Genomic DNA, 51,597 nt, shown 5'->3' on the forward strand with positions numbered 1-51,597 from the left:
GCAAGGTCCGTGATTTCCGGCTCTTCTGCGACGTTTTCAAGCGTTGTCGTACCTTCTGCAAGAGCAGCGGCCATCATGATATTTTCTGTAGCACCAACACTTGGAAAATCAAGATAAATGCGTGCTCCCTGCAGGCGTTTTTCTACCTTCGCTTCGATATAGCCATTACCGATTTCCACGTGCGCACCCATTGCTTCAAATCCTTTCAGGTGCTGGTCGATCGGGCGGGAGCCAATCGCACATCCCCCCGGAAGTGCGATGTGGGCAATCCCTTTTCTTGCCAGAAGCGGACCCATAACGAGAAATGAAGCCCGCATTTTGCTGACATATTCAAACGGAGCTTCCGTGGAGAGGTCTCCCGTGGCGTCAGCTGTCCAGCGGTGGTCCTCGTAATTAACTTCTGTTCCGACATGGCGCAGAACATTGGAGATCGTGTCTACATCTGCGAGAGGCGGCACATCATAAAGTGTGCTTTGCCCTTCTTCTGCCAAAAGAGTAGCTGCAATAACAGGCAGAACCGCATTTTTTGCTCCTTCTGCTTTGACGGACCCCTTTAGGCGTCTGCCTCCCTGTACAATAATTTTATCCAATTTAATTCCCTCCGCTATACTTATGCATATTATCTTTTTGTGCTGCGTACTTTACCTGAAAGAGTTGTGCTTTTTTTCGTCCATTTGTCTAACCTTTTCATTAGTCGCTTCCCGTCTCAAAACGTTACAGAGGTAAAGAGACAGTTTTTCCGTGTCCATTTCAACAGCATCGATGAGTTTCATACAGAATCCTTTACCCGCTCCCGCATTTTCATAATCTTTTATGCCAAAAGTGTGAAAAACAGGTAACGAAGATACAAAGAAAAATCAAAATAATCGATAAAGAAGCTGCTTACAGAGTAGCTGATTGCAATAGCGAACAATATAATCAAAAGTCTTCCCTTCAGGCTTTCCGGCCTCCGGATAAAAACGTCAAACCGAAACGCCTGCAGACACCACCAGGTCAGGATAAAAAAAGAGAGATGAAGCAGGATATGTATTAGTGCTTCCTGGCCGTCCGGATTCATGCCATCATGCCTTTCTTTGTTGCTGTACAACGTTCTTTGCAAATTTTAAGCCACGTTTCAGAGTAACCAAATGCATAAGGGAAAACAAGAGACGAAGGTTCTGCTACTATGTGCGGCGGTCATTGGATTCACGAGGTCTTGTACTATTTTTATAAAAGTTTGTATAACTATAAGCATATTTTATTATAAAGGATTCATAATCAAACATCTATAGTTCTATCTTCTTTAGAAACGCAGGTGCTGCTACTATTTAATTTCACTATTCACTGCCGGGGCCATACTCATATAAAACAAAAGAACCGTTTCTCCTTTTGGAAAAACGATTCTTCAGATGTAACTTTATGAGCCTTCGGAAACCTTCAGTCGGGTATTGGCCCGTTTTAACGCAAGGCGTGCCCGCATGATGTCAATTTCCTCTTCATTTATCCGGTCCAGTCGTTCCTCCGCCCGCTCTTTGGCGATGCGGGCTCGTTCCGGATCGATCTCTCCTGGAGTTTCTGCAGATTCCGCTAAGATATTAACGGCGTCAGAGCGGACTTCTACGAATCCTTCACTCACAGCCAGTAATTTTACTTTGTTGTCATACTTAATGCGGACTGCATCAATCTTTAGAGGAGCCACGGTTGGAACGTGGCCGGGGAGAATCCCCATTTCGCCACTTTCCGCACGAACACTGACCATCTCTACTTCTCCATCAAAGACGGACCCGTCCGGAGTCACTACGCTGAGATGCATCGTTGCCATCTGTGTTCTCCCTCCCCCGTGTCGTCCTTAGGACATAGATTTTGCTTTTTCCACTACATCTTCAATCGGGCCGACAAGGCGGAAGGCGTCTTCCGGTACGTCATCGTGCTGCCCGTCAAGAATTTCCTTAAATCCACGCACTGTATCCTGCACGGATACGTACGTACCCTTCTGGCCGGTAAACTGCTCTGCCACGTGGAAATTCTGCGAAAGGAAGAACTGAATGCGGCGGGCACGGTTTACCGTGAGCTTGTCTTCTTCGGAAAGCTCTTCCATCCCGAGAATTGCGATAATATCCTGCAGCTCATTGTATTTCTGGATCGTTTGTTTTACCTGCTGGGCGACATCGTAATGCTCCTCACCGACAACCTCCGGTGCAAGCGCACGTGAGGTGGAAGCGAGTGGATCCACGGCAGGATAAATGCCCATTTCTGTTAACCGGCGCTCCAGGTTAGTTGTCGCATCAAGATGGGCAAACGTTGTTGCCGGTGCCGGGTCCGTATAGTCATCGGCCGGCACATACACTGCCTGAATCGACGTAACCGATCCTTTTTTCGTGGAAGTGATACGTTCCTGCAGCTGACCCATTTCGGTCGCAAGCGTTGGCTGATACCCAACGGCGGACGGCATCCGGCCGAGGAGGGCGGATACTTCCGAGCCTGCCTGCGTGAAACGGTAAATGTTGTCGATAAAGAGAAGCACGTCTGCCCCTTCTTCATCACGGAAATGCTCTGCCATTGTCAGGCCGGTCAGAGCTACGCGCATCCGGGCACCTGGCGGCTCGTTCATCTGGCCGAACACCATGGCTGCTTTGTTAATAACGCCAGAATCGCTCATTTCAAAGTAAAGGTCGTTCCCTTCACGGGTACGCTCCCCTACCCCTGCAAACACGGAGATACCGCCGTGCTCCTGGGCAATGTTGTTAATAAGCTCCTGGATAAGTACCGTTTTCCCTACGCCGGCACCACCGAACAGGCCGATTTTTCCGCCTTTTACGTAAGGGGCAAGCAGGTCTACAACTTTAATGCCTGTCTCAAGCACCTGCGTTTCCACAGCGAGCTCGTCAAATTGTGGCGGCTTACGGTGGATTGGCTTGCGCTCGACGCTGTCCTCCACCTGCTCTTTCATATCAATAGGTTCACCAAGAACGTTAAATACGCGGCTCAGCGTGTCATTTCCAACCGGGACCGAAATAGACCCTCCTGTGTTGGTCACTTCTGTTCCGCGGATTAAACCGTCTGTCGAAGACATCGCGATCGTCCGCACGGAGTTGTCGCCCAAATGCTGCGCAACTTCGAGAGTAACTTCAATTGCATCCTTATTTTCGGTGGCCGGCTGTGATACGCGGAGCGCGTTGTTTAGTTCCGGAAGCTGACCGCTTGGGAACTGAACATCAATAACCGGTCCCAAAATCTGAGTAATTCGACCGTTTTCTTCACTCATTGTAATTGTTCCCCTCCTTACTGTCCGGCTCGGCCGGACGAAATGATTCTTCTATTCAAGCGCAGCTGCACCGCCGACGATTTCGGTAATTTCCTGCGTCACGGCCGCCTGGCGGGCACGGTTATAGGAAAGGGTTAAATCATCGACCATGTTGTTGGCGTTATCGGTTGCTGCACTCATCGCTGTCATCCGGGCCCCGAACTCACTGGCTTTGGCATCAAGCAGGGCTCCGTAGATTAAGCTTTCTGCATACTGCGGAAGAAGCTGCTTTAAAATCGCTTCCGGCGAAGGCTCGTATTCATACTGGGCCGTGCCTTTGCTGTCCTCTTCACTTACTTCCTCCGTCAACGGCAGCAGTTTCTTTTCTGTTACCTTCTGCTGGATCGGGTTAATGAAGTGGTTGTACCAGATATACAATTCGTCCACGTCTTCATTTGCATACAAATCAACGGCAAGACGCGTAACGTTTTTAATATCGTTAAAGGACGGCTGGTCCGGCAGCCCCGTAATTTCATCGAACATTGGAATGCCGTAACGTTTTAACAGGTCCCGTCCCGTCCGGCCGATTACAATCACACTGTATTCGTCCTTTGACTGGTGACGCTCCCGCAGCTTTTGCATTAAGTCCCGAAGAATGTTCGAGTTATATGCCCCTGCAAGCCCCTGATCTGTAAATATGGCAATATAGCCGGTCTTCTTTACAGGACGTTCTTCAAGCATGGGGTGGGAGATACCGCTGCTGCCGGCAGCGATGCCGGAAACAACGTCTTTAATTTTTTTCGTATACGGCTCATATCGCTGAGCATTTTGCTGGGCCTTATTCAGCTTCGACGCCGAGACCATTTCCATGGCACTTGTAATCTGCTTCGTTTTTTTCGTCGACTGGATACGGCCTTTAATTTCTTTTAAGGAAGCCATCTGTTCACCACCTTTTGAACCTTTTTACGTTCGGCACTCTTTATTTTGAAGGGTTAAATGACTTCTCAAACGATTGAATCGCCTGTTTGAACTCTTCTTCGTCCGGAAGTTTTCCAGTGTCACGAATACCTGCCAAAAGCTCTGAATGACTTGATTCAAGATACGCAAGCAGTTCTTTTTCGTAACGGCGGATGTCGTCTGTCGGGATATTGTCCAGGAATCCTCTTGTCAGGGCAAACACAATTGCGACCTGCAGCTCCATCCGAAGCGGCTGGTGCAGTCCCTGTTTGAGTACTTCTACTGTTCTTCCCCCGCGGGCCAGTTTGTCCTGGGTCGATTTGTCCAGGTCGGAACCGAACTGGGAGAAGGCTTCAAGTTCACGGAACGATGCCAGGTCCAGACGGAGCGTACCGGATACCTTTTTCATTGCCTTCGTCTGAGCCGAGCCGCCGACACGGGATACGGAAATACCCGGGTTGATGGCCGGACGGACGCCGGAGTTGAAAAGGTTCGCCTGCAGGAAAATCTGGCCGTCGGTAATGGAAATCACGTTTGTTGGAATGTAGGCACCTACGTCCCCTGCCTGGGTTTCAATGATTGGAAGAGCGGTCATTGAACCAGCGCCTCTCTCATCACTCAGTTTTGCTGCACGTTCGAGCAGGCGGGAGTGAAGGTAAAAGACGTCCCCTGGGAAGGCTTCACGGCCCGGCGGGCGGCGAAGGAGAAGGGAAAGTTCACGATAGGCGTTCGCCTGTTTTGTTAAGTCATCATACACGATAAGCACGTGCTTGCCGTTGTACATAAACTCTTCGCCCATGGAAGCTCCGGCATACGGAGCCAGGTAAAGCATTGGTGCAGGCTCGGAAGCTCCGGCGTTTACGACAATCGTGTAATCAAGCGCGCCTTTCTGGCGGAACGTATCCACGACTTCTGCCACGGTGGAGTCCTTCTGTCCGATAGCCACATAAATGCAGATAACGTCTTCGTCTTTCTGGTTCAAAATCGTATCGATCGCAACTGCCGTTTTACCAGTCTGGCGGTCGCCGATGATGAGCTCACGCTGGCCGCGTCCGATAGGAATCATTGTGTCCACGGCTTTAATACCGGTCTGGAGCGGTTCGGATACCGATTGACGGTCCATGATTCCCGGTGCTCCGCTTTCAATTGGACGGGATTTGGCCGTGTTGGTGGAGCCGAGTCCGTCTACAGGCTGGCCAAGTGCGTTAACTACACGTCCGAGCAGCTCTTCGCCGACCGGCACTTCCATGATGCGGCCGGTCCTTTTGACCTGGTCGCCTTCACGAATTTCTTCATAGGCGCCGAGAATAATAATACCCACGTTGCCTTCTTCAAGGTTCTGCGCCATACCCATGACGCCGTTTTCGAATTCCAGAAGTTCACCGGCCATCGCGTTGTCCAGGCCGTAGGCGCGGGCGATACCGTCCCCTACCTGAATGACGATGCCGACTTCTTTGGACTCTGTCTCCGCTTCAAACTGTTCAATCTGCTGTTTAATTAAAGAACTAATTTCATCGGGTTTGATACTCACCAGGATTCACCCCATTCATGATAAATTCGTTTGCGTTATATTACGCTGCAAGCGGTCTAGCTGACCTTGAATGCTTCCGTCAAAAATTGTATGTCCAATGTGCACCTTCATGCCGCCAATGAGTGAAGGATCCACTCTGTTTTCAATATAAAGCTCGCGCTTTCCGACCCGCTGGGCAAACTTGCGGGAGACTGCCTGCTTCTCTTCATCCGTTAATGGCTTCACGGTATAAACGACCGCGTTGGCAATGCCGAGACGGTCGTTAATCAGCGCAATCACTTCCACTGCCACTTCATCAATCAGGTGAAGCCGTTTCCGGTCAAGCAGCACATTCAGCATTGAACGGCTGCGCTCACTCCAGGAACCAAATGTACTCGCAATGAAAGACTGCTTTCTTTCACGGCTGATCGACGGGTATCTGAAAACCTGAGCAATCTCCGGATGCGTGTGGAACACTTCGAGCATCGCTTCCCATTCCTGCTTGGTCTCTTCAAGAGCCCCGTGTTCTTCCGCACTTTTTAAAAGCGCGCGGGCGTAGCGTTTCGCCAGGGTTGGATTACTCATAAGCGACCGCCGCTTTCCTGTACGTATTCCTGAATCAGTTTTTCCTGCTCGTCTTCATCTAATTCTTTTTCAATAATTTTCGTCGCAATCAACACAGAAAGCTGGCCAACCTGGGCACGAAGCGCTTCCACTGCCTGCTCCCGCTCTCTCGTAATATCAGCGAGGGCATTATCTTTCACACGGTTAGCTTCTTCGTGGGATTCCCGGATAATTTCCTTGGACTGCTCCTGAGCTGTTTTACGGGACGTTTCAATGATGGACTGCGCTTCTTCGCGCGCTTTCTCCATTTCCACCCGCTGCTCTTCTAAATATTTTTCCGCTTCCTGACGGTGATTTTCCGCTGTCTCTATTTCATTGGAAATGTGATTTTCACGTTTTTTCATCTGCTCCACAATTGGACCCCAGGCGAACCGGCGAAGCAAAAGCAGTAAAATGACAAACGTAAAAAGTGAGAAAAGCACATCTCCGAACGCAAATGTAGATGGCAAAAGATTTCACTCCTTTCTTAGATATACAAAAGGAATGGCGAAGCCAGTTCCCCCACTCCGCCATTTTGCTTTCCTTTCCAAAACGTATGTTTATTGGAAAAGCGTGATAAAACCAACAACGACTGCGATGATCGGCACTGCCTCAACAAGACCGATACCAATGAACATAAGTGTCTGCAATCTGCCGCCAAGCTCCGGCTGACGGGAAGTACCGTCGATTGCCCCTTTGATTACGATTGCGTTACCAATACCTGCACCAATTGCTGCTAAACCTGCTGCGATTGCAGCTGCTAAAAGACCCATGTGCAAATCCTCCTTAAATTAGTTTAAAACTATATTGTTGTTTCGTTGTTTCCGCAGATGCTGCTGTGATTAATGATCTGTTTCCACTTTGTGTGAAATATAGACCATCGTCAGTACCAGGAAGATAAACGCCTGGATAAAACCGATAAACAGGCTGTATCCCTGCCAGGCAACCATTGGGATAATACCAAGAGCGGTACCGATTGGAAAGGTTGTACCCACCGTCGCCAGAAGCGTCAGCAGTATCTCTTTAGCATAAAGGTTGCCGAAAAGCCGTGCCCCGAGTGTCAATGTGTTGGTGAACTCTTCAAGAATGTTAATCGGGAAGAGAAATTTCTTTGGACGGAAGTAGTTCTTTCCGTACTCCTTCGCTCCGCGAAGCTTGATGCCGTAGAAGTGTGAAAGCACAATTACCATGACAGCAAGTGTCATCGTCACAACCGGATCAGCCGTCGGTGATTTCCACCAAAGCACGTGAGTTTCATCATTAATCAGCATGAACGGAATCCCGAGCAGATTCGCTACCAGTATGAACAGGAAAATCGTAATTCCAAGTCCGAAGAAACGTTCTCCGGTTTTCCAGTCCATGGTGCTTCCAATCATGTTGCGGACGAATTCAATTACCATTTCAAATGCGTTCTGCATACCGGTTGGTTTCATAGAAAGAGTCCGCGCACTTACCACACCAATGATAAACACAATGACTGCCGCAATAGTCAGCATCATGATGTTGGAAAGGTTGGCATGAAATCCCGGTATTCCAAACACATCATAGACGTACGGCGATTCGTGCTCTATATTCAAGTCTCAGTCACCCCTTTACTATGTTAGTCGATTGTGCGCTGCAGCTAAAAAACTACTTTTCTTTGCTGAAGTGAACGGATAAAGCATAAAGCAGCAGATAAGGACTGAACAATCCAATCACAAGGTAAAGCAGACGGAATTGTTCCGGAAACCGGACATAGAGCATAGCAATAACTACTCCTACTGCGAGCCTTGTGGCCATGCCAAACGGAAAAATCTTTTTTTCCGCGAGTACCGCCTTCTGGATTCGTTTTGTCTCCCGGTGAGCGTGCCAGATGTTAAAAGCTCCTCCGCACGCTCCTGCAAATAAGCTCACTGCTTCCTGCCGGAACGCTGGAATCAGCGCCGGAGCACCAAACAATACAAGCATGCCAGCCAATCCTATAAATAACGAGCGGAGATACAAGCTTGTATCATTCATGCGCGGGCCACCTTTTCCTCCGAAAACAGACTGATTAGTCCGTTAATACACTACGAAATCCATTGAGAGAATTTTTACACAACTTTATGTAACGTATTTGTCCCTGCATGTTTTTGGCAAAAAAAAGAAACAATTGCGTGAATCCTGCCGTTCATGAAGGAAATACAAATTTCTCCCATATGTAAACCTTATCATACGTTCTTCATCATCGTACAATAGCCGACACATGATGTCAATGGACGAAATTAACGAAAACCCTGTATTGTCGCGTGTTTCAGGCATTTTCTATTTTGTGTCTATTAAGTGACATTTTCATATCTTCAAGACAGGAAAAGGCTGGGTAGAAAGCATGAACGTGTTCTCCCACTGCCCCGCCTCATTAACAGAATATCCTTTTATAAATCAAAGAGCTTTCCCGTACGTGCGGAAAAGCTCTCTCATCTATTATTTCGTGCCGAATAAACGGTCTCCTGCGTCCCCGAGGCCCGGAACAATGTAGCCTTTGTCGTTTAACTTCTCATCCATCGAAGCCAGGTAAATGTCCACGTCCGGATGTGCTTCCTGAACGAGTGCCACTCCTTCAGGCGCTGCGATTAAACACATGAGCTTGATATTCTGGGCTCCGCGTTTTTTCAGGCTGTTCAATGCCTCAATAGCAGAACCGCCTGTCGCAAGCATCGGATCAATCACGATAAATTCCCGCTCTTCGACATCACTCGGAAGCTTCACATAATATTCTACCGGCTGCAGCGTTTCCGGATCCCGGTACAGCCCGACGTGCCCTACTTTTGCTGCCGGGATCAATTTGATGATACCGTCGGTCATGCCGAGTCCTGCGCGCAAAATCGGCACCACTCCCAGCTTTTTGCCTGCAAGCGTATAGGATTTGGCCGGTCCCACCGGAGTTTCCACCGTCACTTCCTGAAGCTGAAGGTTTCTTGTAATCTCAAACGCCATCAGGGTAGAGACTTCATCGACAAGCTCCCGGAATTCCTTCGTTCCTGTTGAGACGTCCCGGATGAATGTAAGTTTATGTTGAATGAGCGGATGATCCAGTACATGTACATTTCCCATAAGTATAGTCGGCTCCTTTTTCCCCGGCATCAGCCGGTGCTTATTAACCCATGTCCCTATCGAACATATTCTTTAGAAATTCTACCTAAAAAGCGTGATGGATTCAAGGTTATATAAAATGACAGAAATATGCCGCAACTTCTGCGTACTGCTGGAAATAACAGCAGCGCCCGGATGCACTGCTGCGAACGTTTATTTTAAATTGTCTTCAATGTATTTTACTGTTTTGCGCAGCTCTTTCGGACCCGGCCGGCCGAATGGGTTTGTCTGGCGGTGCTGGTATAAAAATCTGCCTTCTTCATCGATCAGAAAATATGCAGGCTCTCCGTGGGCTCCGTGATCTTCGTACGGCGCTTCCGAGCTGTGATAAAAGACGCCGTAATCGTCGAGTACCTTCAGTGCTTCGTCGACAAGCACCGGGAACGTGAGTCCGTATTCTTCGGTCATCGTACGCAGGTCCTCGGGATTATCGGTGGAGATGGCTGTGATATTTACATTATTATTTTCAAAAAAACCGCGGTGCTCTTCCCAGGCCTGCAGCTCTTCCTTACATACCGGACACCATGAGCCCCGGAAAAACACGAGCAGCTGCCATCCCTTACCTATTTTTTCTTCGAGTTTAAATTCTTCGCCGTGAACATCAGCAAGCGTGAACATCGGCGCTTTTTCATTTAGTGCAAAAACCATTTGAACTCCTCCTTTTCCCAATCTACATATACCCTAACACACTTGCATTCACCCCTAAAAAACAAAGGCGTCCGTCAAAAGGAATAAAAAAACAGCTGCCTCCTTTAAATAGGAGAACAGCTGTATTCATACCCCTTTTTTGACCGGGGTCTGCCATTTTACAGATATTCGTAAATTGGGAAACGGCCCGTTAAAGCTTTCACGCGCTCAGCCGCCTCTTTTAATGCTTCCGCGTCTTCATGGTTTTTCAGCGTATAGGCAATGATGGCGCCTATTTCCTTCATTTCTTCTTCCCCAAAGCCTCGGGACGTAACAGCTGCAGAACCTAGACGGATACCGCTTGTAACGAATGGCTTTTCCAGATCATACGGAATGGCGTTTTTGTTCGCTGTGAGGCCGACTTCGTCCAGCGCTTTTTCCGCTATTTTCCCTGTCAGCTCCAGGCTGCGGGTATCCATCAGCACGAGGTGGTTGTCGGTGCCGCCCGAAACGACGTTAATTCCTTCATTCTGCAACGAGTCGCTTAAGCTTCGCGCGTTTTTCACGACGTTTTCGGAATACGTGACGAAATCCTCCTGCAGTGCTTCGCCGAAGGCAACAGCTTTCGCCGCAATCACATGCATAAGCGGTCCACCCTGCAGACCCGGGAATACTGCTTTATCAATTTTTTTGCCGAACTCTTCCTTACAAAGCACGAGCCCTCCACGCGGTCCGCGCAGCGTTTTGTGTGTTGTTGTCGTAACAAAGTGCGAATGAGGAACCGGGTTTTGGTGCACCCCTGCTGCTACCAGTCCGGCAATGTGTGCCATATCAACCATCAAGTACGCATCCACCTCATCGGCGATTTCACGGAATTTTTTAAAGTCAATTTCACGCGGATACGCACTTGCACCGGCGACGATTAATTTCGGCTGCGTTTCTTTTGCCACGCGAAGCACTTCATCGTAATCAATCACCTGATTTTCTTTAGTCACACCGTATTCCACGAAATTGTACTGAACACCACTGAAGTTGACGGGGCTTCCGTGGGTTAAATGGCCGCCGTGGGAAAGGTTCATGCCAAGCACCGTGTCACCGTGATTTAAAATCGTATAGTAAACCGCCATATTTGCCTGGGCCCCGGAGTGAGGCTGCACGTTCGCATATTCTGCCGAGAATAGTTCCTTCGCCCGGTCAATGGCGAGCTGTTCGACCGTGTCCACATGCTCACAACCGCCGTAGTAGCGGCGATTCGGGTAGCCTTCCGCATATTTGTTGGTAAGCACAGACCCCTGCGCTTCCATTACTGCACGGCTCGTGAAGTTCTCCGAAGCGATCAGCTCGATCTTGTCGCGCTGGCGCCCCAGCTCCTTCTGCATTGCCTCAAATATGGCCGGATCCTGCGTTTGTACACTTTCTGCATTTACCTTTGTTTCCATCTGTAAATCTCCCTTCCCTTTCGGTACAATAACGAACGATTATCTTTTCCGCGAATATTTCATTCGTTATTTTTCTCTCCATGTTACTATGTTTTTCATTGTAACACGTATTTTTTAGGAAATTCCGTACCTTACGAAATTTTTTTCGAATTTCTTTATTTCCTTTCTGCATCTGAAGAAAAAAGAACCGCAGCATGCGATTCTTTTCCGGAGACTATTCGTAGCGGGCACGCTCACCGCCGATCAGCTTCGGCCGTGTTTTTGCCATCGTTACATAGGCAGAACCAATCTGCTTCTGCGGGCCGCGTACCGGAACCGCCACCGGCTTCAAATGCATACCGATCAGGGTGGATCCGATATCAATGCCTGCATCTGCTTTTACTGCTTCGATGACGACCGGCTCGCTCATGTGTTTATACGCATACGAGCTCATCGAACCGCCTGCTCTCGGGTGGGGCACCACGCTTACAGCTTCGAGACCGTAAGCCTCTGCCGTCTCCCTTTCCACCGTAAGCGCACGATTAATATGCTCACATCCCTGAAACGCAAGATGTACGCCGGTTTCTTCCCGGAACTCCTGAAAGACATCAAACAGCGCTTCGGCGACTTCCTCAGATCCTGCCTTACCGATATGCTCGCCGAGCACTTCACTGGTGCTCGTGCCAATCACAAGCACCTGGCCGCTGCGGAGTGATGCCTGTTCCTTTAATGAAGCTAACAATTCCCGTAAAGGCTGCTGCCATTCTGCTTTGTTTACCATGACAACTCATCCTTTCTTCGTTCCTTATTCTTCAATAGCCGATACTTTTTGAATGCGGTCGGCGTGGCGGCCCCCAACGTGCTCCGTGCTGATCCAGGCTTTGACAATTTCGCCGGCAAGGCCGGATCCAATAACTCTAGCGCCCATCGCCAGTACATTACTGTCGTTATGCGCCCGGGTCATTTTTGCACTGAATACATCATGGACCAGCGCGCAGCGGATGCCGTTAACTTTATTCGCAGCAATCGACATGCCGATGCCCGTTCCGCAGACAAGAATCCCACGGTCCACTTCGCCGGCCGTTACTTTTTCAGCCACCGGCACCGCATAGTCCGGGTAGTCCACAGAATCACTGCAGTCACAGCCCAGGTCTTCGTATTCCACCCCTGCTTCGTCCAGTACAGCTTTAATTTCCTCTTTTAATTCATATCCGCCGTGATCGGCACCCAATGCTACTTTCATGTCAACCTCTCCTCCGTTTGATTGTACTGTTTTCAGTCTCTCACGTATCCATCCGCCTGTAAATCTCCAGGCTCAGTCCAGCGACTTTTCTTTCCTGTACCGCTCCCATGCTGCCTGAAGCGCTTCTTCCATTTCCTCTGCCGTTTCGTGATATACCTTCCGGCCTCCGCCAATAGGGTCTCCAATATCCTTATCCCCATCACTTTGGGCATATTCCTTTAAGAGCACCGTTTTCGTTTCCGTACCCGGAAACATCCGCTGCATAATATCTTTATGCCCCTGGGTCATTGCAAAGATAACGTCCGCCCAGTCGATTAATTCCTTTGTGAGTGGCTGGGATTCATGATCCATCTCCACCTGTCTTTCATCCATCGCCCGGACGGCTTCTGCTGCTGCCGGCTCTCCATTTGTAGCCATCACACCAGCTGAAGCCACCTCCACCTCTGGATAATGGTGCTTCATCAGCGCAGCGGCCATCGGACTCCGGCACGTGTTCCCTGTACAAATAAACAATACGTGATAACTCATCGTCATCGACTCCTTGCAGAAGTTTTCATTGTTCTGAAGATGCTGCTTTTTCCAGACGGTTCATGAGTGCGGTCCCAATCCCTTCTTTTGAAAAAACTTCACAGAAAGCAGCGTCCACCTCCATTGTATCTAATTCACGAAGAACAGCGTACAATTTTGCTGCCGTTTCTTCGGGCACCCGGCGCGAGCCTAAACTAAGAAAAGCATCCGCCTGCATCCACGCTGATTTTTTCTCTTCCACAGCAAGCACCGCTACCTTCTTTCCTTCCTCCTGGCAGGCCCGGAGCTTTTCCTGCCATGCTTCCTCCGGCCCTTTCATTAAATAAAGGGATGTCGCCGGCGAATAGTGACGGTATTTCATCCCCGGTGCTGCAGGTGCTTCCTCTGAAGGAGCACCTTGCGAATAGCGGACTGTGTCCGGGCCGAGCACCTGCTCGATCTGCTCTTTAGTAACTCCTCCCGGACGCAGAATCCAGCATACTTCTGACGTACAGTCCACGACGGTGGACTCCACTCCGTATCCACACGGGCCGCCATCAATCACCGCATCAATTTTCCCGTCCAGGTCACTGTAGACGTGCTTCGCCGTGGTCGGGCTCGGGGACCCGGACCGGTTGGCACTCGGCGCTGCCACCGGCACACCTGCGTATGCCAGTACTGCCTTTGCCACCTCGTGCTCCGGAATCCGTACAGCTACTGTGGATAGCCCCGCCGTTACAAGAGGCGACAGAGGGGTTGCTTCCGTCAATGGGAATATGAGCGTCAATGGACCGGGCCAGAATGCGTCCATCAGCTTTTCCATGCTCTTTGTCCATGTAACCCCGAGCTCAGGGAGCTGGGCACGGTCAGCAATATGGGCAATCAGCGGATTGTCGGGCGGACGGTTTTTAGCTTCAAAAATTGCCCGGACAGCATCCGTAGACAATGCGCTTGCCCCTAGACCGTAAACCGTTTCCGTCGGGAGAGCCACTGTTTTCCCCTGCGTTATCCACAGCCCCATCTCCTTTAGCACAGAGTTCTCCGCCGATGCTTCATTTATTTTATCCACATTTTTTATAACCGTCTGTTTATAACTCATTCAGCTTTCGTTCCTTCCAAAAATTTAAAATGCCTTAACAACAGGGTTTATTTTACATTAATTTAGGTTTTTCACATTGTTAACAGGAGCTTATTTTCTGTGGATAACTTTAATTTATGCTGTTAATTCAGTCTTTTATTTTACATTATTTACGAAAATTTAATGTTTTCCACATATATGGAGGTATTTGTCTTTTGTTATCCACAAATAGTGGATAACTTTCTCACTTATTCACAACTGTAACGATTCGGTCGTTCCCATTCAAGTCTTTAATTACCTGGATCCTTTTTCCCGGAAACACTTTTTCAGCTGCCTTCATCACTGCTTTCCCCTGCTGCCAGCCGATTTCAAAGGCAAGCAGCCCGCCCGGAGCCAAAACTTCGGCAGCATATTTGATAATTTCTTCATAGCTGTGGATTCCTTCTTTTCCTTTGCCAATTAAAGCAACCGCAGGCTCCTGGTCCCGGACAAGCGGGTCGAGCTGCTCCCATTCCTCCTTTGGAATGTAGGGAGGATTAGATACAATAACGTCCGCCTGTTCTTTCCGGGCGGCCATGCCTTCAAGAAACGATTCCTGATGAAAGGTGACCGGCGCCTGCAGCCGTTCTGCGTTTCGTTTAGCTGTTTCAAGCGCCCGGGTGTCAATGTCAACAGCCTGCACCTGTGCCGCCGAAAGCTCCAGCGCGAGCGTAACTGCGATGATGCCGCTGCCTGTGCCAACGTCGACAATTCTAGGAGCATTCAGCTCACTGTTTTTTTGCACCCAGTCGATCACGTGCCAGACGAGCTCCTCGGTTTCCATCCGGGGAATCAGCACATCAGGATTGACGTGAAACTCGCGCTCGTAAAAAAAGCTGCTGCCGGTTAAATGCTGCACCGGCGTCCCAGCTGCGTGAAGACGCACATCCTGCTGAAAATGCTCCCATGCCTGTAACGGCACCGGCTCTCTCGCAGCGGTCAGCAGCTGGGCCCGGGAAAGCTTCAGATGATGCTCCAGAAGCCAGTCGGCTGCCGTCTCTTCTCTTCCGTGCTCACTCAAAAAAGAAGAAGCCCATCTCCGGGCTTCAAATACAAGTAGTTCTTCTTTCATTACGCTTCGCCTGCTTTTTCCATCAGCTCGGCCTGTTCTTCCATTACGAGCGGCTCGATAATCTGGTCAAGCTCTCCCTGGAGAATCTGGTCCAGCTTTTGCAGCGTCAGGCCGATACGGTGATCGGTTACGCGCGTCTGTGGAAAATTGTACGTTCGGATCCGCTCGGAACGGTCCCCGGTTCCTACCGCTGATTTCCGGTTTTCATCGTACTCCGCCTGGGCTTCCTGCTGGAATTTGTCATACACCCGGGCACGAAGAATCGTCATTGCTTTTTCTTTGTTTTTAATCTGGGATTTTCCGTCCTGACAGGAAGCGACAATGCCTGTCGGCACATGGGTCAGCCGCACCGCCGACATGGTCGTGTTTACACTCTGGCCGCCGGGACCGCTCGCTGCGAACGTATCAACGCGGATATCCTTATCGTGAATGTCCACTTCCACTTCCTCGGCTTCCGGAAGGACAGCTACGGTCGCTGTGGATGTATGCACGCGTCCGCCTGATTCCGTGCTTGGCACCCGCTGAACCCGGTGGGCCCCGTTTTCATATTTCATTTTCGAATATGCCGAATCGCCGTTAATCATAAAAATGATTTCCCGGTAGCCGCCGAGCTCACTCGCGTTCGATTCCACAACTTCTGCTTTCCATCCCTGCTTCTCTGCATAACGGGAGTACATTTTGTATAAATCAGCGGCAAACAGCGCCGCTTCTTCCCCGCCTGCGGCTCCGCGTATTTCAATAATAACGTTTTTATCATCGTTTGGATCCTTCGGAAGAAGAAGTCTCCGGAGCTCTTCCTCCTGGTTTTCAATACGCTCGCTCAACTCTTCGACTTCCGATTTTACCATGTCTTTCATTTCTGCATCGAGCTCGTCTTCAAGCATCGATTTCGCTTCATCAAGCTGCTGCCGGGCTTCTTTATACTCCCGGTAAACCTCCACTGTCCGCTGCATCTGTGCCTGCTCCTTGGACAGCTCCTTAATTTTATTCGGATCGTTTGCGATTTCCGGATCGCTCAGCTGTTCGTTTAAATATTCATAACGGTCTTCTACCGTCTGCAGTCGCTCTAACACACCGTTCACCTCTATTTTTTAAATTTTATCCGGCTGGAATGTATTTCGTTACGTTTTACACGCTTCTCATTCTCCTTTACAGTATACTAATTATAATACAGGGGCATAGGGGCGTCAAAATACCACCGCATCCAGAAATTTCGTTTGATCAGCGCAGGAGCGGGGAAACCGCCCTGTAAATGCCTATTGTTTCAGCAGAAGGGGGAAAAACGATGAAATACGTTATTATCGGCGGAGATGCTGCCGGCATGAGTGCAGCTATGCAGATCTACCGGCAGGACGAAAATGCAGAAATTATTACGCTCGAAGCAGGAGAGATTTATTCCTACGCCCAGTGCGGTCTCCCTTACATACTCGGAGGTGAAGTCGATGACAGCGCGAATTTAATCGCCCGCGATGTCGATACATTCCGGGAAAAGTACGGCATCGATGCCCGGGTGAACCATGAGGTGACCGGCGTCGATGCGGATAAAAGAGAAGTGACCGGTATACATACCGGCACCGGCAAGCCGTTTCAGGTTACGTACGATAAGCTTCTGATTGCTTCCGGCGGGCGCCCGCTTCTGCCGGACTGGCCGGGACGGGAGCTTGAAGGTGTTCATACGCTAAAAACGATTCCGGATGCCGAAACGATCAAAGCAGATCTTGCGCACGTCAACCACGTCACTGTCGTGGGCGGAGGCTATATCGGCCTTGAAGTGGCAGAGAACTGTATTCACGCCGGAAAGAAAGTGACGCTTTTGCAGCGCGGCGATCAGCTTGCCGGCATATTCGATCCGGATATGGCAGCCTATATCGCTGAGGAAGCGGAAGCGAACGGCATTGAGCTGCTGTTTGAGGAAAACATTCAGCATCTGTCGGGGAGAACCCGGGTGGAAGCCGTTCATACCGATCGCCGGGTGATCGATACCGATGCGGTGATTGCCGGCGTCGGCCTGCGCCCGAATACAGAAATGGTGTCCAAATGCGGCCTGTTCCGGCAAGCGAACGGGGCCCTTCAGGTGAACCGCTACATGGAAACAAACATTCCCGGCATTTATGCTGCCGGCGACTGTGCCACCCAGTTCCATAGGATCAAAGAGATCGACGATTATCTTCCGCTCGGCACGCATGCCAACAAGCAGGGCCGGGTCGCCGGCCTAAACATGGCCGGAAGCGTAAAGTCCTTTAAAGGAGTAACCGGCACCTCCATTCTCCGCTTTTTCAGCCTGACGCTTGGGAAAACCGGCATCTCCGAAGCGGAGGCTGCTGACATGCGCTTTCCTTACCGCAGTGAGATGCTTACTACCTCGAGCCATGCCGGCTATTTCCCGGGAAATAGTAAGCTTCATATTAAAGTCACGTACTGCCCGGACACAGGCATCATCCTCGGCGGCCAGCTGATCGGCGGTGACGGCACAGATAAACGACTCGATGTTCTGGCGACCGCCCTCTTCCATCGTATGACCGTAACTGATTTTGAGGATCTGGACCTGAGCTACGCTCCGCCGTACAACAAAGTGTGGGATCCACTCCAGCAGGTGATCCGGCGGGCGAAGTGACTGTGCCCCTGCAATAGATAAAGCCAGCCGGCACTGCTCCGGCTGGCTTATTTTTTATTTAAAGGGCGATGGGCGGATTGGCATGGCATCTCCGGCATACCGGATAGTAGGAATCATTGCCGCCAATATGGATCTGATCGCCCGTATAAATCGGCCGGCCCTTACCGTCGAGTCTTAAATTCATGACTGCTTTTTTATGACAGAACCAGCAGATGGTCTTCATTTCCTCGATTTTATCCGCGTAGAGCAGCAGATGCTTGCTGCCTTCAAACAGTTCATTTTGAAAATCGTTTTTCAGGCCGAAGCTCATCACCGGAATATTAAGGTTATCAACAATTTCCGCGAGCTGAATGATATGCTCCTGGGACAGAAACTGTGCCTCATCCACGAGGATGCAGAACGGGCGCTCTTCTTCCTGACGAACGATATCGTAAATGTTTGTCTCTTCAAACACAGGCACAGCCTCGCGCTCCACTCCGATTCTGCTTGCTACAAATCCGACTCCGCGCCGGTCATCCAGACCGGAGGTGAAGATAAGCACTGGCTTGTTCTGCTCTTCATAGTTATGGGCCACCTTTAAAATTTCGATGGACTTGCCGCTGTTCATTGTTCCGTATTTAAAAAATAACTGCGCCATATTTTTCTCCCCTGCTTATCGGTTTCGGTTCGTGCTCGTGATATAAAAAAGGCGGAAGCCGCAGCTTCCGCCTTTACCCAACCATTGTGCTTAGCGGTTGTATTTTCTTTTGAACTTATCCACACGGCCGCCGGCAGTGTTCTGCTTCTGCTTGCCGGTGTAGAAAGGGTGGGAGTCGGAGCTTACCTCAATTTTGATTACTGGGTACGTGTTTCCGTCTTCCCATTCGATAGTTTCAGACGAGCTTTCTGTCGAACCGCTCAAAAACTTGAATCCCGTACTTGTATCCATAAATACAACTTTATGATATTCCGGATGCACTTGTTGTTTCATAGCTGGTCACTTCCTTTCGATTCTTCTCTTTTTCACACATAACGAGATTATAACAACTTCCCCGAAATTTATCAATCGTTCATTTCGTTTATTTCTTTCCGGTCGTTACTTTTCCCTGCTTATCTTTTTGAAGCTCCTCAAAAAATTCTTCGTTCGTTTTGGTCTGCTTAATCCGCCGGATAAAGTGATCCACGAAATCCGGGGAATCGTTCATCGTCTTGCGGATCGCCCATAAATTATCCAGATGCTCTTTAGAAACGAGCAGTTCTTCTTTCCGGGTACTCGAGCGGCGGATATCGATCGATGGGAAAATACGGCGCTCGGCCAGACGGCGGTCGAGGTGGAGCTCCATGTTTCCTGTCCCTTTAAATTCCTCATAAATCACATCGTCCATCCGCGACCCGGTTTCTACAAGGGCCGTTGCCAGGATGGTCAGGCTTCCGCCTTCTTCAATATTACGGGCCGCCCCGAAGAAGCGCTTCGGGCGGTGAAGAGCTGCCGGGTCAATACCACCGGAAAGCGTCCGGCCGCTTGGCGGCAGCACCAGGTTGTATGCCCGTGCAAGACGGGTGATGCTGTCGAGCAGAATGACGACATCCTTTTTGTGCTCCACAAGCCGCATCGCCCGTTCAAGAACAAGCTCAGAAACTTTAATGTGGTTTTCAGGCACCTCATCGAATGTAGAGCTGGCTACGTCTCCGTCGACAGAACGCTCGATGTCTGTAACCTCTTCCGGACGTTCGTCCACAAGCAGCACAATCAGCTCGGTTTCCGGATGGTTTTCAGTAATGCTGTTGGCGACTTCCTTCAACAGCGACGTCTTTCCGGCTTTTGGCGGAGCCACAATGAGTCCGCGCTGGCCGAAGCCTACCGGGGTAATCAGGTCGATAATCCGTGAAGAGGCGCGATTGGGATGAGTTTCCATCTGCATGCGCTCGTCTGGATACAGCGGTGTCAGAGCCGGAAAATGCGGGCGCTCCTTCGAAGAGTCCGGGTCCTCCCCGTTGACCGCTTCCACCTGCAGCAGGCCGTGGTACCGCTCCGAATCCTTTGGCGGACGTACCTTTCCGGAAACCTTATCCCCATTTCTCAGGTCAAAACGGCGGATCTGCGAGGCAGAGATATAAATGTCCTCCGTGCTCGGCAGATAGTTAATCGGGCGCAGAAAACCGTAGCCTTCTGTCTGAATAATTTCAAGCACGCCCTCCATAAACATCAGGCCATCTTTTTCCGCCTGTCCTTTTAAGATCGCAAAGACAAGTTCCCGTTTGTTTAATTTGCTGTAATACGATACCTTGTATTCTTTGGCGAGCCGGTACAATTCTTTCAGCGTCATTGTTTCGAGCTCTGCGATGTTGACTGCCAATGCGGTCACCACTTTCTTTTTCTATTATGAATGTAAAAAAATAATCATGTATATTAGTTCCGTCAACGTGAAGAAACACTTACACCTTGTGAATGTAAGCTGCCTTTTTTATTTCCGTTATGGCTTTCCGGCAAAAAGTGTTGGGATAATTGGAAGATAAGAAAAGGAACGGATGCTCTGCATAAAGGAGAGGAGAACTGTTGAATGGCAGTAAACGTTTTACGAATACGGATAGTACTTCATTATTTTAACTTTGAACGCCTTTGTCTGCAAGTGAAATTATCAGCACGGAACGCTTCCGGTATAAAATGAGAAAAGGACAGGTATCCCTGCCCTCTGCCCGTTCTATTCGTCTCTGATAACAAAATCCGGCTTTTTCTGCACGTTGTGCTTCCCGTCAACAAAGCGGACCGTGCCTGATTTCGCCCTCATGACAAGAGACTGGGTCGTGGCTTTGGAGCTTTTAAAATTCACGCCCTTCAGCAGCTCACCCTCTGTCACACCGGTAGCGGCAAAGATGCAGTCCTCCCCGCCGACCAGATCCGACATAAGAAGCGGACGGTTGACGTCATCAATACCCATTTCTGTGCACCGGGCCAGTTCCTCGTCGTTCTGCGGAAGGAGCTTGCCCTGCATTTCCCCGCCCAGACATTTAAGTCCGACAGCGGCGATAACGCCCTCCGGAGCTCCTCCAGAGCCGAGCAGTATATCCACGCCTGTTTCATCAAAGGCGGTATTAATCGCACCGGCCACATCCCCGGCAGGAATCAGCTTGATGCGGGCACCGGTGTCGCGGACGTCCTGAATCAGTTTAGCATGGCGCTCTCTGTCTAAAATAGTGACAACAACGTCTTCGATATCCTTGCCTTTCGCCTTTGCTACGGCGTGCAGGTTGTCTGCGACCGGCGCATCGATATCAATTGTTCCGATCGCTTCAGGTCCTACCGCAATTTTATCCATATACATATCCGGAGCATGGAGAAGCCTTCCATGGTCAGCAATGGCAAGCACCGCGAGAGCGTTCCAGGAGCCGCTGGCGACGATTTCTGTACCTTCAAGCGGATCTACCGCCACATCGACTCTCGGGCCGAAACCAGTCCCGAGCTTTTCCCCAATGTAGAGCATCGGGGCTTCATCCATTTCCCCTTCGCCAATGACCACGGTCCCTTTCATCGGGATCGTGTCAAACACATCGCGCATTGCGCTTGTAGCCGCATCGTCGGCCTCATCCTTTTTTCCACGGCCCATCCAGCGTGCAGACGATAACGCCGCTGCTTCGGTCACTCGTACTAACTCCATCGATAGACTTCTTTCCATTGTTATACTCCCCCAAGCTTAAGAATTTTGAATTTCCTGCATTTCCTGTTCGCTGATAGTCTCTAAACGAATGTCAGCGCCCAAATAACGCAATTTGTGCTCAATTTTTTCATAGCCCCGGGCCACATGCTCAAACCCGGTAATAACGGTACGGCCTTCAGCCATCAGCCCGGCTACAATCAGGGCAGCCCCGGCTCTCAGGTCGCTTGCTGCCACCTGTGCTCCCTGGAGCTGCGCCGGCCCCCGCACAATCGCAGTGCCTTCACCGGTAGTCACGTCCGCTCCCATGCGCGATAGTTCATCCACATGCTTAAACCGGGACGGATAGATGGTGTCGTGAACAATTGTTTTTCCTTCTGCTCTTGTCATAAGCGCTGTGAACGGCTGCTGCAGATCAGTAGGGAATCCGGGATAAACAAGGGTTTTTAACTGCACGGCCTGCAGCCGGTCCGCCCCGGTGATCCGGACCGAATTGTCATACCATTCAACGCCTGTTCCTGTTTCCCGGAGCTTGGCCGTTAACGCTTCGAGGTGATCCGGAATGACGTTGTCTATTACTACTTCACTGCCCATAGCCGCACTGGCAATCATATAGGTGCCCGCCTCGATCCGGTCAGGGATAATCGAATGAGTGCATCCGTTCAGCTCTTCTACACCGTCAATCCGGATAACGTTTGTTCCCGCGCCTTTAATATTTGCTCCCATATTTGTCAAAAGCGTGGCTACGTCGATAATTTCCGGTTCCTTCGCGGCGTTTTCGATAACTGTCCGGCCTTTGGCCATGACTGCCGCCATCATAATGTTAATCGTCGCCCCGACGCTCACCACATCCAGATAAATGCGGGCGCCTGTCAGCTCTTTAGCGTGAATATGGAGCGAGCCGTGTTCATTTTCGACCGTGGCACCGAGAGCTTCGAAGCCTTTGATATGCTGATCAATCGGCCGCGGGCCAAGATAGCAGCCGCCCGGCATGCCGATGACCGCTTTTTTAAACCGGCCGAGCATCGCCCCCATCAGATAGTAGGAAGCACGCAGCTTCTTTACTTTGCCGTTTGGCATCGGTATCGGACGAACATTCTTTGCATTGATTTTCATTCGGTGATTTTCTGTTTTTACATTCGCTCCAGCGTCCTGCAAAATTTCAGCCAGCGTGTCGATGTCGTGAATGTCGGGAAGGTTCTCAAGAGTCACATGGCCATTTGCCATCAACGCTGCCGGAACAAGCGCCACTGCACTGTTTTTCGCTCCGCTGACCGATACCTGTCCTTCAAGCGGCCTGCCGCCTTCAATAATCATTTTCTGCATGCAATCATCCTCTATAGTCATTATCCAGCATCCTCAACCAGTCTGTATGGACGGCATGTAAAAGCTGAAGCCCGGGTCCGGATCCGGGCAGGAACTCTTCTTTTTATACTATTTGTGTCCTACTAATCGTTAAAAGTGTTTTCTTTTTTCAGCATAGATGTTTTTCCACTTATTAGCAAGAGAATTTAGCTGAATTTTCATACAAAAAAAGCTTCTGCAGAAACCCTGCAGAAGCCTGTGCTGTTTTATTTTACTGCTTGCGGTTTTCCCAGTCGCTCAGAAATTTTTCGATTCCCTGATCTGTAAGCGGATGCTTCAGAAGGCCGGGAACGACCTTAAATGGAATGGTCGCAATATGGGCACCGCGGGCCGCTGCTTCTGCCACGTGAGTAGAGTGGCGCACGGATGCAGCAATGATTTTCGTTTCAATGCCGTGAACGTTAAAGATCTCGGAAATTTCACTGATCAGGTCCAGGCCGTTGTGGCCGATATCGTCCAGACGTCCAAGGAATGGGGAGACGTATGTTGCTCCTGCCCTTGCCGCAATTAACGCCTGTACGGAAGAAAAGACGAGCGTAACATTTGTCTGAATGTTTTCTTCTGTAAAGACCTTTACGGCTTTCATGCCTTCGAGTGTCATTGGAACTTTAACCGTAATATTCGGAGCGATTTTTGCGAGCTCCCGGCCTTCCGTGATCATGCCTTCTGCTTCAGTCGAAATGACTTCGGCACTGACAGAACCGTCGACGATAGCCGTAATCTCTTTTAACCGTTCATGAAAGTCGACGCCTTCTTTGGCGACGAGACTTGGGTTCGTGGTGACGCCGGCGAGAATCCCGAGGTCATTCGCCTCTCTGATTTCATCAACATTCGCTGTATCTACAAAAAACTTCATGCATGTTCCCTCCTATTATTTAGTACTCTTTATCCAGTTCAAGCAAACGCTTGCAAATCATTTTACTATGAGAAGAAGAAAGTAAGGCGGAGAAAGAGGCGGCCCGGTAACGGGCCCCCTTTTCTTCGCTTCATACTCATTAATTACGCCTGGTTGGAAGAACCAAATTCCTGCATTTTGAACTTCACTGTTTCTTTGACGGCATCGCGTGCCGGGCCGAGGTATTTACGAGGATCATACTGGTTCGGCTGCTCTGCCAGCACTTCTCGTACTTTCGCCGCAGAAGACATCTGGCTTTCCGTGTTTACGTTCACTTTTGCGTGACCGTAACGGATCGCTTTTTTCACGTCTTCTGTTGGAATGCCTGTACCGCCGTGCAGAACGAACGGAACGTCCACGAGCTGCTGGATTTCTTCCATACGGGTAAAGCTGAGGTTCGGCTCGCCTTTGTATGGACCGTGCACAGAACCAAGCGCTGCTGCAAAGCAGTCAACACCAGTCTGCTCTACAAGCTCTTTACATTCTGCAGGAATAGCGTAAGCTTCTTCCGCTTCAGAAACGACCAGGTCGTCTTCCTGTCCGCCTACACGGCCGAGCTCGGCTTCTACAGATACGCCGATCGCGTGTGCAGCGTCTACAACGCGCTTAGTCATTTCAATGTTGTATTCAAGCGGATGGTGGGATCCGTCGATCATTACAGAAGTAAACCCTGCTTTCATTGCCTTCATGCAGTTTTCAAAGCTCGAACCGTGGTCGAGATGAATGGCTACAGGTACCGTTACGTTGTATTCTTTCATCAACGCTTTTACCAGAGTAACGACTGTTTCGAAGCCACCCATGTAACGGGCTGCGCCTTCAGAAACACCGCAGATTACTGGAGATTTTTCTTCTTCAGCCGCCTGAAGAATGGCCTGGGTGAATTCCATGTTGTTCAAGTTGAATTGTCCTACGGCATACTGATTTTTTTGTGCTGTTTTCAGCATTTCCGTCATTGATACCAATGGCATAAAAAATATCCTCCCTCTTCGTTTCAAGCAAAATGTTTGAGCAGCTTCCATACATAGTAAATATATTTAAGCGCACGAAAGCATCTGCAGCTTTTATTCAGGCTGCATCGGGTAGTGTGTATTAAAGCGTAATAATAATATGATCAGGGCGTCTTCACTGTCAGATACTTCCGCTTGAAAACAGACCGACTATGCTATGTAGATCTTACTCAAATTCTTTTTTCATTATAGCATATCGAGGCCAGTTGTCACCCTTCTTGCGAAAGTTTGCCGATGACGCTCTTTAAGTTTTCAATGTCAAACGGCTTGGCGATATAGTAATCCGCTCCGTTCTGTCTGGCCGCTTCCACCTGTTCCTTTTCACCAAAGGCAGTCATTATAATCACATAGGCGTCTTCGAGGCGGGAGGCGCTTTGAAGCTCTTTAAGCAGGGTAAGCCCGTCGATCCCCGGGAGTTTCATATCGATGATAAAAATTTCCGGCGTCCATTCTTCCACCATATGTAAAGCAAGCTCGCCGTTATGTGCTTCTTTGACGGTGTACCCCTCTTCTTCGAGTACCTCTTTTAAGAGAAGCCGGATTCCCATTTGATCATCTACAATTAACACCCGTTCCATTGCATGAATTCCTCCTTCTCTACTTTCTTCTCCCTGCAGTATATATTACTATGAGATTTATGACCACGTGTGTTTCAGCCATCCAATAATTTCACAGCAGAAAAGAGGATTTTCATGAAAATTTTTTCCACCCAGCTTCAGGGTAAATTTCAAAGCATCATGGACCAGGAGGAAGAGTTTGAAGACGCAGCGCGTCTGGCTGTCCAGGCTGTCAGGGGGCTGGGCAGGCTATGGGTCGCGGGATCTCCGTCCGCTCATTCCATTGCCCTGGCGCTTGCTGCTCAACCGGACGCCCCGGAAGGAACAACGGCCATTATACCTTCTCCCGAGACCGAAGCCCTGTCCGAGGTCGACCGTTTGCTTTTAATCATTCACCCCGACGAACACGAGGAGATGCTTTCGTTTATCCAGACATGCCAAAACAGCGAAACACCTTTAATTATTTACACGCAGGACGACGCCCGGATAAATGAACTGCTTGGGCCGTTAAACTGCCATATTACAGCCCCCTCGGCCGAACCGGTCATTCCGGATGAAAAGGGAGAGCGCTACGGGGACCCATTTGCTTTATCGGCTTTCTTCGCCGGTCAGCTTTTATATTTATATATTAAAGAATTATCGGATGAACTCGAATAAAGCAGAAGTATTCTGCACAAAAGAAGCCTGGATGGCGTAGACACCATCCAGGCTTACTTTTATTTATTCCCCTGCGGAGTAACGGATAAATTCGCGGAATAAAGGCTGCGGGCGGGTCGGACGGGAAACAAATTCCGGGTGAAACTGCGAAGCAACAAAGTAAGGATGGTCTGCTACTTCAATAATTTCTGCCAGACGTCCGTCCGGGCTCGTGCCGCTGAAAATAAATCCGTGGTTTTCGAGCTGCTCTCTGTACGCATTGCTGAATTCATAGCGGTGGCGGTGACGTTCATAGACGATCTCTGCCTCATCGTAAGCTTCCTTTGCCCGGGAGCCTTCTTTTAGCTTACAAGGGTAAAGACCGAGCCGGAGCGTTCCGCCAAGATCTTCTACATCCTTCTGCTCCGGAAGCAGATCGATTACTGCGTTTTTGGCGTCGGGATGAAATTCTGCCGAGCCCGCATCTTCTATGCCCGCCACGTTTCTTGCAAATTCCACGCTTGCAAGCTGCATGCCAAGACAAATTCCGAGAAACGGAATTTTCTGTTCACGTGCATAGGTGATCGCTTCAATCTTACCCTGGATACCCCGGTCGCCGAATCCTCCAGGCACGAGAATGCCATCGGCATTCTTCAGACGCTCCGCTACATTATTTTTATCCAGATCCTCCGACTGCACCCAGTCGATTTCGATGTCTGCATCAAAGTGATAGCCGGCGTGCTTCAGCGACTCTGCTACTGAAAGATACGCATCCGGAAGCGCTACATATTTTCCCACCAGGGCAATACGTACCGTTTTGCTTAAGTTTTTCACCCGGTCGACGAGCGCTGTCCATTCCGTCATTTCTGCCGGTGGCGCTGTCAGCTTCAGGTGATCGCAGACGATCTGATCCATATGCTGGCGCTGCAGTTCAAGCGGGATCTGGTACAACACTTCTGCATCCCCTGCTTCAATAACAGACTCTGAAGGAACGTCGCAGAACGAAGCAATTTTTTCCTTCATGTTTTCTGGTACCGGCTTTTCTGTCCGGAGTACAATGACGTTCGGCTGTATTCCGATGCCGCGCAGCTCTTTGACGCTGTGCTGCGTCGGTTTGGATTTCATTTCTCCTGCTGCAGATAAGTATGGAATTAACGTACAGTGTACGTACATTACGTTGTCGCGTCCGACATCGCTTTTGATCTGACGAATGGCTTCAAGAAACGGCAGGCTTTCAATATCGCCGACCGTACCGCCGATTTCTGTAATTACTACATCGGCTCCTGTTTCTCTTCCTGCACGGTACACCCGTTCCTTGATTTCATTTGTGACGTGCGGAATAACCTGTACGGTGCCGCCGAGATAGTCGCCGCGCCGTTCTTTGCGAATAACGGAGGAGTATACTTTTCCGGTCGTAACATTGCTGTTTTTGCTGAGGTTGATATCGATAAAGCGTTCATAGTGTCCGAGATCCAGGTCTGTTTCCGCTCCGTCGTCTGTAACGAAAACTTCCCCGTGCTGATACGGGCTCATCGTTCCCGGGTCCACGTTGATATATGGGTCAAACTTTTGGATAGTAACACTAAGTCCTCTGTTTTTAAGCAGTCTTCCGAGGGAAGCTGCTGTAATGCCTTTACCTAACGAAGATACAACGCCGCCAGTAACGAAAATATATTTACTCGCCATATACCTATCTGCCTCTCTTTATATAAATGTTCTTTAAAATAGTTCTTCCAGGGCCCATACCGCTGAACAGGCTTCCTTCGCTTTTCTTTGTTCATAAAAAAAACAAAAGTGGCGCCCTGCCACCATATGGAGGGGGCACACTTTTGTTTGTCGTTCATGCTTATATAGGTATCATTTTCACCTTTACGTCACAGCCCAAAAATGATTGTACCTATACGAGTTTCGAAAGTCAAGATTTCACCACGATAAAATTACCGGTTCTCCTCTTCACTTTCCTCTGTATTGTCGCTTCCACTGTCTTCTTCCTCATCTTCTTCATCTTCGTCGAAGCCTGGTCCCGAGTTACCCGGCTCAAAGCCTTCAAGATCGTTATCATCAAAAGTGTCTTCACCGGCATCGTCTTTTTTAGAGATGGCGTCCAGGTCATCAGAGATATCCACAAGGTCGTCGTCATACGTTTCTTCCTCCGGATCAATCTCTTCAGCAAGCTCATCGGAACCCTGTACTGTATGACTCAGCTCTTCATCTGACTGATCGAGAGGATACCATCCGCGAAGACCCCAGTGGTTTTCGCCCAGATGCACAAACCGTCCATCCAGATTCATGGATGTAAACAATTTGATCATCCGGCTTTTTCTTTCCTCTTCTGTGTACCCTTTTAATTCCGTCAGACGGTCCATAACTCTCGTATAGCCTGATGCTCCGCCCTCTTCTTCGAGGATCATATACGCCAGCTCCATCGAAGACATTTCCCTTACTTTTTCTTCGCTCAACTCGTTTATTTTCACAGCTTCATCGCTCCTTTTCACGAACATGCCCTTATGCTGATTCTTTTATATTAATCGCTTCATCGCTACGAAAATTCATACCTAAAATTATAAACATATTTCGAAGGAAAATTCCATAATTATTATTCAATTCTTACTGATAGAATTTACCGGCCGTCTGCCTAATTGTTTTCCAGAGGCGTCCATTCGTTCTGCTGCCGGCTTGTAACAAGAGACACGAGTACAAACGCTGCAAGCGAAAATAGAACAGGCATGGCTACTTCGTGCATACCGAGCCACCCCGGGAGCCAGATCGAAATAATCATGTACGACGCGATACCGGTAATCATCGCTGCAAGCGCTCCCCATCCATTTGCCTTTTTCCAATACAGCCCTAAAACGATTGGCCAGATAAACGCGGCTTCCAGCCCTCCAAAGGCAAACAGATTCAGCCAGATTAAAAACTCCGGCGGGCTCCACGAAATAGCTACCACGATAATGCCGACTGCTGCTGTAACAATCAGACTCAGCAGGCGTATTCTGTTTTCCGAAGCGTCCGGCCTGATATAGTTAATGTATACGTCTTTGACTACTGAGGAGCTGATCATCAGAAGCAGAGAATCCACGGTGCTCATGATAGCCGCCATGGGTGCTGCCAGCACGATACCGGCCAGCCATCCGGGAAGAACGCTCATCGTCAGCTCCGGCATAACGGTATCGGCAACTTCAATGCCCGGGACGACGACGCGGCCCATCACACCGGCCATATGCATTCCAAACATCATAAAAGCAACCACTGCCGTTCCGATAAGAAGCGCACGGTGCATAGCAGCCGAGCTTTTATATGACATCGCCCGTACTGCCACCTGGGGCAGTCCGACCACTCCCACACCGACTAAAATCCAGAATGACGATACATAGAGTGCGGTTAAATCCCCGTCTGCGCCAAACGGTGTAACGAGGTTTGGGTTTTCCTGATACAGGGAGGTCATGATATTGTTCATGCCGCCCCCGGCTATCAGTGTAGCGGTAAAAATGATCAGCGTACCGACGACCATAATAATGCCCTGTACCGCATCTGTCACCACCACTGCCCGGAAGCCTCCGATGATTACATAAAACAGCACCGCTGCTGCAAACAGAAACAGGGACGCCTGATAGCTCATGCCGGTAACCGATTCGATCAGTCTCGCTCCACCTACCCACTGGGCGGCCATAGCGGAAAATAAAAAGATTACAATGCTGAATGCTCCCAAAATGACAACCAGCCCGTTATTGTAGCGGGAGCGGAGAAAATCCACCAGTGTGACAGCCCGGTACCGGCGGGCCATGACGGCAAATCGCTTCCCGAGGATCATCAGCGTGAAATAGCCGGTAACCACCTGCGCCATGGATAAAAGCACCCAGCCAAGCCCGCGGTCGTATGCAATGCCGGGACCTCCAACGAAGCTGCTCGCACTGCCGTACGTCGCAACCATTGTCATGGCCAGCACCAGTCCTCCAAGCTCACGGCTTCCTAAATAGTAGTCATGAAGAAAAGAAGCGGCACCCGACCTTTTTTTAGCCGACCAGATACCGATCGCAAACGTAAAAAGTAAAAAAACGACTAATGGTACAATCACTTCTATATTCATCGGTCTTCCTCCTGATCAAGAGGAATATCGCGGAGGACGAACTTTACGACAAACCAAAGAGTAACGAGTAAAAGCACCGGTCCGAGTACGCAGCTGTAAAAAAGCCAGTCAGGCATACCCATTATGTATTGGTAATTCTGAGGGTCTCTGCCCCCAAGCCCATATGCAAAACCAAACCACCAAATAAAATGGCCTACAGCAATAGCAACACCAAGAAGCGCTTCCCTGGCTGTGAGCTGCTGCAGCTTTCTCTCTTTTTCTTCCAGGCTCATGATCATCCTCCATTTATTTCGTTCCTTCAAAAACTTCAATTAGTTTAGCTGATTTACAAGTCTGCTGCAACTATATTGACAAATCGTTCCTGTTTCACGAGAATATACGTATTATGCCTGTACTTTCAAGTGATGTTTAATCATTATAAAAAAGGGTAATGTAATTTAATAAAGTCAAAAGGTGTTGATGTAAATGGCTGGCGAAAAACAATTTGACCAATTCGAACCTGGAGAAGTCGTTCATTATGAAGGATATGAAATGAAAGTTATTTCTGAATTTGAACGCACGGTTATTGTAGAATTCAGTGATTATCCAATTGTGGGAAAAGAAGAAGAATTTCCTTACCACCGCATCGTTCTATTAAAAAATGAAGTAACCCATTAAAATAATCATCTATCAAGTGCAAAGCTGCTTCCTCACAAAAGAGGAGCAGCTTTTTTATTTTATAAAAGCGCAGACCCGGGGGCAGGCCATGTCTAGCTCCATGCGTTACCAGCCCAATCCATTCGTGATTTCAGTTCGACGTTGCTACAGGACACAGCGGTCTTAGTCGAACTTCCTTTAACCCGGGTGTTACTGTTTCCTCTATTCGCCAATCGCGTTTTTCTCTGTCCAGCTCCGGAAGCCAACGATGTCGCATCCCTTCAGACCTTTGTCGAAGTGAAAAAGCCACTTTTCCAAAGCTCTTCCAGGGTACGCATCGCTGGTCAGGCTTCCACCGCTTTTCTTTTACATCTCTTTCTCCATAATCAGCATCGGAATCTGATAGCCGCCGAATTCCCCCTGAAGCTTTTCCTTTTTCTCGAATCCCTGTTTTTCATAAAATTTCTGCCCGCGTGTATTTTTTTCCTCTATATAGACGCGGATCTTTTTAGCATTCGGCTCTTCCATCAGCGTTTCGTCAAACAGCTGTTTTCCAATCCCCTGGCTTTGATATTCAGGAAGCAGGTACATAGCAGACATTTTACAGCTTCGCTTATCGTCGATCGGTCCTAAATCAGAAAATCCCACGACTTTCCCGTCCACTTCAGCTACTTTGGAGGTATGCTTGGATATTCGGCGCATTAACATCTCATCGTTGTAGGCCTGACTTAAATACATCTCCTGTGCCGGCAGCGGAATAATGCCCTCATAGGCGTCATACCAACAGTCTCTTGCTACTTCACGGATTCGGTCCAAGTCTTTATACTCCATCGAACGGATAACTACGGCCATATCGTTTCCTCCTTCTGCATGGTAGCATGTCTTCCTGTTATTCTTCTCGATCTACCATTATTTACCCTTCCTATCTGCAATAAAAACCGCGCGGACCTGCTTCATTTTCTGCTTGACGTTTATGATTTCCAATTGTATAACTAATCTGTAAGCGTATTCAAATTTTCCAGGAGGACGACATCATGATTACTTTTATCATCGCAGTAGCATTACTGGTTATCGGTTATTTTACATACGGCGCTTTTATTGAAAAATTATTCACTACAAATGAAAAACGGGCGACTCCTGCCTTCACTAAACAGGATAACGTGGACTACCTTCCTATGGGGACGAAGCGGAATTCCATGATTCAGCTGCTGAACATTGCAGGCGTCGGCCCGATCTTCGGTCCGATTATGGGCGCTCTTTACGGCCCAGTTGCTTTTTTATGGATCGTGTTCGGCGCTATATTTGCCGGAGCGGTGCACGATTACTTAACCGGAATGATTTCCATCCGGAACGGTGGCGCCCACCTTCCGCAGCTTGCGGGCAAATTTCTCGGCAAGTCGATGAAACATATTGTAAATGGGTTTTCAGTGCTTCTTTTATTATTAGTTGGAACCGTTTTCGTCACTGCTCCTGCGGAGCTGCTGAGTGGTATTCTTCCAGCAGGAATCGGCCTTGCGGCTATTATTACCGTTATTTTCGCCTATTATACTCTCGCAACGCTTCTTCCGGTCGATAAAATTATCGGCAAGATCTATCCGATTCTCGGGGCGCTCCTTCTGCTCAGCGCTGTCGGTATCGGAGGTGGACTTATCGTTCAGGGACAGCCGATTCCAGAGCTTTCGTTCCAAAACATGCACCCGGATCAGGCGCCTATTTTCCCGCTGTTGTTTTTAACTATTTCCTGCGGGGCTATCTCCGGCTTTCATGCTACCCAGACACCAATTATTTCCCGTACCACCCAGAGCGAAGGCAGCGGAAGAAAAATTTTCTATGGCATGATGATCGCCGAAGGCATCATCGCCATGATCTGGGCCGCTGCTGCCATGAGCATTTTTAACGGCGTGTCCCTGAACGAAATCATCGCTGCCGGCGGTCCCGGAGCTGTGGTTAGTGAAGTTTCCATGACGATGCTTGGTGCTGTCGGCGGTACACTCGCAGTCATTGGGGTTATTGTTCTTCCAATCACGTCCGGGGATACTTCGTTTAGAAGCGCCCGGATGATCATTGCGGACTACTTCCGGATAAATCAAAAGAAAATGCCGAACCGGCTTTGGATTGCCCTTCCATTGTTTGTCGCTTCGTTTGCTTTAACGAACATGGACTTCACCATTTTATGGCGGTACTTTTCCTGGGCCAATCAGTCCACCGCCATGATCGCCCTGTGGGTCGGTGCCATGTATCTCGTGCTTGCCGGGAAAAACCACTGGGTCGCTTCGATTCCAGCCACGTTCATGACCATGGCAACGTTCACCTACATTTTGAACGCGCCGATCGGCTTCGGACTTCCGATGGAATTGAGTTATATTATTGCAGCTGTCGGAACACTGATTGTTATCGCCCTGTTTGTTAAACGGGCCCGAGCTTACGTGGGAACCAGGTTTCCAGTCGACGAACAGATCGAATCCGCATATGAAAAAGCTCCCGCGAAAGCATAACAAAAAGGCACCTCCCATTTCGGGCGGTGCCTTCGTCGTTATTACATCGTTTCCGGCGCGTTCACGCCGATAAGATCGAGACCGTTCTGAACTGTCGTCTGGACTGCCTTCGCCAGTACGAGCCTTGCCTGGGTTTTCGGCTCGTCCTCCGCGTCCATCACGCGGTCTGCGTTGTAAAAGCTGTGAAACGCAGAGGCCAGTTCATGAAGATAGGTGGTCATGCGGTGCGGAGCATATTTGTCCGCTGCAATCGCCACTTCTTCCGGAAATTCCCCGATTTTTTTCAGCACGTCCATTTCTTTTTCACTGTGGATCGGCGTCAAATCGGCTTTCGGATCAAAAGTGATGCCGCGCTCCTCCGCCTGACGGAAAATGCTGCAAAGCCGTGCATGAGCGTACTGCACGTAGTATACCGGATTTTCATTGGACTCTGATTTAGCCAGGCTCAGGTCAAAGTCCATGTGAGTGTCCGGACTCCGCATCGCAAAGAAATACCGGGTGGCGTCAATGCCGACTTCGTCCATTAGATCCCGGAGAGTTACTGCCTTCCCGGTCCGTTTGCTCATTTTTACACGCTCGCCGTTTTCAAACAGGTTCACCATCTGAATGATCTGCGTTTCGAGCTGTTCTTTATCATGGCCGAGCGCCTGTACCGCTGCTTCCATACGCGGAATATAGCCGTGGTGGTCTGCTCCCCAGATATTGATAACTTTTTCAAAGCCGCGGCCGAATTTGTCCCGGTGATACGAAATATCCGGCAGCAGATACGTGTAGGTACCGTCGTTTTTCACAAGTACACGGTCTTTATCGTCCCCGTAACGGCTCGAACGGAACCATACCGCCCCGTCTTCTTCGTATGTTTCTCCCTGGTCGTGCAGGTATTGAAGCGTTTCTTCAACATTGCCGTTTGTATAAAGAGAGGTTTCCGAATACCACACATCAAAACGGACTCTGAACTGCTCAAGATCCTGCTTCAGCTTTTCGATTTCACGCTTCAGGCCGTACTCGCGGAAAAACTCGAGCCTTTCCTCTTCCTCGACGTGGACGAACCGGTCTCCCTGTTCGCTTGCAAGCTCTTCGCCGAACTGGCGCACGTCTGCTCCCTGATAGCCGCCTTCAGGCATTTCCATCTCCATGCCGAGGGCTTCAAAGTACCGGCTTTCGACCGATCTTGCCAGGTTTACGATCTGATTGCCGGCATCGTTAATGTAATATTCACGCGTCACGTCGTAGCCGGCAAAGTCCAGAATGTTGCAGAGCGAGTCCCCAACGGCCGCGCCGCGGGCATGACCGAGATGCAGATTGCCGGTCGGATTCGCCGATACAAACTCCACCTGAACCTTTTTCTGCTTTCCAACATCAGAGCGGCCATACTCTGCCCCCTGATCAAGCACTTCCGGAATCACATCAATCAAATAACGGTTATCCATAAAAAAGTTAATAAAGCCGGGCCCCGCAATTTCAATCTCTTTGACGGAGGCTTTGTTTGTGTTTAAGTGGTTCACGATGTCTTCGGCGATCGCCCGAGGTGCTTTTTTTGCCACGCTTGCGAGCTTCATCGCCGCGTTCGAGGCAAAGTCGCCGTGGCTTTTTTCCTTCGGGGTTTCAAGCACAATCTCCGGGACGTCCTCCCCCCGGGCAAGTCCAGCCGCTTCAATTGCCGCCGCAATTTCTGTTTTTAACTGCTCTTTCACCTGATCCATTATATTCATATGCTTATGCGTCCTCCTCAATAACGATCGAAATTTCGTAACGCCCTACCGGCGTCCCCTGCAGTACCAGCCGGTAATGAAAATCAATATGCATCACCCAGCCGAGGTTGGCCTTTGTCACAGCCAGATGGTCTGTTACCGCTTCTGTATGAAGCCGGCCGTAGCCCATGTCGTAGGTGCCTTCGGTACGCTCGCCGTACGCGTATACCTGACGCATGGCCACGGCCCCGCTTCGGAGTACCATCACCTCTGCATTTCCGATTTTCAGCGTGGTCTGTACCTTTCCTATGCCCTCGAGCTCTTCTTCGAACCGGACATATGTCCATTCCTGCTTTTCGTACATTTCGCCATCTGCGTTCAGTTGGATGGTTTCACGTTCATCTTCCTGCTGCATATTGGTTGTCATAGCGACTTTTACCGAGGTCTTTGCTGTGTCTGCCACGATGAGCCACCTTTCTCTATGCCTGCATATACTCGCTTTTAACGTTCCGGTTAATCACTGTCTTATTTTAACACGACTTCACGCATTGAGAAGGGAAAATTGATCATTTGAAAAGCCTGCAGACAAAAAAGCTCCCCTGCCGGAGCAGAGAAGCTTTGATCACCCTTTAACCGAGCCGGCAAGCAGACCGCGGACAAAGTATCTTCCAAGCACAATATAGACTATAAGCGTCGGCAGGGCGGCAAGCATGGCACCGGCCATCTGCACGTTCCACTGCACGATCTGGCTGCCGGATAAATTCTGCAGCGCCACCATAACCGGCTGGCTGTCTGCGTTTGTGATCGTTACCGCAAACAAAAATTCATTCCAGATGTTCGTAAACTGCCAGATGGCTACGACGACAAATCCCGTAATGGATAGCGGAATAATGACGCGCCGGAATATCTGCAGAAAACCCGCTCCGTCAATTTTCGCTGCTTCAATCATTGTATCGGGGATGTTGGCATAAAAGTTTCTAAACATCAGGGTCGTAATCGGCAGACCGTACACGACGTGGGTGAGAATCAGCCCCGGAATCGAGTTGTACAATTCAATACTCCTGAGAAATTGGATGAGCGGAATGAGGATGCTCTGATACGGAATAAACATCCCGAACAGCAGCACGGTAAAAAGAATTTCCGAGCCCTTGAACTTCCATTTGGACAGCACATATCCGTTCATCGCCCCGAGCAGCGCGGATAAAATCGTTGCCGGAATAACCAGATAAAAGCTGTTCGCCAGGTTCGGAGCCAGGGCAGCGAAGGCTTCCGCGTAGCTTGAAAAGTCGATCGCTGTCGGAAACGCCCACATCGTAGCGAGACTCACTTCATCGAGCGGCTTCAGGCTGGTTACTACGATGACGTAGATCGGTGATAAAAACAAAAGCGACATAAAAATGGCGAGTGCGTATTTGAACACCGGCGTTAATCGAATGGCCATCAGCCTTCCCTCCTTCGATTGGCGAGTAAGTACGGTACGATGAATACAGCGACCAGAATGAGCATTACCATGGCGATGGCTGCCCCGTTTGCATAGTAATTGGCACGGAATGTGGTTTCAAACATATATACGCCCGGAACGTCGGTTACGAAATTCGCCCCCGAGCCGGTCATCGCGTAAACAAGGTCAAATATTTTCAGCGAAATGTGCGCCATGATAATAACAACACTTACTGTAATTGGCAGAAGCAGCGGAATGACTACCTTCATGTATACCTTCCACTCTGACGCCCCGTCGACCCGGGCAGCTTCCCGGAGCTCTTCCGGAATGCCCCGCAGGCCGGCCAGATACATCGCCAGGGAAAAGCCGGTCATCTGCCAGACGGCCGCTATGACAAGCGCGATAATAGCAACAGGAAGACCGAATTCAATACTCCCCCACTGAAAGCCGCCCAGAATATTCGTGTCGGTATACCAGAGCGGTTCGATACCAAAGAATGCCAAAAATGTATTGTAGCCGGTGGACGGGTTCAAAAGCCACTGCCAGACGACCCCCGTCACGACAAAGGAAAGCGCCATTGGAAAAAGAAAAATATTGCGAAAAAGCGTTTCGGCCTTTAACTTCTGGTCGATAAGCACCGCCAGACCGAGGCCGCTCACAATCACAAACCCGATAAATAAAAGTGTAAAAAACAGAGTGTTCCTTAAATCCGCCTGAAAACGGAAGTCCTGGAACAGGTATATATAGTTTGCGAACCCGGCAAACGAAAAGTCCGGTGTCAGGCTGTTCCAGTTGCTGAGCGAGACGTACCCTGTCCACCCGATAAATCCGTATACAAATACAGCGACCAGTAAAAACGAGGGAGCGATAAACGCCACGGCCCACCAGCGGTCCCTGACTGCTTTTTTACGTTTCACCCGGTCTTTTGCTGCTGTTTTGTCCATTACTTCGTCGGCCATCTTCCATCCCTCCTTTGAACAAAAGAAGCCCGGCACCGCTTTCACCGGCACGGGGCTTTTTTCTGTTAATTCATCCTATTGCTGTTCTTCCTCAAGTGCTGTCTGCATCGATTCCATCAATTTCTCTTCATCGCCCTGAGTAACAAAGATATTTACGGCCTGGTTCGCTTTCGTCACGAAGCCTTCAGAGGCAGCTGAACCGTGCGCAAGACTTGGCGTGAGCGATGTCTCCTGGAAGTCTTCCATCGTATCCTGGCCATATTCGTCGTATTTGGACTCATCCGCGTCCACACGTGCCGGGATCGATCCTTTTAACGGGTTGAACGCGTCCTGTCCTTCCTTCGAACCGAGGACGCTCAGGAATTCTTTAACCTGTTCCGGATTTCCCACCCCTTTTGGCAGACCGAAAGTATCAGTGATGACCATGAATTCTTCCGATGTTCCAGGGAACGGCGTGTAGCCGAAGCCTTCATTCACTTCCAGGCCAAGGTCGTTTACAAAATAGCCTTTCGCCCAGTCACCCATGTTAATCATGGCAGCTTCCCCGTCTGCAACCATCTGCGCTGAGTCCTGCCAGTTTCTCGAAGCGTGATCTTCGTTTACATATTCAAGCATTTTCCCAAACTGTTCAGTGGCTGTTGCTACGCGCTCATCATCAAAGCCAACTTCCCCTTCCCAAAGAGCTTCGTAGTCTTCCGGACCGAGGTTGGCAAGCAGCAGGTTTTCGTAAATTTGTGTAGCCGGCCAGGATTCTTTATCACCCATTGCAAGCGGCGTCACTCCTGCAGCTTCAAGCTCTTCTGCGACTTCAAAAAATTCGTCGATATCACTTGGCGGTTCGATGTCGTTTTCTTCAAACACCTCCATGTTGTAAAACATGACGTTTCCACGGTGAATATTGACCGGTACGGAGTAGATATCGCCATCCGAGCTGACCATATCCACTAGCTCTTCCGGAAACTTGTCATTCAGCTCTTCCTCTTCGTAAAAATCATTGAGCGGCTCCATTTTGTCTGCTGCCACCCAGCTGTCATTCAGCTCAGCTCCGCCGTGCACCTGGAACGTGGATGGCGGATCGTCACCCTGCATTCTTGTGGCGAGCACTGCTTTAGCATTTGTACCGGCACCACCGGCTACAGCGGCGTTTTCCACTGAAATATCGGGATTTTCCTCTTCAAACATATCGATTAAAGCCATCAGGCCGTCTTCCTCGCCAGCGCCCGTCCACCAGCTGAAGATTTCTACTTCGGCATCACTTCCACCTTCCCCCGAGCCTCCGGAGCTGCCTTCATTTTCCGAACCGGAGCCGGAATCCGAACCGCCTCCCCCACAGGCTGCCAAACCGAACAGCAGCAATGAACTTCCTACCAGACCAACACTCTTTTTCAACATGAACCCTCCCCCTCGCAGGAATAAATATGATTTTATGATAACGCTTACAATTTTGATTATAAGTTAGGTTCCTGCGATTGTATGGAAGTATTTTCTATACAATCTTTTGATTATCTGCATTATTTTTAGGTTACTTTATCCTATTACTTTTTGCCTTGCTGATATTGTTTCGGAGAGCACCCCACCTGCTTTTTAAAGACACGGCTGAAATAGTTAGGGTCTTTGTACCCGATACTGATACTGATTTCCTTTAACGGCCGTTCGCGGTCCTGAAGCATCCGTTTTGCTTCCTGCATCCTTACACGCGTGACGTAATCAACAAATGACACTCCGGTTACTTCTTTAAACTGGTGGGAAAAATATGCAGGGCTCCACTGCACATATCCTGCCATATCTTCAAGCTGGAGCGGCTTGGCATAGTAATTTTTAACGTAGGCTTTTACTTTTTCAATCTGGTGATGCTCCCGAAAATGGAGCCCCCGGTATGCTCCCACAATATGAAGGAGACGCTTCCATTCCGCAGTATCCGACGGCATGTTCTCCTCGAGTGTACCGCCCATTTCCTTAACCAGCTCTTCAAGCTGAAGCCACAAATGTCTCCTGGATGATTTTTGGGGCTGGGTGCTCCACCATTCGCTCCAATAATAGACGGCGGCTTTTTCTTCCCCGGTCCGCAGCGCATTCACAATGGAGGAGACCCACTCGCTGCTCTGTTCCGGCAGCGCGTACTGATCTTTTTCAAGACTGGACAGTGCTTCCACATAAGCCTGGAAAAGCTGTTTCATGTCGTATTCCTTTTCAGAAACCCCTATCGCTGCTTTTTCCCCGAGTTCAAAATGCATGCGGCGGCGCAGGCGTTCGATCTCTTCAGATCCCCTGTTTTTGCCCGTATGGAAGAAAAAAGTCCGAAACCAGCCGCCCGGCTGACGGTCTGTAAGAAAAGAATCATTGGTCCACTGGGCTATTCTTTCTTCTATATCCTCCGGCATTTCCTCCTCCCGCATGACTGTTGCAAAACCGTATGAGCAGCCCGGCACTGCTTCTGTAAGAAGATCGGCATGGTTTTCGTACGCTTCTCCGTGACAGACGCTTTGGAAAAGGAGCTTTTGCATTCTGCTTCTGTATTGCTTCTGCTCCAGCCTGCTGCGGTTCACTGCCGCCTGCACACGTGCGAGTGTTTGAATAGTCTCTTCTTTTTTGCCCGGCTTTAGCAAATACTCCTTTACGCCCAGCCCGAGCGCCTCCCGGGCATAGTCGAAGGAATCATAGGCAGTAACCATAATAAAATGGATACCGGCTGCCGCCTTCTGAATGCGCTGTATGGCTTCGAGGCCGTTACATCCCGGCATTTTAATATCCATCAGCACAATGTCCGGCTTACTTTCGATAGCCTGCTCCACTGCGTCGAGCCCATTTTCTGCCTCCCCGATTACTGTGATTTCCGGTAAATGCGCCGCTATCAGCTTTTTCATCGCTTTACGTTCAAGCCATTCATCCTCTGCCATCAAAAGTCGTATCATCCTGCCTGCCCCCCTGCTTTCTGCCATTCTTTGACCGGCATACACAGCTTTACCGTGGTGCCTCGTGCCGGCACGGATTCCACATCCACAAGCTGCCCGGCCTGAAAGAATAATTCCAGTCGCCTGCGTACGTTCTGCATCCCCAGGCCGGTGGAATGACCAACGTGCGCTTCCTGCTCTTCCCCCGCACCAAGAAGCTGCTGGCGCTGCCGCTCGTTCATTCCTTTACCGTTATCCATCACCCGGACGACGATCTGACTGTTCTCCAGACGCACCTGCACACGTACTTCAGCATTTTCCTCCATTCCTTCCACTCCGTGAATAAAGGCATTCTCGATTACCGGCTGCAGCGTCAATCTCGGTATCGGGACATCAAGCTCATCTGTTTCAATTTCAATATGTGCAGACAAGCGGTTCCGGAACCTCGTTTCCTGTATATGAAAATAGCTCCGGATCACTTCCAGCTCATCCCGAAGTGTTACTTCTTTTTCGATATTTCCAAGGCTGTAGCGCAGCAGGGAAGAAACAGACTCTATCAATTCCGACGTTTCCTCCGCATCTTCCAAATAAGCCATTTTTGAAATCGTGTTCAGGGTATTGAATAAAAAGTGCGGATTAATTTGGTTCTGCAGATGCTTCAGCTCCAGCTGCTTCATGAGCTGGTCCATTTCTGCCTTTTTTTCCATTTCGCCTACATACGTATGAATGTCTGTCCGCATACGGTTGAACGTACGGCCGAGAAGCTCCAGTTCGTCTCCGGAGCGGATACGGAGAGGTTCCCCTTGAAAGTGGCCGCGCGATACTTCCTCTGCTGCCCGGGATAATTCGCCGACCGGCTTTGTAATGCTTGAAGAGAAACGGAAGGCGATAAAAGCAGCAATCAATAGCGACGTGGCAAACAAGCATATAATAAAATAGCGAAACGAGGTATTGCGCTCCTGCAGCTGAGCATACAGCTGCTGGTACTCTGTCAGGGACTGATCGATAAGGGTCAGGGTGCTTTCCTGTATATATGCGTTCGACTGTTCGGTTTCTGCGAGATTGCTTCCGTATTTTTCGATATCCCCCTGAAGCACAAATCCGGCAGTCGTTTCGCTGTTTTGCTCGAGTGAATCAAGCAGCTGCATGTAGCTCTGCATTTCGACGGATCCAGGCTGATTTTCTTCATTACCCAGCTCTTCTGTCAGTGCTTTCATTTCCCCTGATGCCTGATAATAAGCGGCCCATGTTTCCTGTGAAGGGTTGGTCGCTATCTGCTGCGTCGCTGCTGTCCACTCTTCGGCCTGCCGGGAAATGGAATTCAGTAATACAAAGCGGTCAAAGCTCGAACTGTATTCATTAGTAATCCGCTCTGAGCTCCAGTAAATACCGATTGCTACGGCGTTAAACAGCAGGATAAACGCAAAGGAAAAAAACAGCATTTTCGAACGAATAGACCGTATCACCGCTCCGTTCCCCCTTCCCGGGCAGCTTCAGAAGCTCTCCAAATAACGGTGTCTGTATGCTGTACCGCCGGCACGTACTGCTGTTGATTCAGCCGTGCCACATCATATACCGCCTGCTCCCCCATCTGCACGGGGTGCTGACGGACCGTAGCATCAATTGTGCCCTCTTCAAGCAGCTGTACTGTTTCGGGCAGTGTATCAAAACCGATCACATACAGGTCGCCGACCCCTTCAATCTCTTCGATTCCCTGCGCCATGCCGACAGCATCCAAAGCACTTGTGCCATACAGCGCCGTAATGGCAGGGTTCTCCTTTAATAAACTATAAGCGGCCTGGGCGGCTCCGATCTCGGAAATACCGGAATACCCGATATCCTTGATTTCTACGCGGCCGCTTGCTTCTACAGTATCCCGGAACCCCTCCACCCTCTCCTGCTGATTGACCGTTTCTGCACTTCCGGAAACGATGCCGACATACTGCATTCCTTCTGTATTCCGAAGCAGCTCTTCACCTGCCAAAATTCCGGCTTCATAATTATCCGTCCCGATATAGGCACGCCTCCCGCTTTCCGGTACGTCGCTGTCTACAGTGATGACCGGCACCCCCTTTTCGAGCGCTTTTTGTACCAGCTCCCTGAAAACAGGATCATCAATACCCTGGGTGATAATGGCGTCTACATTGCTTTCAATCATTCGGTTCATCGTTTCAAGCTGCTCATCTTTATCCGCTTTAGACGGCCCGTAAGTTTCGACGTAAATGCCCGCTTCTTCTCCGGCTTCAGTCGCGCCCTCTTTAATCTGTTCCCAGTAGGGATTTCCTGCTTCTTCCATAATGAGCGCTGCTCTCGTCTGGTACACTTCGTTTTCCTCTGAATTTACCGGCTCCACGTAAAAAGCCTTCGTACCAAAATAAACGGTTGCCGCCAGGCTGGCCAGACAGCCGAGAAAGAAAACAGCAAACATCCAACCCTTCCTCCGTTCGCCCACCACCGAGCTCCCCCTTTTATTGAAACCGTTTACAAATTATTATATAACTTTTTCCAAAAATCGCCACCCTTTCTCCAGGAAAGAGCATAAAAAAGACACCGGATCCTTGACCCGGCGCCCACTGTTTATTCGTCTTCTGTTATTTCGAGTCCTACTCCGGAGGCCTTGAGCTGGTCGTACGTGTAGACGGCAATGGCTGTATCCTGCACCCCGGTGCCTGTCAGGTCACAGAAGGTTACCTGCTCCATCGTTTCCCGGCTACGGGCATCTCCGCTGATAATCGCCCCGATTTCCACGGTGCTGCTTTCATCGATAACTCCTGCTTCTTTTGCCGTCCGGTGTTCGCCGATGGAAAATGCCTGCGAAGCCGCATCACAGGCAAGAATATCTACCGCTCCGAGTACGTCCGGCTCGATTTCATTCTTTTCCGAGGCATCTGAGCCCATAGCTGTAATATGAAGCCCCGGATGCAGCCATTCTTTTTTGATGAACGGCTCTGTCGACGGTGTCGTCGTAACGAGCACGTCACAGTTTCGTACTACTGTTTCAAGATCGGCAGCTTCCGTCGTAACACCAAGCTCATGCTCCATTTCACGCTGATACGCTTCAATCCGTTCTTTTTTGCGTCCGTACACATACACTTTTTCAATTGACGGCCGTACCATTTTCAGCGCCCGCAGCTGAAAGCGCGCCTGTGTGCCGGTGCCGACGATACCTGCAATCCTTGCCTCGTCTTTAGCCAAATACTTGGCTGCCGCGGCGCCGGCAATTCCTGTGCGCACATCGGTCAAATATCCATTGTCCTGAAGCACTGCTGCCGGGAAGCCGGTATCCGAATGAAACAAAAGCATCATGCCGCTAAGGCTTGGAAGCCCTTTGTCCGGGTTATCGAAAAAACCGGTCGAAATTTTTAGGGCAAACTGGTCCATGCCCTTGACGTAAGCCGTTTTTGCATCCATTTCACCATTTTTATCGGCAATGGGCATGCTGAGTACAGGAGGCATGGTTACTTCTCCTGCCTGCAGGCGCCGAAAGCCGTCTTCAATAAGGGAAAGCGCCTGCTGATTGACATCAATCGTATTTCTGATCGGTTTTTCTTTGAATAAATACAAGGACTCCGCCTCCTTTAAAATGTGCTGCTTTTATTATAGGAAACATTACACTAAATCAAAACCATTAATCATGAGAACGCTTAAATATCTGCAGAACGGGAATAGCCTACCATACTTTGATTAAAAGGCAGGTGGACGGTGTGAAATATCGTCAGTTGGGAAATACCGATCTAAAAGTAAGTGAATTGAGCTTTGGCACATGGGCCATTGGCGGCGCGTGGGGAGCAACAAACGATACCGAAGCGCTCAAAGGCCTCGAGGCTGCCATGGACGCCGGGGTGAATTTTTTCGACACGGCCGACGTGTACGGGGATGGACACAGCGAGGAATTGATTGGAAAAGCAACCAAAGGCAAAGAAGACAAGATTCACGTGGCCAGCAAATTTGCGCGTGGCGGCGATATTAATGACCCAAATACTTATTCCAGTGAAAGTGTCACGGCCTACCTGGACGCTACACTGAAGCGGCTCGGACGCGAACGCCTGGATCTTTATCAGATTCACTGTCCGCCGATCGACGTCTTAAAAGACGGCTCGGTATTTAAGGTACTTGATGACCTGCAGGCACAGGGAAAAATCCGCCACTACGGAGTCAGCGTGGAAACAGTGGAGGAAGGCATGGAATGCCTGCATTATCCAAATGTTAAGGCACTTCAGGTGATCTACAATATTTTCCGTCAGAAGCCGGCAGAACGGCTTTTTCCACAGGCGAAAAAGCAGGGCGTCGGTATCCTGACCCGCGTACCGCTCGCAAGCGGACTGTTAACCGGAAAATATACAAAAGAAACGACATTCGCTGAAGATGACCACCGCAATTTCAACCGGGACGGAGACGCCTTCAATGTCGGAGAAACATTCGCCGGCCTTCCTTTTCAAAAGGGCGTAGAGCTCAGCACCTCCCTCCAGTGGATTAAAGAGCAGCGGGGCACAATGGCCCAGGCAGCTCTGCGCTGGATTTTGGATAACGAGGACGTCACCTGTGTCATACCTGGATTCCGTAACGAAAAACAGGTAACCGACAGCCTCGAAGCGGTCAGTGTTCCCTCCTTCTCGAAAGAGGAGCAGGAGAAGCTGACGAAGTTTTATTTAGAGGACGTAGAGCCAAGTATCCGGGGCGGCTATTAAATCGTATGATTAAGACACGTTTCACCCGGGTATTGTAACGAGTGGACAAACTATAACGCAAAGGAGCGATTATATATGGGAAGCCAATCCGTTTCCGAACTTACTGCAGGTACAAACTATAAAGCGAGTGAAATCGACAGCTTTGTAGAAAACAACCATGTCACGGTCATCTCTAACAACGAGAATCAGTTGTTTACAGAGCCGGACCGCGAGTACAAAGTCGTTTATAAATTCGGCGGCTACTTCGATCATTCCGAAGAACTAGGCGGCAAAAGATTCGTTGAGAAGCCAACGTACGTTGTAGAAAAAGTCTAAAAGCAGAGTAATTCTGTGTTAAAGACGAAAGAAAAGCCGGCATCCTTTTTTAGGGAGCCGGCTTTTTTTAATGCTTTTGGTCCATTGCCTGGGAAAGCGACGAGGCAATCGGTACATCCTGAAATCTGATGCCAAGATTGACGGAGGTTTGGGCGATTTCGGGACGCATGCCTGCCAGAACAGGCTGTACGCCAATCAGCTTTAACGAACGTATCAGCCCGAAAATCTGATGAGCGACGTGGGTATCGATGCCGGCTACGCCGGAAAGGTCAATAAACAATTCAGAGACCTGCTTTTTCGAGCACGCCTCAAGTGTGTGCTCGAGTATTACTGCAGCCCGTTCTTCGTCAATTTCTCCAATTAACGGAAGAAGGGCGGAGGATTTATTCAGAGAGATAACCGGAGCGCTCAGTTCATTAATAATGCTTTCCCTCGCTTCTAATTTCTGCAGGAGCAGCCGGTTGGATTTTTCCACGTAAGAAAGAATAATCTGATCCATGCCGTTTGTTACGAGCTCCCGAAGCTGTTCTTTCATATTCGCAGAGAGCTCTGATTGCTCTTCCGCATAAAAGCGCTTCAAATAGGCAGTATACTGTTCCCTGTACCTCATTATTTCCCGGACGACCCGCGCATCCTTCGTCCGGAAGTATTTAGGATCACGGATAATGCCGTCTATCCATACTTCAAAGGTATTCTCCCATGTATTCCGGTCCTCGATAAAAATACTCGAGAAATATAAATGAAACTCATACGTCTGAGACTTCAGTTCCTCAACTTCTTTTGGGTCAGTCGTTGCGTAAGCAGATTCTCTGTCTGATTCCTCCAACGTTTCGTACCATGAATTCGCCATTTCCGCTGCGTGATTGACAAAATAGTCACGGATCAACTGGTTGGTGCTCATACGGCACCGTCTCCCTTCTGTATGCAGACTACTCATATCCTTTTCCGTGTTCCTTAAAAAAGGTGAAACTAAACGAGGAAAATTATGACTCCGGCTGGAGCTGACGGGACCTCCTTAACGTCCACTGATCTTTTTCAAGGTGTGCTTTAAAGCGGTTCATGATCCAAAGATGAATAAACGCCTGGGTATATTGATAAAAGTACCATGGCATAGCCGGAACATAATCATGTACCGCTACAATGCACTGGTTCGTGTGAGGAATTTTACGAAATTCCAGCCGGCCCCGTTCTCCTTCATTTACCTGTGCAAGGAGTCCACCGGTAATATAGTACAGCGCCCGGTCTTCTTCGCTGCGCTCCTTGGAATAGGAGAGCTCGAGAAATGTTCTTTTCATAAAGGCAGGCCGCAGGCCGTACTGATAGCGATCAGTCGTTTCCACCTTTACGAATGGGCGCAGAAGCTTCGGCAGCCACTTTATATAATAACGGGCCGTCCAGTCCGCGTCTCTTCCACTTGGGATGGTGACGCGCTGGACAGAGCGTACATTCCGCTCCACAGGTGCCGGCTTCAGGCGTGCCAGAATGGAGGACTGCTCCTTCCTGCTTTCCTTCAGAGAGTTTTCTGCCGCCTCCCGGAATGGAATTTTTCCATCACTGATGCCTTTCACACTTTTAGCAGGGTCAGCCACCATCGGATGGATCAGACTTTCAATCAGTGGATAAACCAGGCTTTTCGGCGTCCCGGTAGTTACACTCACCCACAGTCTTGAAAGGCGCACGGTGAAAAAAGGCACGGTAACTGCGTAGCGCTTCTTCCCCATCACCTTTGAAGTGATGTTCATCATTTTCCGGTAAGTCATTACGTCCGGCCCTCCAACATCGATGGAACGGTTGTAGAGCGATTCTTCCCCGATGCTCTTCTGCAGACTGTTTAATACGTCGGCCAGGGCAATCGGATGGGTCTTGGTCTGCGTCCATTTCGGAAGGATCATGACCGGCAGCCGCTTTACCAGCTTTGCGAGAATAGGAAACGAGGAGCCCTGTGGACCGACAATCAATCCCGCACGTATAGCAGTCACCGGCGTCCGGTATGATTTTAGAATGTCTTCCACCTCGAGCCGGCTACTTAAATGGCGGGACAGCCGGTCGGCTTCAGGAATAATGCCGCTCAAATAAACGACCTGCTTCACCTGCTTCTGCTCGGCGGCACGCGCGAAATTATCGGCAAGGATAACGTCCATATCTTCAAAGCTTCCCTGAGTTAATTTGGACGTCGGCATCATCGAATGAACTAAGTATAAAGCGTAATCTGCACCTTCGAGTGCCTGTTCCGCGTCTTTTAATGAAAATAAGTCACACGAACGCCATGTTACATGCTCCTCGTTTTCTTTTGTGTCTATGTTTCTCGACAGAGCAATAATATCCGCGTGCTTTTTCAGTTCCTTCATCAGGTTTCTTCCGATATATCCACTAGCGCCAGTAATAGCTATGACCGGTCTCCGGCCGTTTATATCCTCCATGCTTGCACGCTCCTTTTCGCTTATAAGCTTTACATACACCATTCCCTAATTTCACCGCCGCTAATTACATATTTATTTTAGAAATAATCCACTGCGCAATTATCACTGTAACAAAGCTGACGAGAAATCCGAAAACTACAAAAGCAAGCACCCACAGCCATCCTCTGTCGAGATTCAGACCGGCGAGCAGACCAATCACTGCCCACGTCAACGCTGTCGGCAGCGCATATTTTAACGCATTTTCCATCGAGTCATTCCTCCTCTTCTGCTCCTTTCCCGTTTCGATTTCCTCCCAACACGTAAGTTCATCATTTGTTCACAATTATATATTTTCTATGCTTGCATCACTTTGTGAAATAGTGCACAATATAAATAGATAAAGATTGCTCATTCATTCACATGATTCATATTCGAAAGGGGATTTTATACATGAAAAGAAATCACGTCCACCGGGTTGTTGTTATCGGAGCCGGAGCTGTCGGCAGCGGCTATGCATTTTCGTTAATTAATCAGGGCGTCGTCGAGGAGCTCGTGATCATCGATCTGGATGAGCGCAAGGCCGAAGGGGACGTGATGGATCTCAATCACGGTAAAGCCTTTGCCCCGCATCCTACTAAAACATGGTTTGGCACCTATGAAGACTGCCGGGATGCCGACATTGTCTGCATTACCGCCGGTGCCAACCAAAAACCGGGTGAAAGCCGTCTCGACCTTGTAGGCAAAAACACGGCTATATTTAAAAATATCGTCGGTCAAGTGATGGATAACGGCTTTGACGGAATATTCCTTATCGCTACTAACCCTGTGGATATTCTTACGTATGCCACCCAGCAGTTCAGCGGGCTTCCAAGAGAACGGGTCATTGGAAGCGGGACAATTCTGGATACCTCCCGCCTGCGGTTTATGCTGAGTGACTATTTTGATACTGCTGCCCAGAATGCCCACGCCTATATCATTGGTGAACACGGCGACACATCGCTTGCCGTCTGGAGCCAGGCAAACGTCGGCGGCCGAAACGCAGTAGAGCTCGCAGATGAAAAAGAAAACAAAAATGTGAAGGAAATGAAAGGCATGATTAAAGACGTCCGCGGGGCTGCCTATGAGATCATTGAGCGTAAGGGCGCCACCAGCTATGGCATCGCAATGGGACTCACCCGTATTACAAACGCGATTCTTAAAAACGAAAACAGCGTTTTGACCGTCAGCGCCCACCTTGACGGCCAGTACGGAGAAAATACTCTATGCATCGGTGTGCCGGCTGTCATTAACCGCGAAGGAATACGGGAAGTGATCGAACTGCCACTGAATGAAGAGGAAGCCCAAGACTTCCACCACAGCGCAGAGACACTCCGCAGCGTATGGGAAAATGCGAACGGCCAAGCGGCTAATTAAGCAGGTCTCTTATTATACAAATACAGCCCTTCCACTGCGAAGGGTTTTTTCACGTCTCCACCCCCCTGAAGCGCACGGATTCCCCATTTCGGGGCAATGTATGTTAGAATTTGAAGGAATAGTAACATACTAGTGAGAAGGAGCCTGAATGTATGAGTATTTCACGTAACGATCCGTGTCCTTGCGGCAGCGGTAAAAAATACAAAAAATGCTGCGGCGATCCCGCCAACCAGCCAGCTTATACGACTGAAGAAGTAACCAACATACAGCTGGATCTTGCAGCCGCTGCGAACAAAGACAGCCGGAAGGATTTCAGCCATTATTACCGCCGTGTCTATCGGCCGAACTATTTCCCTTATGCCTGGCATAAATTTGTCCAAAACCTGGCGCTTGCCGACTTTTTACTTCACGGCAATGAGCGCAGGGAATGGATGAATATCCATCAGCAGATAGAGCAGAACAGTCAGCACCCGCGGCTTCAGCGGCTTTATTCCAACTGGACCGGGCATAACCTGTCATTATTTCGTTTGAATAAAATGACCGACGACTGGTACGAAGTCACTGACCTGTTGAGCGATGAAGTTCACCACATTGAACCACTGTCCTTTTTCCGCGACCTGCAGGAAAACATTGTATTCCTCGCCTTTTTAGTTCCTGTGGAGGACAAATGGTATCCAATGCTCGGCCTGCTGCCGTTTCATCCGGACTTCGGCGATGACGTCATTAAAAGTGTTACCGGCTCTGTTCCGGATAACGAAGCGGATAAAGCCGGCTGGATCACGCATCACCTGCCGGACGTGCTTCGCACACTTAAGGATGATCTTCAGGAAAAATACCAGGAAGCAGATAGCACCTCCACCACCCCGTCTGAAACAGGTTCAGATGCTGCGGCCGATACAACAGAGACCGCTGCGGCATCCACTTCAGGCCTGAACGACGACCAGCAGAAGGTAGTGGAGGCGCTCGAAAGCTCCGATCAGCTGTCTAAAGACGCAGCAGCTGCAGCTTCAGAGCTGTGGGCACGCTTTTGTGAACAGGAAAATCCTGTTATCCGCAAGCCGGAAGCCCAGGCAGCAGCCCTTGAATACGCAGTAGGAGGCGGCACCCAGAAAGAAATCGCCGAACGCTACGGCGTGGCCTCGTCCACTATTCGTACGCAGTGGAAAAAGATGGAGCCTTATGCGTCAAATGAAAATGCATAAACAGTAAACGGCCTGCAGGGATAAACCCCTGCAGGCCGTTTACTGCTTCAGAAAGAACGTTTCTTTTTTCGTTTTTTCAAGGCAAGCATGCGGCTTCCAGTAAGCGCCAGATGAATAGAGGCAGCCATCAGTATAAGATCAAGCTCAAAGCCTCCAATCAATCCCTGCTGCCATTTGACCGTTGCAATCGCTCCAAGCATAATGAGTGCAAACAGCCCCGCCACGACACGCGTCAGCAGTCCTAGAATCAGTAAAATTCCTCCCGCGGCTTCGATGACTGCTACAGCGTAAGCCGTGCCTTCCGGCATGCCCATGCTGCCAAACGATGCAGCCTGGTCACCCATTCCGTTCAGTAATTTATCTGCTCCGTGGGCTAAAAATATCACGCCTGTCACGACCCGGAGGATCAACAGTCCGGCTTCGATATTTTTCATATGATTTCCTCCTTTTTCTTTTTCATCAGTATGCGGAACTACTGCAAATTTGAAAAGGCACTATACGAAGATACGTGATTTCTGCCTATAAAAAAGAGACCGGAAACGGTCCCAGGTTGTAGACAAAGGCCTCCGAAAATGAATTTCGGAGGCCTTTGTTGTGCCATCGAAAGAAAAAAGAAGCCCCAATAGACAAGCGCCTATTTGTCGCCACCGCCAGGTGGCGAGTTTTTTGAGGTTCATCGCTGCATAAACAAGCATCGCCTGCGCAGAGTTTCTTGCCCCTCCGGCGAGGAGCGTCCAACGCAAGCCATGCTTTTGTTTGAGATCCGCAAAAATCCGTTCGATGGTTTCTTTTCGTTCCGCATAGGTTCTCCGGTTCCACGGGGTGTGTCGAAGGTGTTCGGCTTCGTCCAGATCGTCCTGCCAGACGTGGCGGAGGATCACCTTCCGGTGATCCCGGCTTTGGGTGCAGGTTTCAAGCAGCGGACAGGACTGACAAATGGCGGGATCCGAGACATATTCCTGATAGCCGTCCCGAGTCGTGGTGCGGTAGCGCAGGGCCTGATGCTCGGGACAGAGATACGCATCCAGGTAGGCATCATACACAAAGTCCTGTTTACGCAAACGTCCCGGCGGGCCCTTGGGACGGGTATAAGGCATGACCGGGCGGATGCCCTCTTCACGAAGCAGGTGAGCAATCGCCGGGGTTTTATACCCGGCATCCACCGCGACGGCATACGGGCGGCCCATCCGGGCCGTCACCTGGGCCAATAGATCATGAAAGACCCGGCTGTCATGAACATTGCCCCCCGTCACGATCGCTCCGAGGACAAACCCATGCCGGTCGCA

At 49.6% G+C, this 51,597-nt stretch carries 55 protein-coding genes (1 of these 55 only partly in view); 8 read left to right on the plus strand and 47 right to left on the minus strand.

Translation table 11 applies throughout. The annotated features are described in order from the left end of the window. The 20 genes from murA to prfA all read right to left on the minus strand — a co-directional run. Positions 1 to 590, minus strand: partial view of a UDP-N-acetylglucosamine 1-carboxyvinyltransferase gene (gene murA, locus ACTRXH_RS05330; protein WP_474262346.1) — the start only. 712 nt of this gene lie to the left of the window's left edge; 590 of the gene's 1,302 nt are visible here — the first part of the coding sequence; its start codon is at positions 588 to 590; its stop codon lies beyond the left edge, outside the window. Between the two features lie 221 nt (positions 591 to 811). After that, complete coding sequence (locus tag ACTRXH_RS05335; protein WP_462867443.1) at positions 812 to 1,099, minus strand: DUF1146 family protein; 288 nt, start codon at positions 1,097 to 1,099, stop codon at positions 812 to 814. A gap of 297 nt (positions 1,100 to 1,396) precedes the next feature. After that, on the minus strand, positions 1,397 to 1,801 hold the full coding sequence (locus ACTRXH_RS05340; protein WP_462867445.1) for a F0F1 ATP synthase subunit epsilon: 405 nt from the start codon (positions 1,799 to 1,801) through the stop codon (positions 1,397 to 1,399). A 27-nt stretch (positions 1,802 to 1,828) separates the two neighbouring features. Next, on the minus strand, positions 1,829 to 3,244 hold the full coding sequence (gene atpD, locus ACTRXH_RS05345) for a F0F1 ATP synthase subunit beta (RefSeq protein ID WP_474281053.1): 1,416 nt from the start codon (positions 3,242 to 3,244) through the stop codon (positions 1,829 to 1,831). Positions 3,245 to 3,295: 51 nt separating this feature from the next. Further along, positions 3,296 to 4,162 (minus strand): ATP synthase F1 subunit gamma, encoded by an 867-nt coding sequence (gene atpG, locus ACTRXH_RS05350; RefSeq protein WP_022794571.1) that lies wholly within the window; start codon positions 4,160 to 4,162, stop codon positions 3,296 to 3,298. Positions 4,163 to 4,202: 40 nt separating this feature from the next. Further along, positions 4,203 to 5,711 carry a F0F1 ATP synthase subunit alpha gene (atpA, locus tag ACTRXH_RS05355; RefSeq protein WP_474281055.1) on the minus strand — a complete coding sequence of 503 codons (1,509 nt, stop codon included), beginning with the start codon at positions 5,709 to 5,711 and terminating at the stop codon, positions 4,203 to 4,205. A gap of 15 nt (positions 5,712 to 5,726) precedes the next feature. Continuing rightward, a complete protein-coding gene (locus tag ACTRXH_RS05360; RefSeq protein WP_474262349.1) occupies positions 5,727 to 6,275 on the minus strand; it encodes a F0F1 ATP synthase subunit delta in 549 nt (182 codons plus the stop codon). Beyond that, on the minus strand, positions 6,272 to 6,763 hold the full coding sequence (atpF, locus tag ACTRXH_RS05365; RefSeq protein WP_474281057.1) for a F0F1 ATP synthase subunit B: 492 nt from the start codon (positions 6,761 to 6,763) through the stop codon (positions 6,272 to 6,274). The genes ACTRXH_RS05360 and atpF overlap by 4 nt, the downstream gene beginning before the upstream one ends. 90 nt (positions 6,764 to 6,853) lie before the next feature. Further along, the gene (atpE, locus tag ACTRXH_RS05370; protein ID WP_022794575.1) at positions 6,854 to 7,066 is read right to left on the minus strand and encodes a F0F1 ATP synthase subunit C; all 213 of its coding nucleotides are present in this window, start codon (positions 7,064 to 7,066) and stop codon (positions 6,854 to 6,856) included. Between the two features lie 69 nt (positions 7,067 to 7,135). Then, a complete protein-coding gene (gene atpB / locus ACTRXH_RS05375) occupies positions 7,136 to 7,864 on the minus strand; it encodes a F0F1 ATP synthase subunit A (RefSeq protein WP_474281115.1) in 729 nt (242 codons plus the stop codon). 58 nt (positions 7,865 to 7,922) lie between these two features. Beyond that, positions 7,923 to 8,291 (minus strand): ATP synthase subunit I, encoded by a 369-nt coding sequence (locus tag ACTRXH_RS05380; protein WP_474262351.1) that lies wholly within the window; start codon positions 8,289 to 8,291, stop codon positions 7,923 to 7,925. A 444-nt stretch (positions 8,292 to 8,735) separates the two neighbouring features. Next, the gene (upp, locus tag ACTRXH_RS05385) at positions 8,736 to 9,365 is read right to left on the minus strand and encodes a uracil phosphoribosyltransferase (RefSeq protein WP_091613161.1); all 630 of its coding nucleotides are present in this window, start codon (positions 9,363 to 9,365) and stop codon (positions 8,736 to 8,738) included. Between the two features lie 192 nt (positions 9,366 to 9,557). After that, positions 9,558 to 10,052, minus strand: coding sequence for a peroxiredoxin family protein (locus ACTRXH_RS05390; RefSeq protein ID WP_474281059.1), 495 nt, complete (start codon positions 10,050 to 10,052; stop codon positions 9,558 to 9,560). Positions 10,053 to 10,210: 158 nt separating this feature from the next. Further along, positions 10,211 to 11,470 carry a serine hydroxymethyltransferase gene (gene glyA / locus ACTRXH_RS05395; protein ID WP_474281061.1) on the minus strand — a complete coding sequence of 420 codons (1,260 nt, stop codon included), beginning with the start codon at positions 11,468 to 11,470 and terminating at the stop codon, positions 10,211 to 10,213. Between the two features lie 214 nt (positions 11,471 to 11,684). Continuing rightward, positions 11,685 to 12,230, minus strand: coding sequence for a TIGR01440 family protein (locus ACTRXH_RS05400; protein ID WP_474277992.1), 546 nt, complete (start codon positions 12,228 to 12,230; stop codon positions 11,685 to 11,687). Between the two features lie 24 nt (positions 12,231 to 12,254). After that, entirely contained in the window at positions 12,255 to 12,692 is a 438-nt protein-coding gene (gene rpiB, locus ACTRXH_RS05405) for a ribose 5-phosphate isomerase B (protein ID WP_474262356.1), read from the minus strand. Between the two features lie 72 nt (positions 12,693 to 12,764). Further along, positions 12,765 to 13,220, minus strand: a complete 456-nt coding sequence (locus ACTRXH_RS05410; RefSeq protein WP_474281063.1) for a low molecular weight protein arginine phosphatase — start codon at positions 13,218 to 13,220, stop codon at positions 12,765 to 12,767. Between the two features lie 25 nt (positions 13,221 to 13,245). Further along, positions 13,246 to 14,298 (minus strand): L-threonylcarbamoyladenylate synthase, encoded by a 1,053-nt coding sequence (locus tag ACTRXH_RS05415; RefSeq protein ID WP_474281065.1) that lies wholly within the window; start codon positions 14,296 to 14,298, stop codon positions 13,246 to 13,248. Positions 14,299 to 14,521: 223 nt separating this feature from the next. Further along, positions 14,522 to 15,388, minus strand: a complete 867-nt coding sequence (prmC, locus tag ACTRXH_RS05420; protein WP_474281067.1) for a peptide chain release factor N(5)-glutamine methyltransferase — start codon at positions 15,386 to 15,388, stop codon at positions 14,522 to 14,524. Beyond that, on the minus strand, positions 15,388 to 16,461 hold the full coding sequence (prfA, locus tag ACTRXH_RS05425) for a peptide chain release factor 1 (protein ID WP_322525642.1): 1,074 nt from the start codon (positions 16,459 to 16,461) through the stop codon (positions 15,388 to 15,390). Before prfA ends, prmC begins: the two co-directional genes overlap by 1 nt. A 212-nt stretch (positions 16,462 to 16,673) precedes the next feature. Between prfA and ACTRXH_RS05430 the strand changes: the two genes are divergently transcribed. Next, entirely contained in the window at positions 16,674 to 18,002 is a 1,329-nt protein-coding gene (locus ACTRXH_RS05430) for an FAD-dependent oxidoreductase (protein ID WP_474281069.1), read from the plus strand. 58 nt (positions 18,003 to 18,060) lie between these two features. Here the strand turns inward: ACTRXH_RS05430 and ACTRXH_RS05435 are convergent, their stop codons facing one another. The 8 genes from ACTRXH_RS05435 to ACTRXH_RS05470 all read right to left on the minus strand — a co-directional run bounded on the left by ACTRXH_RS05435 (position 18,061) and on the right by ACTRXH_RS05470 (position 25,479). Then, positions 18,061 to 18,639, minus strand: coding sequence for a thymidine kinase (locus ACTRXH_RS05435; protein ID WP_474262362.1), 579 nt, complete (start codon positions 18,637 to 18,639; stop codon positions 18,061 to 18,063). A 90-nt stretch (positions 18,640 to 18,729) separates the two neighbouring features. Next, positions 18,730 to 18,972: a type B 50S ribosomal protein L31 gene (locus tag ACTRXH_RS05440; RefSeq protein ID WP_022794589.1), complete on the minus strand. Its 243-nt coding sequence runs from the start codon at positions 18,970 to 18,972 to the stop codon at positions 18,730 to 18,732. Positions 18,973 to 19,060: 88 nt separating this feature from the next. Beyond that, positions 19,061 to 20,338: a transcription termination factor Rho gene (rho, locus tag ACTRXH_RS05445; RefSeq protein ID WP_322525560.1), complete on the minus strand. Its 1,278-nt coding sequence runs from the start codon at positions 20,336 to 20,338 to the stop codon at positions 19,061 to 19,063. A 345-nt stretch (positions 20,339 to 20,683) separates the two neighbouring features. Further along, positions 20,684 to 21,655, minus strand: coding sequence for a class II fructose-bisphosphatase (gene glpX / locus ACTRXH_RS05450; protein WP_474281071.1), 972 nt, complete (start codon positions 21,653 to 21,655; stop codon positions 20,684 to 20,686). A gap of 18 nt (positions 21,656 to 21,673) precedes the next feature. Beyond that, a complete protein-coding gene (locus ACTRXH_RS05455) occupies positions 21,674 to 22,960 on the minus strand; it encodes a UDP-N-acetylglucosamine 1-carboxyvinyltransferase (RefSeq protein WP_474262427.1) in 1,287 nt (428 codons plus the stop codon). A gap of 250 nt (positions 22,961 to 23,210) precedes the next feature. After that, on the minus strand, positions 23,211 to 23,855 hold the full coding sequence (fsa, locus tag ACTRXH_RS05460; RefSeq protein ID WP_091613202.1) for a fructose-6-phosphate aldolase: 645 nt from the start codon (positions 23,853 to 23,855) through the stop codon (positions 23,211 to 23,213). Positions 23,856 to 23,998: 143 nt separating this feature from the next. Further along, on the minus strand, positions 23,999 to 24,862 hold the full coding sequence (fba, locus tag ACTRXH_RS05465) for a class II fructose-1,6-bisphosphate aldolase (RefSeq protein WP_319632668.1): 864 nt from the start codon (positions 24,860 to 24,862) through the stop codon (positions 23,999 to 24,001). Positions 24,863 to 25,110: 248 nt separating this feature from the next. Next, positions 25,111 to 25,479, minus strand: coding sequence for a response regulator (locus ACTRXH_RS05470; protein ID WP_474262363.1), 369 nt, complete (start codon positions 25,477 to 25,479; stop codon positions 25,111 to 25,113). A gap of 114 nt (positions 25,480 to 25,593) precedes the next feature. Between ACTRXH_RS05470 and ACTRXH_RS05475 the strand changes: the two genes are divergently transcribed. Further along, a complete protein-coding gene (locus ACTRXH_RS05475; RefSeq protein ID WP_474262364.1) occupies positions 25,594 to 26,115 on the plus strand; it encodes a DUF2529 family protein in 522 nt (173 codons plus the stop codon). Positions 26,116 to 26,178: 63 nt separating this feature from the next. On the opposite strand, the gene ACTRXH_RS05480 is transcribed toward ACTRXH_RS05475, so the two are convergent. The 4 genes from ACTRXH_RS05480 to ACTRXH_RS05495 all read right to left on the minus strand — a co-directional run bounded on the left by ACTRXH_RS05480 (position 26,179) and on the right by ACTRXH_RS05495 (position 30,453). Then, on the minus strand, positions 26,179 to 27,780 hold the full coding sequence (locus ACTRXH_RS05480; RefSeq protein ID WP_474262365.1) for a CTP synthase: 1,602 nt from the start codon (positions 27,778 to 27,780) through the stop codon (positions 26,179 to 26,181). 251 nt (positions 27,781 to 28,031) lie between these two features. After that, positions 28,032 to 28,568 carry a DNA-directed RNA polymerase subunit delta gene (gene rpoE, locus ACTRXH_RS05485; RefSeq protein WP_474281073.1) on the minus strand — a complete coding sequence of 179 codons (537 nt, stop codon included), beginning with the start codon at positions 28,566 to 28,568 and terminating at the stop codon, positions 28,032 to 28,034. Between the two features lie 161 nt (positions 28,569 to 28,729). Then, a complete protein-coding gene (panF, locus tag ACTRXH_RS05490; protein ID WP_474281075.1) occupies positions 28,730 to 30,181 on the minus strand; it encodes a sodium/pantothenate symporter in 1,452 nt (483 codons plus the stop codon). Next, positions 30,178 to 30,453: a YhdT family protein gene (locus ACTRXH_RS05495; RefSeq protein WP_474281077.1), complete on the minus strand. Its 276-nt coding sequence runs from the start codon at positions 30,451 to 30,453 to the stop codon at positions 30,178 to 30,180. Before ACTRXH_RS05495 ends, panF begins: the two co-directional genes overlap by 4 nt. A 193-nt stretch (positions 30,454 to 30,646) precedes the next feature. Here ACTRXH_RS05495 and ACTRXH_RS05500 point away from each other — a divergent pair, with 193 nt between their 5' ends. Next, a complete protein-coding gene (locus ACTRXH_RS05500) occupies positions 30,647 to 30,838 on the plus strand; it encodes a hypothetical protein (protein ID WP_022794603.1) in 192 nt (63 codons plus the stop codon). Positions 30,839 to 31,183: 345 nt separating this feature from the next. Here ACTRXH_RS05500 and ACTRXH_RS05505 read toward each other — a convergent pair whose 3' ends face one another. Then, on the minus strand, positions 31,184 to 31,669 hold the full coding sequence (locus ACTRXH_RS05505) for an N-acetyltransferase family protein (RefSeq protein ID WP_474277978.1): 486 nt from the start codon (positions 31,667 to 31,669) through the stop codon (positions 31,184 to 31,186). A 182-nt stretch (positions 31,670 to 31,851) separates the two neighbouring features. On the opposite strand from ACTRXH_RS05505, the gene ACTRXH_RS05510 reads away from it, so the two are divergent. Further along, positions 31,852 to 33,312: a carbon starvation CstA family protein gene (locus ACTRXH_RS05510; RefSeq protein WP_474277976.1), complete on the plus strand. Its 1,461-nt coding sequence runs from the start codon at positions 31,852 to 31,854 to the stop codon at positions 33,310 to 33,312. Between the two features lie 41 nt (positions 33,313 to 33,353). Here the strand turns inward: ACTRXH_RS05510 and argS are convergent, their stop codons facing one another. From argS to ACTRXH_RS05555, 9 genes are all read right to left on the minus strand, one after another. Next, the gene (argS, locus tag ACTRXH_RS05515) at positions 33,354 to 35,024 is read right to left on the minus strand and encodes an arginine--tRNA ligase (protein WP_474277974.1); all 1,671 of its coding nucleotides are present in this window, start codon (positions 35,022 to 35,024) and stop codon (positions 33,354 to 33,356) included. Positions 35,025 to 35,028: 4 nt separating this feature from the next. Next, entirely contained in the window at positions 35,029 to 35,466 is a 438-nt protein-coding gene (locus ACTRXH_RS05520; protein ID WP_474281079.1) for a YwiB family protein, read from the minus strand. 159 nt (positions 35,467 to 35,625) lie between these two features. Beyond that, positions 35,626 to 36,444 (minus strand): carbohydrate ABC transporter permease, encoded by an 819-nt coding sequence (locus tag ACTRXH_RS05525; protein WP_474262374.1) that lies wholly within the window; start codon positions 36,442 to 36,444, stop codon positions 35,626 to 35,628. Next, the gene (locus ACTRXH_RS05530) at positions 36,444 to 37,388 is read right to left on the minus strand and encodes a carbohydrate ABC transporter permease (protein WP_474262428.1); all 945 of its coding nucleotides are present in this window, start codon (positions 37,386 to 37,388) and stop codon (positions 36,444 to 36,446) included. Before ACTRXH_RS05530 ends, ACTRXH_RS05525 begins: the two co-directional genes overlap by 1 nt. Positions 37,389 to 37,478: 90 nt before the next feature. Then, on the minus strand, positions 37,479 to 38,795 hold the full coding sequence (locus ACTRXH_RS05535) for an ABC transporter substrate-binding protein (RefSeq protein ID WP_474281081.1): 1,317 nt from the start codon (positions 38,793 to 38,795) through the stop codon (positions 37,479 to 37,481). A 143-nt stretch (positions 38,796 to 38,938) separates the two neighbouring features. Then, positions 38,939 to 40,315 (minus strand): response regulator transcription factor, encoded by a 1,377-nt coding sequence (locus ACTRXH_RS05540; RefSeq protein WP_474281083.1) that lies wholly within the window; start codon positions 40,313 to 40,315, stop codon positions 38,939 to 38,941. Next, positions 40,312 to 41,760: a sensor histidine kinase gene (locus ACTRXH_RS05545; RefSeq protein WP_474277965.1), complete on the minus strand. Its 1,449-nt coding sequence runs from the start codon at positions 41,758 to 41,760 to the stop codon at positions 40,312 to 40,314. The genes ACTRXH_RS05540 and ACTRXH_RS05545 overlap by 4 nt, the downstream gene beginning before the upstream one ends. Beyond that, entirely contained in the window at positions 41,757 to 42,749 is a 993-nt protein-coding gene (locus tag ACTRXH_RS05550) for a substrate-binding domain-containing protein (RefSeq protein ID WP_474281085.1), read from the minus strand. Before ACTRXH_RS05550 ends, ACTRXH_RS05545 begins: the two co-directional genes overlap by 4 nt. 122 nt (positions 42,750 to 42,871) lie before the next feature. Further along, positions 42,872 to 43,858 carry a cyclodeaminase gene (locus ACTRXH_RS05555; RefSeq protein ID WP_474281087.1) on the minus strand — a complete coding sequence of 329 codons (987 nt, stop codon included), beginning with the start codon at positions 43,856 to 43,858 and terminating at the stop codon, positions 42,872 to 42,874. 140 nt (positions 43,859 to 43,998) lie between these two features. Between ACTRXH_RS05555 and ACTRXH_RS05560 the strand changes: the two genes are divergently transcribed. Together ACTRXH_RS05560 and ACTRXH_RS05565 are read left to right on the plus strand one after the other, a co-directional pair. Next, positions 43,999 to 44,982 (plus strand): aldo/keto reductase, encoded by a 984-nt coding sequence (locus ACTRXH_RS05560; RefSeq protein ID WP_474281089.1) that lies wholly within the window; start codon positions 43,999 to 44,001, stop codon positions 44,980 to 44,982. Between the two features lie 75 nt (positions 44,983 to 45,057). After that, positions 45,058 to 45,297, plus strand: coding sequence for a hypothetical protein (locus ACTRXH_RS05565; protein WP_322525546.1), 240 nt, complete (start codon positions 45,058 to 45,060; stop codon positions 45,295 to 45,297). Positions 45,298 to 45,364: 67 nt separating this feature from the next. Here the strand turns inward: ACTRXH_RS05565 and ACTRXH_RS05570 are convergent, their stop codons facing one another. The 3 genes from ACTRXH_RS05570 to ACTRXH_RS05580 all read right to left on the minus strand — a co-directional run bounded on the left by ACTRXH_RS05570 (position 45,365) and on the right by ACTRXH_RS05580 (position 47,964). Beyond that, entirely contained in the window at positions 45,365 to 46,198 is an 834-nt protein-coding gene (locus ACTRXH_RS05570) for an STAS domain-containing protein (protein ID WP_474281091.1), read from the minus strand. A gap of 82 nt (positions 46,199 to 46,280) precedes the next feature. Then, a complete protein-coding gene (locus ACTRXH_RS05575; protein WP_474281093.1) occupies positions 46,281 to 47,717 on the minus strand; it encodes an NAD(P)H-binding protein in 1,437 nt (478 codons plus the stop codon). Between the two features lie 64 nt (positions 47,718 to 47,781). Next, complete coding sequence (locus ACTRXH_RS05580) at positions 47,782 to 47,964, minus strand: hypothetical protein (protein WP_091613249.1); 183 nt, start codon at positions 47,962 to 47,964, stop codon at positions 47,782 to 47,784. 182 nt (positions 47,965 to 48,146) lie between these two features. Here ACTRXH_RS05580 and ACTRXH_RS05585 point away from each other — a divergent pair, with 182 nt between their 5' ends. Further along, entirely contained in the window at positions 48,147 to 49,109 is a 963-nt protein-coding gene (locus ACTRXH_RS05585; protein WP_474281095.1) for an L-lactate dehydrogenase, read from the plus strand. A gap of 152 nt (positions 49,110 to 49,261) precedes the next feature. Continuing rightward, on the plus strand, positions 49,262 to 50,311 hold the full coding sequence (locus ACTRXH_RS05590) for an SEC-C metal-binding domain-containing protein (RefSeq protein ID WP_474281097.1): 1,050 nt from the start codon (positions 49,262 to 49,264) through the stop codon (positions 50,309 to 50,311). A 47-nt stretch (positions 50,312 to 50,358) separates the two neighbouring features. Here the strand turns inward: ACTRXH_RS05590 and ACTRXH_RS05595 are convergent, their stop codons facing one another. Together ACTRXH_RS05595 and ACTRXH_RS05600 are read right to left on the minus strand one after the other, a co-directional pair. Then, positions 50,359 to 50,745, minus strand: coding sequence for a DoxX family protein (locus ACTRXH_RS05595; protein WP_474281099.1), 387 nt, complete (start codon positions 50,743 to 50,745; stop codon positions 50,359 to 50,361). A gap of 60 nt (positions 50,746 to 50,805) precedes the next feature. Further along, on the minus strand, positions 50,806 to 51,597 hold a 792-nt coding region (locus ACTRXH_RS05600; RefSeq protein WP_474281101.1), incomplete at its 5' end, for a transposase.

The sequence above is a fragment of the Marinococcus sp. LNHM5E3-2.1 genome (genome assembly GCF_056034365.1).

Coding starts and splice junctions, on each gene's coding strand:
- ACTRXH_RS05340 (WP_462867445.1), bottom strand. CDS start 1,801: ATGGCAACGATGCATCTCAGCGTAGTGACTCCGGACGGGTCCGTCTTT.
- atpD (WP_474281053.1), bottom strand. CDS start 3,244: ATGAGTGAAGAAAACGGTCGAATTACTCAGATTTTGGGACCGGTTATT.
- atpG (WP_022794571.1), bottom strand. CDS start 4,162: ATGGCTTCCTTAAAAGAAATTAAAGGCCGTATCCAGTCGACGAAAAAA.
- ACTRXH_RS05360 (WP_474262349.1), bottom strand. CDS start 6,275: ATGAGTAATCCAACCCTGGCGAAACGCTACGCCCGCGCGCTTTTAAAA.
- atpE (WP_022794575.1), bottom strand. CDS start 7,066: ATGGGTCTTTTAGCAGCTGCAATCGCAGCAGGTTTAGCAGCAATTGGT.
- ACTRXH_RS05380 (WP_474262351.1), bottom strand. CDS start 8,291: ATGAATGATACAAGCTTGTATCTCCGCTCGTTATTTATAGGATTGGCT.
- upp (WP_091613161.1), bottom strand. CDS start 9,365: ATGGGAAATGTACATGTACTGGATCATCCGCTCATTCAACATAAACTT.
- ACTRXH_RS05390 (WP_474281059.1), bottom strand. CDS start 10,052: ATGGTTTTTGCACTAAATGAAAAAGCGCCGATGTTCACGCTTGCTGAT.
- glyA (WP_474281061.1), bottom strand. CDS start 11,470: ATGGAAACAAAGGTAAATGCAGAAAGTGTACAAACGCAGGATCCGGCC.
- ACTRXH_RS05400 (WP_474277992.1), bottom strand. CDS start 12,230: ATGGTAAACAAAGCAGAATGGCAGCAGCCTTTACGGGAATTGTTAGCT.
- rpiB (WP_474262356.1), bottom strand. CDS start 12,692: ATGAAAGTAGCATTGGGTGCCGATCACGGCGGATATGAATTAAAAGAG.
- ACTRXH_RS05410 (WP_474281063.1), bottom strand. CDS start 13,220: ATGAGTTATCACGTATTGTTTATTTGTACAGGGAACACGTGCCGGAGT.
- ACTRXH_RS05415 (WP_474281065.1), bottom strand. CDS start 14,298: ATGAGTTATAAACAGACGGTTATAAAAAATGTGGATAAAATAAATGAA.
- prmC (WP_474281067.1), bottom strand. CDS start 15,388: ATGAAAGAAGAACTACTTGTATTTGAAGCCCGGAGATGGGCTTCTTCT.
- ACTRXH_RS05430 (WP_474281069.1), top strand. CDS start 16,674: ATGAAATACGTTATTATCGGCGGAGATGCTGCCGGCATGAGTGCAGCT.
- ACTRXH_RS05435 (WP_474262362.1), bottom strand. CDS start 18,639: ATGGCGCAGTTATTTTTTAAATACGGAACAATGAACAGCGGCAAGTCC.
- ACTRXH_RS05440 (WP_022794589.1), bottom strand. CDS start 18,972: ATGAAACAACAAGTGCATCCGGAATATCATAAAGTTGTATTTATGGAT.
- glpX (WP_474281071.1), bottom strand. CDS start 21,655: ATGGAAAGAAGTCTATCGATGGAGTTAGTACGAGTGACCGAAGCAGCG.
- ACTRXH_RS05455 (WP_474262427.1), bottom strand. CDS start 22,960: ATGCAGAAAATGATTATTGAAGGCGGCAGGCCGCTTGAAGGACAGGTA.
- fsa (WP_091613202.1), bottom strand. CDS start 23,855: ATGAAGTTTTTTGTAGATACAGCGAATGTTGATGAAATCAGAGAGGCG.
- fba (WP_319632668.1), bottom strand. CDS start 24,862: ATGCCATTGGTATCAATGACGGAAATGCTGAAAACAGCACAAAAAAAT.
- ACTRXH_RS05470 (WP_474262363.1), bottom strand. CDS start 25,479: ATGGAACGGGTGTTAATTGTAGATGATCAAATGGGAATCCGGCTTCTC.
- ACTRXH_RS05475 (WP_474262364.1), top strand. CDS start 25,594: ATGAAAATTTTTTCCACCCAGCTTCAGGGTAAATTTCAAAGCATCATG.
- ACTRXH_RS05480 (WP_474262365.1), bottom strand. CDS start 27,780: ATGGCGAGTAAATATATTTTCGTTACTGGCGGCGTTGTATCTTCGTTA.
- panF (WP_474281075.1), bottom strand. CDS start 30,181: ATGAATATAGAAGTGATTGTACCATTAGTCGTTTTTTTACTTTTTACG.
- ACTRXH_RS05495 (WP_474281077.1), bottom strand. CDS start 30,453: ATGAGCCTGGAAGAAAAAGAGAGAAAGCTGCAGCAGCTCACAGCCAGG.
- ACTRXH_RS05500 (WP_022794603.1), top strand. CDS start 30,647: ATGGCTGGCGAAAAACAATTTGACCAATTCGAACCTGGAGAAGTCGTT.
- ACTRXH_RS05505 (WP_474277978.1), bottom strand. CDS start 31,669: ATGGCCGTAGTTATCCGTTCGATGGAGTATAAAGACTTGGACCGAATC.
- ACTRXH_RS05510 (WP_474277976.1), top strand. CDS start 31,852: ATGATTACTTTTATCATCGCAGTAGCATTACTGGTTATCGGTTATTTT.
- argS (WP_474277974.1), bottom strand. CDS start 35,024: ATGAATATAATGGATCAGGTGAAAGAGCAGTTAAAAACAGAAATTGCG.
- ACTRXH_RS05525 (WP_474262374.1), bottom strand. CDS start 36,444: ATGGCCATTCGATTAACGCCGGTGTTCAAATACGCACTCGCCATTTTT.
- ACTRXH_RS05530 (WP_474262428.1), bottom strand. CDS start 37,388: ATGGACAAAACAGCAGCAAAAGACCGGGTGAAACGTAAAAAAGCAGTC.
- ACTRXH_RS05535 (WP_474281081.1), bottom strand. CDS start 38,795: ATGTTGAAAAAGAGTGTTGGTCTGGTAGGAAGTTCATTGCTGCTGTTC.
- ACTRXH_RS05540 (WP_474281083.1), bottom strand. CDS start 40,315: ATGATACGACTTTTGATGGCAGAGGATGAATGGCTTGAACGTAAAGCG.
- ACTRXH_RS05565 (WP_322525546.1), top strand. CDS start 45,058: ATGGGAAGCCAATCCGTTTCCGAACTTACTGCAGGTACAAACTATAAA.
- ACTRXH_RS05570 (WP_474281091.1), bottom strand. CDS start 46,198: ATGAGCACCAACCAGTTGATCCGTGACTATTTTGTCAATCACGCAGCG.
- ACTRXH_RS05575 (WP_474281093.1), bottom strand. CDS start 47,717: ATGGAGGATATAAACGGCCGGAGACCGGTCATAGCTATTACTGGCGCT.
- ACTRXH_RS05580 (WP_091613249.1), bottom strand. CDS start 47,964: ATGGAAAATGCGTTAAAATATGCGCTGCCGACAGCGTTGACGTGGGCA.
- ACTRXH_RS05585 (WP_474281095.1), top strand. CDS start 48,147: ATGAAAAGAAATCACGTCCACCGGGTTGTTGTTATCGGAGCCGGAGCT.
- ACTRXH_RS05590 (WP_474281097.1), top strand. CDS start 49,262: ATGAGTATTTCACGTAACGATCCGTGTCCTTGCGGCAGCGGTAAAAAA.
- ACTRXH_RS05595 (WP_474281099.1), bottom strand. CDS start 50,745: ATGAAAAATATCGAAGCCGGACTGTTGATCCTCCGGGTCGTGACAGGC.